At 44.7% G+C, this 57,671-nt stretch carries 43 protein-coding genes (1 of these 43 running past the window's edge); 21 read left to right on the forward strand and 22 right to left on the reverse strand.

All coding sequences use genetic code 11. The annotated features are described in order from the left end of the window. Window positions 1-76 precede the first annotated feature (76 nt). The 5 genes from DVY93_RS06935 to DVY93_RS12460 all read left to right on the forward strand — a co-directional run bounded on the left by DVY93_RS06935 (window position 77) and on the right by DVY93_RS12460 (window position 6,105). Window positions 77-3,403 (forward strand): PilC/PilY family type IV pilus protein, encoded by a 3,327-nt coding sequence (locus DVY93_RS06935; RefSeq protein ID WP_230709941.1) that lies wholly within the window; start codon window positions 77-79, stop codon window positions 3,401-3,403. Between the two features lie 97 nt (window positions 3,404-3,500). Then, entirely contained in the window at window positions 3,501-4,091 is a 591-nt protein-coding gene (locus DVY93_RS12455) for a type IV pilin protein (RefSeq protein WP_330165959.1), read from the forward strand. Next, entirely contained in the window at window positions 4,091-4,576 is a 486-nt protein-coding gene (locus tag DVY93_RS06945) for a type IV pilin protein (RefSeq protein WP_269062828.1), read from the forward strand. The genes DVY93_RS12455 and DVY93_RS06945 overlap by 1 nt, the downstream gene beginning before the upstream one ends. A gap of 290 nt (window positions 4,577-4,866) precedes the next feature. After that, a complete protein-coding gene (locus DVY93_RS06950) occupies window positions 4,867-5,325 on the forward strand; it encodes a pilin (protein ID WP_230709943.1) in 459 nt (152 codons plus the stop codon). Window positions 5,326-5,634: 309 nt separating this feature from the next. Beyond that, window positions 5,635-6,105: a pilin gene (locus DVY93_RS12460; protein WP_330165960.1), complete on the forward strand. Its 471-nt coding sequence runs from the start codon at window positions 5,635-5,637 to the stop codon at window positions 6,103-6,105. Between the two features lie 97 nt (window positions 6,106-6,202). Here DVY93_RS12460 and fdxA read toward each other — a convergent pair whose 3' ends face one another. Together fdxA and mutS are read right to left on the reverse strand one after the other, a co-directional pair. Then, window positions 6,203-6,526 (reverse strand): ferredoxin FdxA, encoded by a 324-nt coding sequence (fdxA, locus tag DVY93_RS06965; RefSeq protein WP_230709944.1) that lies wholly within the window; start codon window positions 6,524-6,526, stop codon window positions 6,203-6,205. A gap of 243 nt (window positions 6,527-6,769) precedes the next feature. Next, window positions 6,770-9,949: a DNA mismatch repair protein MutS gene (mutS, locus tag DVY93_RS06970; protein ID WP_230709945.1), complete on the reverse strand. Its 3,180-nt coding sequence runs from the start codon at window positions 9,947-9,949 to the stop codon at window positions 6,770-6,772. Window positions 9,950-10,468: 519 nt separating this feature from the next. Here mutS and secA point away from each other — a divergent pair. Next, a complete protein-coding gene (gene secA, locus DVY93_RS06975; RefSeq protein ID WP_230709947.1) occupies window positions 10,469-13,264 on the forward strand; it encodes a preprotein translocase subunit SecA in 2,796 nt (931 codons plus the stop codon). Window positions 13,265-13,588: 324 nt separating this feature from the next. After that, window positions 13,589-14,134 (forward strand): hypothetical protein, encoded by a 546-nt coding sequence (locus DVY93_RS06980; RefSeq protein WP_198335208.1) that lies wholly within the window; start codon window positions 13,589-13,591, stop codon window positions 14,132-14,134. 98 nt (window positions 14,135-14,232) lie between these two features. Here DVY93_RS06980 and DVY93_RS06985 read toward each other — a convergent pair whose 3' ends face one another. From DVY93_RS06985 to DVY93_RS07005, 5 genes are all read right to left on the reverse strand, one after another. Next, a complete protein-coding gene (locus DVY93_RS06985; RefSeq protein WP_230709949.1) occupies window positions 14,233-14,829 on the reverse strand; it encodes a YsnF/AvaK domain-containing protein in 597 nt (198 codons plus the stop codon). A gap of 251 nt (window positions 14,830-15,080) precedes the next feature. Further along, the gene (locus DVY93_RS06990) at window positions 15,081-15,929 is read right to left on the reverse strand and encodes a DUF2382 domain-containing protein (RefSeq protein WP_230709951.1); all 849 of its coding nucleotides are present in this window, start codon (window positions 15,927-15,929) and stop codon (window positions 15,081-15,083) included. A gap of 519 nt (window positions 15,930-16,448) precedes the next feature. Next, the gene (locus DVY93_RS06995) at window positions 16,449-17,630 is read right to left on the reverse strand and encodes a thiolase family protein (protein WP_193005382.1); all 1,182 of its coding nucleotides are present in this window, start codon (window positions 17,628-17,630) and stop codon (window positions 16,449-16,451) included. 135 nt (window positions 17,631-17,765) lie between these two features. Beyond that, the gene (locus tag DVY93_RS07000) at window positions 17,766-19,124 is read right to left on the reverse strand and encodes a homoserine dehydrogenase (protein WP_230709953.1); all 1,359 of its coding nucleotides are present in this window, start codon (window positions 19,122-19,124) and stop codon (window positions 17,766-17,768) included. Window positions 19,125-19,395: 271 nt separating this feature from the next. Next, entirely contained in the window at window positions 19,396-20,235 is an 840-nt protein-coding gene (locus DVY93_RS07005) for a DsbC family protein (protein WP_230709955.1), read from the reverse strand. A 526-nt stretch (window positions 20,236-20,761) separates the two neighbouring features. On the opposite strand from DVY93_RS07005, the gene DVY93_RS07010 reads away from it, so the two are divergent. Then, window positions 20,762-21,703, forward strand: a complete 942-nt coding sequence (locus DVY93_RS07010) for a DUF808 domain-containing protein (protein ID WP_230709956.1) — start codon at window positions 20,762-20,764, stop codon at window positions 21,701-21,703. 160 nt (window positions 21,704-21,863) lie between these two features. Here DVY93_RS07010 and DVY93_RS07015 read toward each other — a convergent pair whose 3' ends face one another. Beyond that, window positions 21,864-26,003, reverse strand: a complete 4,140-nt coding sequence (locus tag DVY93_RS07015) for an Rne/Rng family ribonuclease (protein WP_230709958.1) — start codon at window positions 26,001-26,003, stop codon at window positions 21,864-21,866. Window positions 26,004-27,216: 1,213 nt separating this feature from the next. On the opposite strand from DVY93_RS07015, the gene DVY93_RS07020 reads away from it, so the two are divergent. After that, window positions 27,217-28,227, forward strand: coding sequence for an RluA family pseudouridine synthase (locus tag DVY93_RS07020; RefSeq protein WP_198334263.1), 1,011 nt, complete (start codon window positions 27,217-27,219; stop codon window positions 28,225-28,227). 225 nt (window positions 28,228-28,452) lie between these two features. Continuing rightward, the gene (locus DVY93_RS07025) at window positions 28,453-29,115 is read left to right on the forward strand and encodes an HAD-IA family hydrolase (protein WP_230710025.1); all 663 of its coding nucleotides are present in this window, start codon (window positions 28,453-28,455) and stop codon (window positions 29,113-29,115) included. Between the two features lie 233 nt (window positions 29,116-29,348). Here DVY93_RS07025 and yihA read toward each other — a convergent pair whose 3' ends face one another. Beyond that, window positions 29,349-30,119: a ribosome biogenesis GTP-binding protein YihA/YsxC gene (gene yihA / locus DVY93_RS07030; protein WP_230709960.1), complete on the reverse strand. Its 771-nt coding sequence runs from the start codon at window positions 30,117-30,119 to the stop codon at window positions 29,349-29,351. A gap of 406 nt (window positions 30,120-30,525) precedes the next feature. On the opposite strand from yihA, the gene DVY93_RS07035 reads away from it, so the two are divergent. The 4 genes from DVY93_RS07035 (at window position 30,526) to DVY93_RS07050 (ending at window position 33,598) form a co-directional block, all read left to right on the forward strand. Then, a complete protein-coding gene (locus tag DVY93_RS07035) occupies window positions 30,526-30,861 on the forward strand; it encodes a c-type cytochrome (RefSeq protein WP_193005762.1) in 336 nt (111 codons plus the stop codon). A gap of 315 nt (window positions 30,862-31,176) precedes the next feature. After that, window positions 31,177-31,845 (forward strand): c-type cytochrome, encoded by a 669-nt coding sequence (locus tag DVY93_RS07040; RefSeq protein WP_230709963.1) that lies wholly within the window; start codon window positions 31,177-31,179, stop codon window positions 31,843-31,845. Between the two features lie 239 nt (window positions 31,846-32,084). Then, window positions 32,085-33,227: a hypothetical protein gene (locus DVY93_RS07045; RefSeq protein WP_230709965.1), complete on the forward strand. Its 1,143-nt coding sequence runs from the start codon at window positions 32,085-32,087 to the stop codon at window positions 33,225-33,227. Next, on the forward strand, window positions 33,215-33,598 hold the full coding sequence (locus DVY93_RS07050) for an RnfH family protein (protein WP_230709966.1): 384 nt from the start codon (window positions 33,215-33,217) through the stop codon (window positions 33,596-33,598). The genes DVY93_RS07045 and DVY93_RS07050 overlap by 13 nt, the downstream gene beginning before the upstream one ends. A gap of 48 nt (window positions 33,599-33,646) precedes the next feature. Here the strand turns inward: DVY93_RS07050 and DVY93_RS07055 are convergent, their stop codons facing one another. Continuing rightward, window positions 33,647-34,066: an outer membrane protein assembly factor BamE gene (locus tag DVY93_RS07055; RefSeq protein WP_198334257.1), complete on the reverse strand. Its 420-nt coding sequence runs from the start codon at window positions 34,064-34,066 to the stop codon at window positions 33,647-33,649. Between the two features lie 326 nt (window positions 34,067-34,392). Between DVY93_RS07055 and fur the strand changes: the two genes are divergently transcribed. Next, window positions 34,393-34,830 (forward strand): ferric iron uptake transcriptional regulator, encoded by a 438-nt coding sequence (fur, locus tag DVY93_RS07060; protein WP_193005758.1) that lies wholly within the window; start codon window positions 34,393-34,395, stop codon window positions 34,828-34,830. A gap of 181 nt (window positions 34,831-35,011) precedes the next feature. Here the strand turns inward: fur and DVY93_RS07065 are convergent, their stop codons facing one another. The 3 genes from DVY93_RS07065 to DVY93_RS07075 form a co-directional block, all read right to left on the reverse strand. After that, the gene (locus DVY93_RS07065; protein ID WP_198334256.1) at window positions 35,012-36,133 is read right to left on the reverse strand and encodes a PilT/PilU family type 4a pilus ATPase; all 1,122 of its coding nucleotides are present in this window, start codon (window positions 36,131-36,133) and stop codon (window positions 35,012-35,014) included. A 138-nt stretch (window positions 36,134-36,271) separates the two neighbouring features. Next, complete coding sequence (locus DVY93_RS07070; RefSeq protein ID WP_193005756.1) at window positions 36,272-37,327, reverse strand: type IV pilus twitching motility protein PilT; 1,056 nt, start codon at window positions 37,325-37,327, stop codon at window positions 36,272-36,274. Window positions 37,328-37,617: 290 nt separating this feature from the next. Then, window positions 37,618-38,772: an RNA-guided endonuclease InsQ/TnpB family protein gene (locus DVY93_RS07075; RefSeq protein ID WP_230709968.1), complete on the reverse strand. Its 1,155-nt coding sequence runs from the start codon at window positions 38,770-38,772 to the stop codon at window positions 37,618-37,620. A 440-nt stretch (window positions 38,773-39,212) separates the two neighbouring features. On the opposite strand from DVY93_RS07075, the gene DVY93_RS07080 reads away from it, so the two are divergent. Beyond that, entirely contained in the window at window positions 39,213-39,929 is a 717-nt protein-coding gene (locus DVY93_RS07080; RefSeq protein WP_269062829.1) for a YggS family pyridoxal phosphate-dependent enzyme, read from the forward strand. 114 nt (window positions 39,930-40,043) lie between these two features. On the opposite strand, the gene DVY93_RS07085 is transcribed toward DVY93_RS07080, so the two are convergent. The 3 genes from DVY93_RS07085 to DVY93_RS07095 all read right to left on the reverse strand — a co-directional run bounded on the left by DVY93_RS07085 (window position 40,044) and on the right by DVY93_RS07095 (window position 44,208). Continuing rightward, complete coding sequence (locus DVY93_RS07085; protein WP_230709971.1) at window positions 40,044-40,784, reverse strand: phosphatase PAP2 family protein; 741 nt, start codon at window positions 40,782-40,784, stop codon at window positions 40,044-40,046. A 177-nt stretch (window positions 40,785-40,961) separates the two neighbouring features. Then, entirely contained in the window at window positions 40,962-42,236 is a 1,275-nt protein-coding gene (locus tag DVY93_RS07090; RefSeq protein WP_193006860.1) for a hemolysin family protein, read from the reverse strand. A 280-nt stretch (window positions 42,237-42,516) separates the two neighbouring features. After that, on the reverse strand, window positions 42,517-44,208 hold the full coding sequence (locus tag DVY93_RS07095) for an NAD+ synthase (RefSeq protein WP_193006859.1): 1,692 nt from the start codon (window positions 44,206-44,208) through the stop codon (window positions 42,517-42,519). An 812-nt stretch (window positions 44,209-45,020) separates the two neighbouring features. On the opposite strand from DVY93_RS07095, the gene DVY93_RS07100 reads away from it, so the two are divergent. From DVY93_RS07100 to epmA, 3 genes are all read left to right on the forward strand, one after another. Further along, window positions 45,021-46,148, forward strand: coding sequence for an AI-2E family transporter (locus DVY93_RS07100; protein ID WP_230709974.1), 1,128 nt, complete (start codon window positions 45,021-45,023; stop codon window positions 46,146-46,148). A 155-nt stretch (window positions 46,149-46,303) separates the two neighbouring features. Further along, the gene (locus DVY93_RS07105) at window positions 46,304-47,431 is read left to right on the forward strand and encodes a 4-phosphoerythronate dehydrogenase (RefSeq protein ID WP_230710027.1); all 1,128 of its coding nucleotides are present in this window, start codon (window positions 46,304-46,306) and stop codon (window positions 47,429-47,431) included. 104 nt (window positions 47,432-47,535) lie between these two features. Beyond that, window positions 47,536-48,564: an EF-P lysine aminoacylase EpmA gene (gene epmA / locus DVY93_RS07110; protein ID WP_230709976.1), complete on the forward strand. Its 1,029-nt coding sequence runs from the start codon at window positions 47,536-47,538 to the stop codon at window positions 48,562-48,564. Between the two features lie 174 nt (window positions 48,565-48,738). On the opposite strand, the gene DVY93_RS07115 is transcribed toward epmA, so the two are convergent. The 6 genes from DVY93_RS07115 to DVY93_RS07140 form a co-directional block, all read right to left on the reverse strand. After that, on the reverse strand, window positions 48,739-49,377 hold the full coding sequence (locus DVY93_RS07115) for an NAD(P)H-binding protein (protein ID WP_230709978.1): 639 nt from the start codon (window positions 49,375-49,377) through the stop codon (window positions 48,739-48,741). Window positions 49,378-49,603: 226 nt separating this feature from the next. Beyond that, complete coding sequence (locus DVY93_RS07120) at window positions 49,604-50,053, reverse strand: YaiI/YqxD family protein (RefSeq protein WP_230709980.1); 450 nt, start codon at window positions 50,051-50,053, stop codon at window positions 49,604-49,606. Further along, window positions 50,053-51,402, reverse strand: a complete 1,350-nt coding sequence (locus tag DVY93_RS07125) for a 5-(carboxyamino)imidazole ribonucleotide synthase (protein WP_230709982.1) — start codon at window positions 51,400-51,402, stop codon at window positions 50,053-50,055. Before DVY93_RS07125 ends, DVY93_RS07120 begins: the two co-directional genes overlap by 1 nt. A gap of 209 nt (window positions 51,403-51,611) precedes the next feature. Beyond that, a complete protein-coding gene (gene purE / locus DVY93_RS07130; protein WP_226949570.1) occupies window positions 51,612-52,184 on the reverse strand; it encodes a 5-(carboxyamino)imidazole ribonucleotide mutase in 573 nt (190 codons plus the stop codon). A 99-nt stretch (window positions 52,185-52,283) separates the two neighbouring features. Next, window positions 52,284-53,249 carry a metallophosphoesterase gene (locus DVY93_RS07135; RefSeq protein WP_193006853.1) on the reverse strand — a complete coding sequence of 322 codons (966 nt, stop codon included), beginning with the start codon at window positions 53,247-53,249 and terminating at the stop codon, window positions 52,284-52,286. Window positions 53,250-53,580: 331 nt separating this feature from the next. Continuing rightward, window positions 53,581-54,189: a rhomboid family intramembrane serine protease gene (locus tag DVY93_RS07140; RefSeq protein ID WP_198334248.1), complete on the reverse strand. Its 609-nt coding sequence runs from the start codon at window positions 54,187-54,189 to the stop codon at window positions 53,581-53,583. 379 nt (window positions 54,190-54,568) lie between these two features. Between DVY93_RS07140 and DVY93_RS07145 the strand changes: the two genes are divergently transcribed. Together DVY93_RS07145 and DVY93_RS07150 are read left to right on the forward strand one after the other, a co-directional pair. Continuing rightward, window positions 54,569-56,146, forward strand: coding sequence for a hypothetical protein (locus tag DVY93_RS07145; RefSeq protein ID WP_230709985.1), 1,578 nt, complete (start codon window positions 54,569-54,571; stop codon window positions 56,144-56,146). A 397-nt stretch (window positions 56,147-56,543) separates the two neighbouring features. Next, window positions 56,544-57,671: the 5' portion of an OmpA family protein gene (locus tag DVY93_RS07150; protein ID WP_230709987.1), read on the forward strand. 501 nt of this gene lie beyond the right edge of the window; the window shows 1,128 of its 1,629 coding nt (coding positions 1-1,128); its start codon is at window positions 56,544-56,546; the stop codon falls past the right edge of the window.

Below are 57,671 nucleotides of genomic sequence, written 5' to 3' on the forward strand. Positions count from 1 at the left end.
GGATAGTCGCCCAACGCTTCTATCAGCATGCGAACGGCGCGTTCTTTAATCTCAGGAGTGTAGGTTTGTTTTTTCATTGTCGTATTCTCTCAGAATGTTGAGTCTCCGACAATCCCGGGGCGGTTCAGTAGTTGCTGAACGAGAGGATAGAGGTTACTACTACTATGGTTACTACTACTCTGATTATTATTATCGCCGTTGTAATAGTAATCAATCTGAATTATCACTTGATACAGTCTTAAATAAGTATGTTTATGCCTGCACTAGCTGGGATAGTTGGTCAAGTCGCTCAAGCACTATACCGTCCTCTATCTATGATTTTTATGAAGATAAAAATAATAAACGTACCTATTATCAAGGTCAAAATAAGGATAGTGGATTCAATAACTCAGTATCTTTGTCTAAAAAAGAAAATGAGAACAAGTATATCTCACCTCTAAATACTAAAGAGTGTAGTGGTAATGGTATTTATCTGTTAACAGATGGTGAGCCTCAGCTCACCACAGAAGACGGAAGATACTATGAGAGTCTTACAGGCTCTTCTAATAGAGCCAAAGAATTAATGAATACCTCATTATTAGGTGCCACTTCACCCTTGTCAGTAAATAGTTGCAACGGTTTATCAGGTGGTAGTGCCAGTGGTGCGTGGGGATGTATGGCCGATTACGCTGCATTATTACGGAATCCTGTCAACAATTCTCTTAGACTACCAATTAAAACTGCTACTGTAGGCTTTGGCAAAGATTTCGCAGGATTGACCGGAAAACGTACCATCGCAATTAATGGTGAATCAAAAGAAGTAATCGATTGTAATAGTGGTTCTTCAGATGTAGACGCTAACACTCGGAATCTATGTAAACTTGGTGAGCGTAGAGGAGATAACGAAACTAAAACTTTTGGTGATGGTGGTTTTTATTATACTGAGGAGTCTAATGAGATTGCTGCTAGTATTGCTGACTTTGCTTCTGGTTTAGTACAAATCATTAATACTGCGCCTTCAGGTACGATTACAATTCCAGAAGACCCATATCGCGCTGCCAATCAGCTACCTTATGCTTATTTACCAATGCTCGATCCTAATATTTCGTCCACATCCAGTATTTGGCGAGGTAATCTTAAAAAGTATGCATTAGATCAAGGGACACTATTTGGTCGTGGTGACAACAATTTGCTATATAAGGATGTAGCTGGCAATTTAAATGAAAAGACTCAAGATTTATGGCAAACGTCAGATTTTCAGGCAGGTGGAGGAATAGCTAATAACAATATTAGCGCTGGCGGCGTTTACGCACAATTGAGTACGCCGACCTCAGATCTTGGTAGTGTGCGTACGATATATGTTGAGGATACTTTGGCAGATAAAAAAACGCCTGTTCTTCGCAAACTAAGCGTGGATAGTAGCGGTAAACCGCAAGGGTTCGATCAGTTAGTAGATACAGAAGCATATAATAAGCTAAACCAATATCGTTTACTCAGTTTTTTAGGGTTCAGCAATGTATTAGCTAATGATGGACAACCAACTTCTACAACAGAGGTAAAAAACCTAACGTTGACTCGGCCAACTAGAGAAACGAAAATCTTAGGCGGTGTTGTACATTCTAAGCCTGAAGCCATTTCTTACAGTGCAACTTTAGATGAAAATGGCCGCATTACCGATACTCGCGATGATTATGTACTATTTGGTTCGATGGATGGTGCATTACATTTAGTGGATGCTGATGATGGAAAAGAAGAAGTCGCCATTATTCCTAAGTCGATGATGATTGCTCAACCAGAAGCCTTAGTTGATGGTTCTATCAAAGCTAAAGTAGGCGAGCCTTACTTTGGTATAGATGCGCCTTGGTTGGTAACAACAGATTATGACTTTGATTTACCCGGAAAGAGGGTAAAAGTAGAAGAGGTTGCTGGTAGGAAAGGTATGTTTGCCTATGGCGGTTTGCGTATGGGTGGTGAAGCTTTTTACGGTATGAATATTACCAAAAAATCTGAACCAAAAATATTATTTACTATTACCAGTGCAGGTCTTAGCTCACGTACTACCGCTAAATCTAATTCGGCAGGATTTGAGCGTCTAGGTCAGATATGGAGCAAACCAACAGCGACCAAAATTCGTATGAGCAAAGATGCCGATCCTATCAACGTATTGGTGTTTGGCGGTGGTTATGATATGAATTACGAAGACGATAGTTATGTACCAACATCTAGTGCTCCGGCAAGAGGTAATGCTATCTACATGATTAACGCTCAGACGGGAGAGTTAATATGGTCAACTAGTAGTGCCGCAGGTAGTATTAAAACTGACAGTATGGTTAATAGTATAGTTGGCGGTGTTACCGTACTTGATAGAGATAATGATGGTCTTATGGACCATTTGTATGCGGTTGACTTGGGTGGACAAGTATTCCGTGCAGATTTCGAAAATGCCCGTCCCGCTCAATTTGGTTTTACTGAAGTTGCTAACTTCACAAACAAACGTATTACTCGAGTATTGAATGTAGCACCTACTGCCGCAGCCTCTAAAAAATATGCTTATCGTTTTTACGAACGTCCAGTAGTTAGCTTCTATCGTAATGAAGGTATTAGTGGGCAAACAGTCACGAATAATGGCAAGCTTTTTGCCTTGATCAATGTTATCTCAGGTAATCGTAGCGCCCCTTTATCTGCTTTACGTAATACTAATGATTATGCCAATCGTATCTATGGAGTTATCGATAGTGACGTTACGAGTGCTGATCTATATAAAGATGGATTTACGCCTACCGTACAAGATCTAACAGAAGGTAGCTTGGTCAATTTAGCAACCACACTTGGCGCTGAGCCTTCTGCAGACCAGAAAAATACTGCTAAAATAGAGATGATTAAAGGAAGCAAGCTTGGATGGTATTATCCATTAACACGATTCGATGGTTATAATAACGTTAGATACAATAAAGGCGTAGGTGATAGTGCAGTTATCAATAATTTATTGTATACCACCGTTTATAACCCTGATAAACAATACGGCACAGTAGCAAGTTGTGCAGCCAAGATCGCTGGTGGCTCAGAGCGCCAATTGTATTGCTTACCGTATGGTATATGTATGGATGCCAGTTCAATATCTGGAACAGGTGGTTATATACCTGCTGGTCAAGGTATTCAAGAACTAACCCTCGGTGCGTTTAATAAGAACAATACAGATATAAAAGTATTAATAGGCACAACGACTATTACTGATCGTATCGCTGCAGCAAAGCGCGCAGGCTACGGTACAGATGGAACGAAAAATACGAGTAATATTAAAGATTTGTATCCAGGAGAGCAGGTCCGTCCTACACAAATAGGGGGAGATGGTACGGCTTCTGAGTTCTTATTCAATGAACGCTATACTTTACAGCCTCGGGCATGGTATGAAAGAAAACAGTAATGTCATTAGAATAGTGAATAGTATAGTCATAATCATATAAAAGCTTTCTAAAACTAAGAGTAAATGATTCTTTCGTACTTATAACAGGACGCGGCGTATGATTAAGCCATATATGCACAAAACAGCAAGTAAAATAGCGTATCGCGATGTGCGAGGCTTTACGCTTATAGAGTTGATGATTGTCGTTTTTATTATCAGTATACTTGCTACCATCGCTGTTCCAAGCTATCGTCGCTATGCTATTTTGAATGCTGAGCGTGAGGTGCAAGCAAAAATGTTGCAGATACAGATAGAACTAGAGCGCTGGCGTGCCAGAGCACTAACTTACCAAGGCTTTCAACCAAAAGTTATCAATAGTACGACTAATAATGAAACTTATCGTTATGCTGATTCACCAGTGAATAAGACTGTCTATGTGCCAGATGGTAGTGACGCTAATAATTATCGCTATAAAATTACGCTCGTCGATGGTGGAGATACCTCTAAATCTCTTGTAACAAGTGCAGTTTCAGGCACTTCAGATAGTATTACTGGTCGTAGCTGGAAAATGTTAGCGACACCGAACAGTTCTGGAGTTACGAAAGGCGCTAATTATATCGTATTAACCAGTACAGGCTTACGCTGTCAAAATATTAATAGTATTAATATTTCGTCTACGAATTGTGGTACTGGACAGGAGGTTTGGTAATGCCAGTGAGTATTAATAAAAATAAGTCATGGTCGGCAAGTAAGATTGAGGGGCAAAAAGGTTTTACTCTCATAGAAATGATGATCGTCGTTGCCATCATTGGCGTACTAGCGGCAATCGCATATCCCAATTATCAGAGATATGTTATCAAGACCAAACGCACAGATATGATGAGCGAGATGCAAAACATTGCCAGTCAAATTGAAAGCCGAAAATTGGCACAAGGAAGCTACAGTAATATTAGTGCACAAGTGAAAACAGATTTTGCAAAACCATATCCTGCTCAAGGGCAAGCGCTTTATGATGTTAAAATCGACCCAATTATACTAACCCCTCCTAACAATACATTAACTGCTAAATGGATAATCACTGCCACACCAAAGTCTGGCACGCAGATGGCGGGTGATGGGGCATTGAGTCTGAATTATCAAAATATCAAGTGTCGAGCCAGCGTTTGCGGTACAGGTAATGAATGGAATGATTAAAATAGTCCAGCCGATTGACAATTATTGTCAGCTATAAGCGTGTATGTGTACATAAATGAGAAAAACTGACAGTTATTGCTATGTTAAGCGTAACCTTTAGTGTCAGTAGATATCATTACGGTAAATGGCTATCTAAAAATATTGATAATAATCGCACACTTAGCAGACACGCCTATTGTGAATGATGATTTTGGCACGTTATATGCAATATTTATAATAAGAAAGTATCACATTTATAACGGTCAGTCAGATATTTACTCTGCTGTCGTATTATCCCAAAGGACAATTCTATGAACGCTCAAAAAGGTTTTACCCTAATCGAACTAATGATTGTGATCGCTATTATCGGTATCTTGGCTGCGATCGCTATTCCTGCATATCAAGATTACATTGCTAAGTCACAAGCATCAGAGGCATTTACATTAGCAGGTGGTTTAAAAACTGCAATTGCTACTAACCGTCAAGCAGGAACATGCTTCGCAGATGGTTCAAAAACAATTTCTTCTGAGACTGGTGCAGCTAATCCTGATCAAATCGTAGGTAAATATGGTACAGCAGTAATTGGAGCGGCAGAAGGAGGTGTTCCTCCATGTACGATTACCTATACTTTTGAGAGTACTGGAGTATCTGATAAGCTAACTGGTGGTATTATAACATTGGATGTTAGCGATAATGGCGTTTTATCGAAAAGTGCTACTGCAACTTCTAAGCCTGTAGATAATAAGTACTTACCAGAAGCTATTAAATAAAGAACTCTGATCTGTCCTTAGCAAGCGTAGGCTGGACACTTTGCCCAGCCCACACTCTGAAAGGTTAAAATGCTGGGTTAAAACCCCAGCCTACAAAATTTCTTATCGAATACCCAAAAAACCAAACGTCATGTTTGGTTTTTTATATTTAAAAAGAGATTAAAAAACTTTGGTATCAATCTTTTATCATTTGTTAAATATAAAATCTGGGCCGAAGCACAGCCTACAAAGAACCTTTTTTAACAACCTTAAACCCAACTGGCATACTCTCTGCACCATAGCGTTATACTTATAATTGATGATAACGCGATGAAACCTTACCTGCCAGCTGTCCAAAATTGTCATTTACGACGTCGTATAGCCACTCAGTCTGGCTATACTCTGATAGAGCTGATGATCGCGGTTGCGGTAATCGGTATCTTAGCAGCGATAGCGGTAGTCAGTTATCAGACACAGCTAAGAAAGACCCAAGTCATGACCGTTTATCAAGAAATTAATCAGTATCAAATGCCGTATCAGATATTGATGGATGATGGGGCAGGAGTGACAGATTTTAGTCCTCGTGGGCTAAATATGCCAGCCCAGACCAAATATTGTCAGTTTACAGTCGCAGATCCCATTGCGGGCAGTACTACGACAAACGCTATCATTTGTACGATTCAAAATTTATCTTATATCCAAGGTCAATCCTTGAGCCTTGACCGAGCTGCCGATGGATCGTGGCAGTGCCGCCCATCTGCAGGAATTCCAAAAGCCTATCTACCGAAAGAATGCCAATAATATTTTTAAATTTTAAACAATAAAAAACCACCTAACCGCATATTGCCGTTAGGTGGTTTTCTTTATTTTGATACTTTAAGCAGTTTTAAAGAGCTTACTACTTCTCTAAATACTGAATCTTACCTTCCACGCCATCCCACTTTTCCGCTTCTGGCAGTTGCTCTTTCATCTCGGTGATGTTGGGCCATTTTTGCGCCAGCTCTTCATTTAGCTGGGTGAACATCTCTTGTCCTTTTGGCACTTCATCTTCTGAGAAGATGGCATTGGCCGGACATTCAGGCTCGCACAGCGCGCAGTCGATGCACTCATCAGGATCGATGACGAGGAAGTTTGGTCCTTCATAAAAGCAGTCCACAGGACAGACTTCCACACAGTCGGTGTATTTGCAAAGAATGCAGTTATCTGTAACGACAAAGGTCATAGTGAGGTCTACCTGTTATTGATTTGGCTTATGGCTAAATATAGTGGGTGCACTTTAACACTGATATCATATGCTGGGATAAATTTTTGACGCCTCTGAAGTGACGGAGTCGCACAGCAAGCGAAGAAAGTTTATCACAGCGGCACAGGGCTATTAACGTATCAATGTTACTTTGTACTGACTATAGAATAGACTGAAAATAAAGCGTATTTTAGCGCCTTTACTGCGATTTGACAATTCCCTTTACTGACTGATGATTTTCTTTAGATGATACAGTAAGTCATGCGCTTGCTTAGGCGTTAGACTATCAGGATCAATTGCGGCAAGCTCATCTTGTAAGCTAAACAGCTGATTTTGCTGTGGAATGTCAGTCATGTTTTGTGTTTCATTACTATGGCTGACATTGGCTTCTGCTAAGTTATAGTGCTGTGCTTGCCGGCGTTTATCGTTTACTGACTTAGCTAAGTCATTTTTGTCATCAAGGGGTGCTGGTGTCTCTGCATGTAGCGTATTCGCTGTTAGACTGTCTTGCTTTAAGTTATCTACCTCTAAGTGAGTGTCTAAGTAGCGCTTGGCATCATTTAAGACCTGAGTTGGGATACCGGCCATCTTTGCCACATGCAGTCCAAAACTGGAGCTGGCCGCGCCCTCTTTAATTTGATGGAGGAGTAGCAACTGGCCATCGACTTCACTAGCGGCGACATGCACGTTACGAATGTGGCTTTGGCTATTTTCAGCACGCTCCGCCAATTGCGTCAGCTCAAAATAGTGAGTGGCAAATAACGTCAGGCAGCCAATCTCTAGCAATCGATTGACACACGCATGCGCGATTGCTAACCCATCAGTGGTTGCTGTACCGCGCCCAACCTCATCCATTAATACCAGCGATTTATCTGTTGCTTGATTGAGAATATTAGCCGTCTCAATCATCTCCACCATAAAGGTAGACTTGCCGCCAGCCAAGTCATCGGCTGAGCCAATACGGGTAAAGATACGATCAATATCACCGATACGAGCCTGCACGGCTGGGACAAAACTGCCGCAATGGGCGAGCAAAACAATAAGCGCCGTTTGGCGCATATAGGTCGATTTGCCGCCCATATTAGGGCCGGTAATCATCAGCAGGCGCTCAGGATGCTCACTACTGCCCAGCGCGCAATCATTGGCAACGAAATGATTGGCTTGCCGCGTGTGACTGTGACTGTGACTGTGATTGTCAGTGTTCGTGGGCTTTAATGCGGCTTCGACGACGACATGACGGCCTTGTTTGATATCGATACTGGTTTGACTGTCTTTCTTTAAATGAGGGTTGTTTTCTAAGTTATTTTTTTCTAAGTCACTATTGCCCTTTGCATTATTGTCCTTTGCATCATTGCCCATCACTGGACGCTGCCAATGGTAATTTATCGCCAGCTGTGCCCAATTGCTTAGCACGTCTATTTGGGCGATAGCCGCGCTTAGCTGTTGCAACGCCGCTAAATGGCTACTGAGGTCGGTTAGTAGCGCTTGGTACAACTCTTTTTCACGAGCCAAAGCTAAGGTTTGTGCGCTCAGATACTCTGTTTCAACGTCTTTTAGCTCATCGGTGATAAAGCGCTCGCTACTTTTAAGCGTTTGTCGGCGGATAAAATGAGCAGGCGCATTTTTTGCCTGCATCTTAGGCAGCTCAAAATAAAAACCGCTGACTTTATTAAAGCCAACTTTGAGACTCGGCAGTTGATTGTCTTGACGCGCACGCTCTACCATCTCATCTAGAGTGACTTGAATATTGTCATGCAAATGGGTCAGGCGATCAAACTCTTTGTCAAAACCTGAGGCTATCATGCCACCATCACGAATATGCGCGGGCGGCTCGATGACAGTGGCGCGCTCAATCAATTCGGCGACGGACTGTACGACCGGTAGCTGGGCGGGCAGTTGCTGCATCAGCATGGGCAATAAACCCACGTCTTCATGGCTAATGCCTGCGTCCGTCAGTAGAGTAGCGAGATGGGCGCTACTTTTGATACCGTCAGCAAGCTTACGCAAATCACGAGGTTTGGCGCTCATCAGGCCGATACGACTACTGATACGCTCGATATCGCCAATGGTATTTAGCGTCTCTCGCAAACTTGTGACAAGTCGGTTATCTGTCATACTTTGATCACAGGGGCTAGACGGATTGGCTGTATTTAGTAAATTGGCTACCGCGTCTAAACGCATATTGATACGGTCGTGCTGCCGCAATGGGCGCTTCATTTGCTGCACGAGTAAGCGTCGTCCCATCGGAGTTTGACAGTGATTGAGTACAGAGATTAATGAGGTGCCAGTGCTACTGACAGGTGTAAACAGCTCAAGATTCTGCTGGCTACCCGCATCGATAATTAAGTAGTCATCGCTGTGCTCGACGATGAGCTGGTTGACTTGCGGCACATGACGCTGCTGGGTTTGCCGTGCATAATGTATCAGCGCTGCACAGCTAGATTGAGCCAGTGGGTTATCTGCCACACCCAAACCATCAAGGCGCTGCACCTCAAACTGCTGGCAAAGTGTCGTGGTCGCATGCTCACGATGAAAGTCGTTGGCCGCGACTTCGATAATTGGACAGTCAAGGTTTTGCCGTAACCACAACGACCAGTTTTCTCCCGCTTTTTCATTGAGCGCTTCGCTAATGATACATTCACTAGGAGCAAAGCGTGCGAGCACCGTCAGCATTTGGGTTTGTAACCCTTCCACATCATCGTGATTGGCATGTAGCGTTTGTGTGGTGAGCGTGCCAGCGGCCAAATCCATCTGGCTAATAGCAGCTTGCAAAGGCTGTTTGCCAGTAGATTTTGTGGGAATGGAGAGGTCGATGGCGACCACGGTTGGGGTGTGGTTGGGCGCAATTAAGGCGTCATCGGTGATGGTTCCTGCCGTCAGGGTTTTGACCACTTCTCGGCGCATGATGGTAGGCTTGCTTTTATCCTTCTTTTGCTTGCTGCCCATATTAGGAAGGCTGGGTGCGCTGTCAGCTGTGCTGTTAGTCGCTGACTCATCGATTTGCTCACACACTACCACCGTCTGCCCAGCCGCAATCAATCTTGCCATATAGCTGTCGGCTGCATGAAATGGCACGCCTGCCATGGCAATCGTGTTGCCGGCTTTATCAGTGCCACGGCGGGTCAAGGTGATGTCTAATATCTGGGCTGCGCGCTTAGCATCATCAAAAAACAGCTCATAAAAATCGCCCATCCGGTACAGCAGTAGCGCTTGTGGATAGTTGGCTTTCATGGTTAGATATTGCACCATCATCGGCGTGTGATCGGCCAAGTGATAAACGGCATCGCCTATCACTAATCGATCAGCGGATAATGGGCCAGTAGTGTCTTGTTTTGATACCGCGTATTTTGCTGGCGCAGGTTTTGAGAGAGTAGGGGGTTTAGCAGCGGGCTTAACGGACATGCAGGATCTCTTATGATTAAATGGGTTTACTGGTGGCGCAATGGGTATTTTTATAAGAATAAATAGCAGGTGAGGATTGGTCACTTACTCCGCTTAAAGGGTCAATGAAAACGCTTGAAAGATTCAGCCTATAAACACTATTTTAACACGTCCGGTTGCGTTTTTACGTCGGCAAATATCTGGCCTTTGCCCTTGTATCCATCGGCGTCATAACCATATATAATGACGGCACACTTAATTGGGCGATACTTCATTAGGCGACACTGTATAGTCGGTTCCCTTGAAAAAGCTGAGAATTCTGCTGGTATGAATTTTGAGGCATCTGTCACGCTTGCGAACAGCGAGCAAGACAGATTTATACCCATAGAACACCATTAACGGATGTACCACCTTTATTTTGAGCTGACTATATTAGGCAGTACCTCACTAAATGGTACTGTGCTGGATGATGACAAGGCGGCGAGCTAAGCGTTGGCGAATGCGCACTAATTATCGAATATTTCCATAGGTCAAAAAATTATGTTATCAAAGATTGTAGGCAGTGTTATTGGCACGAAAAATGACCGCGAACTAAAGCGCATGCGCAAAGTGGTCAGCAAGATCAACGCACGAGAGGCTGAGATACAAGCCCTATCTGATGAGCAATTACAACAAAAAACGGCAGAGTTTAAGGCGCGCCACCAAAACGGTGAAAGCTTAGATGCCTTATTACCAGAAGCGTTTGCGGTCTGCCGCGAAGCATCGCTACGTGTCAATGGTATGCGTCACTATGATGTACAGCTGATCGGTGGTATCACCTTGCACGAAGGTAAAATCGCTGAGATGAAGACGGGTGAGGGTAAAACCTTGATGGGCACCTTGGCCATGTATCTCAATGCGATCAGCGATAAAGGCGTCCATCTGGTCACGGTCAACGATTATTTGGCCGCGCGTGATGCCGAGTTAAACCGTCCATTATTTAACTTTTTGGGCATGACCGTTGGGGTGATTTATTCACAGCAGCCGCCACAAGAGAAGATCAACGCGTATCGAGCCGATATTACTTACGGTACGAACAACGAATACGGTTTTGACTACCTACGCGATAACATGGTCTTTAGTCTGAGCGAAAAAAAGCAGCGCCCGCTGAACTTTTGTATCATTGATGAAATTGACTCTATCTTAATTGATGAGGCACGTACACCACTGATTATCTCGGGTCAAGCCGAAGATTCGTCACGTATGTACGCACTGATTAATACCATTATCCCTGTGCTCAAACGCTCAAAAGACGAAGAAGCCAATAAGAATAATGAAGAAGAAGACTTCTGGATTGATGAAAAAAATCGTCAGATTGAGATTAGCGAAAAAGGCTATGAAAAAATTGAGCGCTTCTTAATCGAAGTGGGCGAGCTGGGTGAAAACGAAAGTTTGTATAGCCCAAGCCGCTTACCCTTACTGGCTCACGTGCAAGCCGCCATTCGCGCCCATCATGTGTTTGTCAAAAACGTTCATTATATCGTTGATGATGGTGAAGTGGTCATCGTTGATGAAAACACTGGTCGTACTATGCCGGGTCGCCGCTGGTCTGAAGGGCTGCATCAAGCGATGGAAGCCAAAGAAAACGTCGAGATTCAAGCAGAAAACCAAACGCTGGCCACAACGACTTTCCAGAACTACTTCCGTCTGTATGACAAATTGTCTGGCATGACGGGGACTGCCGATACCGAAGCGGCAGAATTTAAGTCAACCTATGACTTAGATGTCATCGTGATTCCAACGCATGAGCCGATTGCTCGTATCGATATGGATGACCAGATTTTCTTAACGAAGCTAGGCAAATACAAAGGTATCATACGCGAGATTAAAGAAATCCAAGCCAAAGGTGCGCCAGTACTGGTCGGTACCGCGACCATTGAGGCCAGTGAAGAGTTGTCCTACTTGCTCGATCAAGAAGGCGTCAAGCACAATGTATTGAACGCCAAACAGCATGAGCGTGAAGCAGAAATCATCGCGCAGGCGGGCAGTCCAAAATCGGTCACGATCGCGACCAATATGGCAGGCCGTGGTACCGATATTATCTTGGGCGGTAATTGGCAGTCGTTTATCGAAGATATTGATGCGGTCAGCCCCGAAGAAATGGCGCGTCTAAAAGCGCAGTGGCAAGTCAAGCATGACCAAGTGGTGGCGGCTGGTGGTTTGCATATCATTGGTTCTGAGCGTCATGAATCGCGCCGAATCGATAACCAGCTACGTGGTCGTGCGGGTCGTCAAGGCGACCCTGGTATGTCCCGCTTCTTTTTATCGCTTGAAGATGATTTGATGCGTATTTTCGCAGGCGATCGCGTGGTCAATATGATGCGTGCCATGGGGCTAAAAGAAGACGAAGCTATTGAGCACAAAATGGTGTCCAAATCGATTGAAAACGCGCAAGGTAAAGTTGAGAGTCGCGATTTTGATGCCCGTAAAAACCTACTAAAATATGATGACGTGGCCAATGAGCAGCGTAAAGTTATCTATAGTCAGCGTGATGACTTACTGGCAGAGATGGATTTGTTAGAGGCCATCGAAGTGATGCATCATGAAGTCTATAACGCTCTGATTAGTCAGTTTATTCCGCCAGGCTCTATCGATGACCAGTGGAATGTCGATGGTTTAGAAGATGAGCTTGAGGATGAGTTTAAAATATCGATGCCAATCAACGATTGGCTAGATGAAGATCGCCGCTTGGATGAAGAAGGATTACGCGCCAAAATCATTCAAACCGCGCTAGATCGTTATCACAGTCGTCGTGAGCAGATGGGCGAAAAAGATGCCGCCCAGCTTGAGCGTCACTTTATGCTGCAAAGCCTAGACAAGCATTGGAAAGAGCATTTAACGCAAATGGATCAGCTGCGTAAAGGGATTCATTTGCGCGGCTATGCGCAGAAAAACCCAGAGCAAGAATACAAGCGTGAGTCGTTTGAGTTATTCCAAATGATGCTTGGCGCCATTAAATCTGAGACGGTGCAAGACCTATCACGTGTGCATATCCCAACCAAAGAAGAGCTAGAAGCATTAGAAGCCCAGCAACGTGAGAATGCAGCGCAGATGCAAATGCAGTTTGAACACAATGAGGTGGATAATTTAGACAGTGCCTCGGCCGATAAAGTAGCAAAACAGCCACAAGACCGCACGCTGGCAGGCGGCGCGGCGGCCGCTGTGAGTGGCGCTATGGCCGGTAATGGCAGCAGTGCTAGTGAGTCAAATCCTTATGCCGGTATGAATATCAGTCGTAACGCGCCTTGTCCTTGTGGATCAGGACTTAAGTATAAGCAATGCCATGGTAAAATCTAATACCTAGCTCATCACTCATGATTAGCGGCGATGAACTGGTGAAATCTACCAAAGATCGTACTTGTTTGCCTAGCAACCCAAGTTTTTAAAATTGGCGTAAAGATTGCAAAGCAGATATGGTGAGTAGGTAATCAAAAGTCCTTATCTCAAATAGATAGGGGCTTTTTTTGTGAATGCGCTAAAGGATTAGGCCGCTTCTTAATGAGCAAAAAATCTGCTATTTTAAAGTTATGGAGCGCTTTGTAGCGATTACTTACAAATTCAACATAGGCGTGCATTTATGGACACGCTATAGTATTTAGCATATTTACTTTGGAGAGTGTTATGAATTTAGAATTATTAAAACAACGCCGCACCTCTATTGCCTTAACGGGTTTGCTGGCTGGCGCACTAACCATCAGCGCCTGTCAACAGCAGCAAGAGCCAGAGCCAAGTTTAGAGGACAGCATCAGTGCAGAGCAATCAGTACCCATGTCTGCGGATCCTGCAGAACCTAGTGATGTGTTGGTCAATAGTGAAGACGCGACCGTTAATGAAGTAGAAAGCGACACCATTGCTTCTATTAATGGGGGCGTAAGTCAGATTACTTATTTATGTGCCCCTGAGCTTACGGTCAAAGCCACTTATAAAGATGCTGGGAAGCAAGTCATCATTGACACCGATAAAGGCACAGCCACGTTAGTTAAGACCAACGATGCGACCAACCCTGAAGTCTTTAAAGCAGAAACTGCCATTGATGGTGGCGAAGGTTTTGTACAATGGCGCGTCGCCCATGATGACCGAGAAACAGGTGTGATGCGTACGGCAGGCGTGGATACAGCAGACATAAGCACTTATGAGTGTAAAAAAACAGAAGAAGATTCGATATAAGCTAAGTTCATTACAGCACTGAATAAGAATAAAAAAGCAACGTTCGCGTTGCTTTTTTAATGGTAGGGGCTTGGCGGTAGGGGCAAAAAACCAGAGTCTTACTTGTTGTAAGTAGTCCCAGCTTCATGTTCTAAAAATCCTTCTTCTTTAACATCAAGCTCTTCATGCTGAAGCGACACTTGGATACTATCCGTATGGGTGTGCGTGCTTTTACTAATATCAATTTCTTGAACGGCATAAGTATCTTTTGTAACTGTTGCCACTTGGCGTGAGACTACTATCTCAATAGGCGCCTCACCGATCTCAACTTGCTTATCATTAACAGTGATAACCGCTTTGCTATCTAAGGCGGGTTCAACATGACGTAACACGTCTTTTTCATCGTAATTTCCAGAGAGTAAGTCTTGGCTCTCGGTATCATGAAACTCAGTGCGTACAGTGATGTATTCTTCTACCAGCTCAATCGGTACGTCAATAGTCTTGGTGCGAGTGTGCTTCGTCACGGTCACTTTGCCGACGTCCAAACGTTCTTTATTGACCACAGGACGCTCTTCTAATAGCTCTAGATGGCCGATTTGTCCGGTATTATTTGCCTCATTTTTTTGTTGAAGGCGGGACTGGTGATCGGTGTCTAGCTTATCCTGGGAATTGTCTAACTTGTGCTCAGGTGGGGTATTAATATTATCGGTAGTCATTTTGATCTCCTTATTATTATCAAATGTTGAAAAGTACTTTCCATACATCTTTCTTGTTGTTTGACGTGTTTATCGTCTTATAAGTGCTGATGATCGCAGTCTTGTAAATAAGCGCAATATAGAGAAGCATAAAAAAGACCAGAGACGTGCTCTGGCCTTAATCACTGAATAAAAATCCAGCTGCTTATAACAGTCACATAGTTCTATTTTTTCGTAGAATAGTGCTACAAGATATGTGACAAATTAGCTGATTACATACCACGAGCGCGGCGCACGTCTTCAGCAGTGATGCCATCACGGTCTACAATGTTGCCTTCGCGGTCAACAACATTACCCTCACGGTCAACATCTAACTCTTCACGCTGAATGGTTTCAACGATTGTTTCAGTGTGACGCTCAGCGGTCTTACCAACGCTGACTTCTTCAGAGACATACGTCTCTTTGCCAACACGGGCACGTTCGGCTTCTAGCTGAACTTCGACCGTGTCATCTACACCGCCATCACCAATGCGACGATCGGTTGGACGATCTACGTTGGTACGTTGAATGTTCGCGTGCTCTTCTTCTAGCTCAACATCGACGTTACGCTCTTCAGTGATGACATGTTTACCCACTTTCACTAGGCCAGCCACGATACGATCTTTATTGACCGTTAAACGTTCTTCTAATAGCTCTAGTGTGTTTGGCGCATCATAGGCATGATCTTCAATGTCCATACGTTCTGCTGCTGGGACAGTATCGGCAGTAAATGCTTGGCGATCTTTTTCGTACTGTTCTTTATAGCTGTACTGATAATCGTGATCATACTCTTCCATGGCTTCCACTTGTGATTTGGTCAAGCTATCAAAGAATACATCATCGCCAACAATACGTGCCAAACCAGCGGGTACTAGCACTTCTTTTGAGCTGAACCAACCGCCAGCATCAACGATCAAATAGCGAATGCGACCAGTCGTGTCTTCTACCAATGCACCTTCGATTTTACCGATTTTTTCTTCGTTGACACCATAAGCGGTTTTGTGAGTTGGATCATAATAGTCATCACCAATAAGGTCACGGTGAGTGGCTTGAATATCTTTTAAACGGATTAGTTGGCTCATTATTGTCTTCCTTTTTTATGAGTTAATGTTTAATAGTTATATTTTTAAATATTAAAACTTCTAAGAGTAAATTGCTTCATTACAAAAATTTCTATAGAACGAAAATTGATGTAAAACGATGTCAGTAGTTGGCTAGCCAGTTTGCGCCTAGCCGCTACCTCAACTTGTAATTATCGTAACATCATGATTTTGGATGAGATATATGAGCAAGGTAGCAAAGTGTGGGCTTGCAGTAATTGCGTGTAATAGGCTGTAAGTGTGGCACCCCACCTAGGCCAATAAGTTAACGTACCTTTACATAACGCAATGTTCTACCTGCTTGAAAATAAGACCAACACGAAAAAACCGCAGGGCAATAAGCGCTGCGGTTTTGAGGCAAGGAGTAAGAAAATAAGTAAACGTTTTAAACGTCGTAAAACTTTATACTAAGCGAATTGATACGGCTATTCGTAGTTTGGATTTTGGATTTTGGATTTTGGAACAAGTTTTAACGCTAACCACGTTTAGGGCAATTCAAGTTTAAGGCAATTCAATGGCTACAGCCACGGCTTCGCCGCCACCGATACAAAGCGTCGCCACGCCTTTTTTGCCACCCGTACGTTTGAGCGAGTTAATAAGCGTAATGAGGATACGGGCACCAGAACAGCCTACTGGATGACCCAGCGCACATGCGCCGCCTTCGACGTTTACTTTAGTATGCTCAATTTTTAGCTCATCCATGGCAGCCATGGTAACCATCGCAAAGGCTTCATTAATTTCCCATAAATCGACATCAGCCACTGACCAGCCAGCACCAGCTAAGACTTTTTCAATCGCCCCGATCGGTGCAATAGTGAACTCGCTTGGGTGGCGTGAGTTTGAAGCAGTAGCAACGATGCGGGCTTGATAATCAAGACCTTCCGCTTTTGCCTGCGACTCTTTCATGACCACGACAGCAGCAGCGCCATCTGAGATTGAGCTGGCGTTTGCCGCGGTAATAGTACCGTCTTTTGCGAATGCTGGACGCAGAGTTGGGATGCGCTCAGCGTTGGCAAGGGCAGGTTGCTCATCGGTATCGACCGTTTGCTCGCCTTTACGCGTCTTAAACGTCACGGGCTCGATCTCGTCTTTGAAGTGGTCGTCTTTAATCGCTGTGAGCGCGCGATTTAGCGATTCGATAGCAAATTCATCCATCTGCTCACGCGTATAGCCTTTTTCGTCGGCCATCTCTTGAGCGAATTTGCCCATGAGCTTACCCGTTTCAGCATCCTCTAAGCCATCTAAAAACATATGATCTTTGACTTCTTGATGACCCATACGATAGCCACCACGCGCGCCTGGCATGATGTAAGGGGCATTGGTCATTGATTCCATGCCGCCCGCCACTGCCACATCGAAGCTACCCGCTTTGATACCGTCATGGGCTTGCATCACTGCTTTTAGACCAGAACCGCACAGCTTATTGATGGTCACGGCACCAGTTGCATCAGATAGACCCGCTTTACGCATTGCTTGACGGGCAGGGCCTTGGCCTAAGCCTGCAGTTAAGATACAGCCCATGATGACTTCATCAATGTTGTCAGTACTAACGCCTGAGCGTGCGACAGCAGCTTTAATGGCCGCAGCACCAAGCTCTGTCGCGCTCATATCTTTTAGCGCGCCTTGGAAGCCGCCCATTGGAGTACGGGCACCGTTTAAAATTACAATTGCATCATTTGACATCGTTATTATTCCCTTTTACGTATTTTAAATGAAAGTGTTTTACTGATAGTAAAAACAAGTGCTTATGAACTGTCACGTAACTACTAATTATCCACTGTTTCGCTCACTAAGTAACGGGTCTGCTAAGTGTCTGGCTTATGCAAGCTCATCTAAGCGAATGCGTACTACTTTATCAGTAATGGTGTCTAATTTTTCAATTTTTTCGATGGCAAGATTCATCTGACTCTCAACCACAGGTAGCGTTAAGATAATCACTGGTACTTGGCCTACTTTGTGCGCAGGCTTTTGTAAAATCGCATCGATATTGATCCCGGCATCGCTTAGGATACGCGTGATATCAGCCAATACGCCCGGGCTATCATAAGCATGTACACGCAAATAATACCCAGTAATCATCTGCTCAGCCCGTAATATCGGGGTGTCTGATAGCTGTTCAGGGATGAACGCCAGATGCGGGACGTGATGACCATGGTTGTTTTGAACGCTGTTGCTTTGCTCGTCGTTATCCTTGCTACCCAGCACGCGAACTAAGTCCATGACATCAGCCATGACGGCCGATGCCGTCGCGCCAGCTCCCGCACCATCACCACAATAGAGCGTCTGCCCAAGCGGATGCGAGTTGACTAGCACAGCGTTTTTTACACCGTTGACATTGGCCAATAACGCATCTTGCGGAATAAGCGTTGGATGTACACGTAGCTCAACACCCGCATCGTCAGCATTGCCTTGACCATCACGGCGTACCGCAAAGCCTAAGTGTTTGATACGGTAGCCAAGCTCTTCAGCATAGTTCACATCTTGCAAGGTGATACCCGTGATCCCTTCACAGTAAACTTTGTCAAACTGCAAAGGAATACCAAAGGCGATAGAGGCGAGTAGGGCCAATTTGTGCGCGGCATCAATACCCTCAACATCAAACGTTGGATCTGCTTCTGCATAACCCAGCTCTTGCGCCTCAGACAGTACATCGGCAAACGGGCGACCTTTGTCCCGCATTTCGGTCATGATGAAATTGCCAGTACCGTTGATAATACCTGCTAGCCAATCGACTTTATTGGCAGCCAGCGCTTCACGCATCACTTTGATAATCGGAATGCCGCCTGCCACAGCTGCTTCATAAGCGACATGGACGTTGTGGGCTTCAGCGAAAGCAAAAATCTCATTGCCGTGCTCAGCCAACAGCGCTTTGTTTGCGGTCACCACATGCTTACCGTTTTTGATGGCGTGCATGATGAGGTCTTTGGCCAAGGTGGTACCGCCAATCACTTCGATCACGATATCGACATTATCGCTTGCCGCAATGGCCATCAAATCGCTGTTTTGCATGATGTTTGAATCAATATCATCGCGTTGACGACGCGTACCCACTTCGGTAATGATAATATCGCGTCCGCTACGGCGTTTTAGCTCATCTAAATTGTCATTGATTAGATTGATCACACCCGTGCCGACGGTGCCCAGACCAAGTATCGCTAGTTTGATGGAATTGCTCACAGTATCCTCAAAAGGTTAAATATAATGAAGCCACTATAAAACTGTTATGGGTCAAATTCACTTGCGGTGCTAAGCGTACTAGTTGCGCGCATATTGACAGTAGCAGTTTTACTTCTGTTTCATTATAGTTGAATAAAAAGTGCTCAAATAAAAGTGTCCTGCTGATTTTTCATAGCGCTTTATCCTATCATACCGACAAGCAGTTGTGACGTCTACACAATGTCGCCATGTTCACAGATACCAATAAGGTATCAAGTCATAGTGCAACCCTTTAGTCAGCACCGACCGCTTGAGCCAACTGCGCCGCAGGGAGGTAGCCACCCACTTGTTGTCCTGCTTCCGTAAAGATAGCAGGGGTACCACGCACACCCAGTCTTGCCCCTAATGCCATGTGCTCTTGGACAGGAGTGGCGCAGTTAGGCGCTTGTACATTGGCGCCCATTTTTGCCTGATCCATGGCCGCATTGCGATCCTGACTGCACCAGATGGCTTCCATTTTTGGTACGGACTCTTGACTGCGTGGCCACGCCAAATAACGTACTTCGATACCGCGCGCATTGATATCCGCCATCTCTTCATGCAATTTACGACAGTAGCCACAGTCTGCATCAGTAAAGGCATAAACCACCGATTTAGTCATGCCTTTCGCTGGATAAATGATCATCTCTTTTTTATCCACCGCTTTTAGGGCTTCTTGCGCGGTACTGGCAACCAGGGCAGCACTGATATCAACTGGGGCTGCTTCGCCCACCGCGATGATTTGACCCTGAATAATATGCTTGCCAGACGTGTCAGTGAAAAAAGACGGCAGTCCTTCAGCCGTTACCCAATAAATACCCTCCATATCCGTTGGCACAGCTGACACGATGTTTTCTTCGATGCCAGAAGCTTCTAAATTTGCTTGTAACGCCTTTACCACTTCAGGGTCACTATCAGCTGACGTTTTAGCAGCACTAATCTTGGTTTCTGTACTATTGACGACACTGGTGTTGTTGGTTGCGTCCGCTGCATTATTTGAGCAGCCAGCGGCCACGACCACGAGCAACGCGCCCATCATAAAACGAGATAAACGGCTGCGCGAAAAAATGTTTTTTGTTACGGGGGATGACATAGGGGTGTCCTGTAGGCGGCTGCCTAAATATGAATTCGTTTTTTAGAAAAAGGGGTATATGGTTCTACATAATAAGGCGTATGGATGGTGTTTTAAAGGGTTAATTTTGCAGGGCTTTCTATCATTTATTGACCAAAAAAGATAAGAGGAGATGTCATCTATATTAGCATATTTATCATAAATAACCGTCAAAGATGAGTCGTCTAGATGGGTAAATAGATAGAGTGATATTAGGGGTAGAGCGTCATAAAATAGATGCATTAATTGTCACACTGATAACCATATGCTACTGGTAACCGTTTCTCTAGCGTGTGCTTATAAGATCTTTCGATGCGGCAATACACTTGTGCCAGCAACAGGTTACTCCTTATCAAGCGCTTTGATGATAGCGATATTAATAAGCACAAACTCAAAAGACAAGATACATTTGTACTATTTAACATCATCGTCTGCCTAGGTAGGCTACTGCTAATCACCTTTTAAAATTATTTATTTTAACAAATTAAACTTACGCTAAGGAGCACACATGGCAGGTGCCAGTTTATTACTATTGCTTGATGACATAAGTCTATTGATGGATGATGTGTCTGTTATGACTAAAGTCGCGGCAAAAAAAACAGCGGGTTTGGTAGGAGACGACTTGGCACTTAATGCTGAGCAGGTGACTGGTGTGAAGCCAAGTCGTGAACTGCCTGTTATCTGGGCAGTCGCCAAAGGCTCGGCCGTTAATAAGGTGATTTTAGTGCCAGCGGCGCTCTTGATCAGCTATTTTATACCGTGGTTGATCACCCCGCTGCTGATGATAGGAGGGCTGTATCTGAGTTATGAAGGGGCTGAAAAGGTCATTCATAAATTTTGGCCGACGCTATTGCCGCATGATGAAGAGCAAAATGCACATCGCAAAGCCAATGCCGATGAAACCGTAGATTTGGTGGCTTTTGAAAAGGATAAAATTAAAGGCGCGATACGGACAGACTTTATTCTGTCAGCTGAAATTATTGTCATCTCTTTAGGCGCGGTCACAGCTGCTGGTGGCGATATTGTCCAAAAAGGTATCGTGCTCTCGATAGTGGCTGCTGTGGTGACGGTCGGTATTTACGGCTTGGTTGCAGGCATTGTCAAGATTGATGATGCGGGTCTGCATCTGATTGAGAAATCACAAGCAGGTGACAGCAAACACAAGTTTGGCAAGTTTATGCTCGCGGCCGCGCCCAAGCTTATGAAGTTTTTATCGATAGCGGGCACGATTGCGATGTTCTTAGTTGGCGGTGGTATTATCGTACACGGTATCGGCTTTTTGCATTATGGCGTAGAAGACATTGCCCATCTCACTGGGGTGTTTGAAGGTTTGACCACGACGTTATTAAATGGACTGGTTGGGCTGATTATCGGTGCTATTGTGGTGGCGATTGTTACGACCATTGGTAACGTGCGTGGTAAGGATGACAAAGCGTCTTCTGCACACTAATTTACCAATCCTACTATCTGATTGTCACTTTGCTTTCTTGATCGATGACATGATTGTTTAAATAAGCGCTATTCATTAATTTTCACAGTAAAGAAAGCCCAAAGGCAAAAGCCCCAAAGTTGCTGTCAACTTTGGGGCTTTTGCCTTTGGGCTTACAGATTTAGCTGTCGCTGTCTGTTGCATCCGACTCTAGCTTTTCAGCTTGCGTCGGTTTTTTATGCTCCGTTTTAGGCTTGCGACTGCGTGCCTTTGGCACTTTTGGTGTGGTTAAATTAAACATACCGGTCTGTGGTAAAAGCTGCTCTGCCACATTCTCGATCATGTTTTTGTAGCTGGCAATCGTAGTTTTCGACTTAGCAGCTTGATTTTCTTCTTTAGTAGGCTGTTCTACTTCAGCGGTAGCAGACACCACATCATTACCTTCGATATTTGTCTCTGCTGTCTCCGTATGCTTTACCTCAGAAGTTTCATCATCAGCTTGCTTGTTAGGCGCTTGTGTTAGCGCTTGATCTGCCTCTAATAGCTGTTCGCTATCAGCACTGATATCGTCAGTCTGCGCTTGATTGGCAAGCGCCGTCGCTTCAACGTCATGGGCGGCAACGTTATTCTCAGCGTCCTTTTCAGAAGGAACGCTTAAGACCGCTGGCTCCTGATAGTCCGGGTGCTGACCACGTGGATCGTTACTTGCGCGTTTGCCAATCGTGCGTGGTTCAACGTCCGTTTTGCCTTGTGCCGCTGCAAACTGACTGACAGCCTGAGTCATCGCCTCAAAGCGCGCGAGGTAATCCGTGGCTAATGGCTGATAACCGTAGTTGCTAAAGTCAAAGCTCTGACTAGCCATCTCGTTGTTACCGGCACTGTTACTCACCGTGCTATCAACGTTGGTATCGTTATCAGCCATTTTTGCTTTTTCAGCATACAAGGCAATAGTATCGATAAAGCAGCTAATAACCCCATCTTCTGCTAAGCGAGTTTGCGCCTCTGGTAGGGTTGCACGAATAAACTCACCCACCGTCCCGCGAATAGTCGGCACACTCACCACTGCTTGCCCATTTGCTTGTGGCTGTTGCGTGGCCTGTGACTGCGTCTGCTGACTGCGTACCACACGAGGGTCATTTTTGGCTTGACCAAACTTCTCGGCGGTCACGTAGCGCGCCGCAAACAGCGCTTCATGTGTCAGCTGAAGCGCTGAATCACTTGTCTTGCTAGCCTCTACTGCACGGGCATTGTCCCGAGTGTTTTGGGTCTTCTCACTCTCGTTAACGTCATTGGCCACGCTCGCTTCCTGAGGTTGTGCTGGCGTGCTATCGACTTTAGCATTGGCTTTATTTGAGCTATCAGCTTGACTGTTCGTCTTGTGTTTAGATGCTGGCTGCTCATCTACTGCAGACTTTTTGTCATCAGCATTATTAGCATCGTGGTCAGTTTTTGGTGCGTTATTTTGTCCTTTATCTGCACTAGCGCTGCTCTTACCCTCATCAGCCTTGGCCTCATGGTTTGCTACAGAGCTTTTATCTGTAACTTTTGCATCAGAGCCGCTTTTGTCAGCACTTTTCTCACTCGAGCTTTGCTTGTCATTGCCTTGCTGATTAGCCTGCTGCTGAGTAGTAGGCGCTTTTGTGACGTCCTCTTTCGACGTCTCACTTGCTGGGCTTGGTTGCTTAGCAGATTGAGACTTGCTCTGTGATGATTTGCTGTCATCTAAAGACAAATGCACAACTTCGGGCGATTTAAGCTCAACCGGCGCTTCATTGACCTGTAGCACGACTTCGTTGGGGTTTTGATTGCGGCGGGCGTTCGATTGATTTTTGCTGCCGTTAGTGCCTGTAGTCGCATGCTGATTATGTTGTTTCACATTGTCAGCGGTTAGCGTCTCGCCGCGCTCCAATTTACCGCGTGAGCCACGTTGGCTATGCGATTTACGCTTAGCACGTGTCTGCTCATCGGCGGTATTGCTGTCTTTCTCCTCAGAGTGGTTGCGCTCGTTTGCGTTGCGCTTATTATCTTGACGATTACTATTTTGCTGGTTACGATTGCGATCATTAGTACGCTTGTTATCCTGCTGACGTTTGTCTTGATTGTCAGAGGTTTTGTCATCAGCGTTACTTGCAGTGACAGTTGAACCATTGCTTTCGGTGTTGCCATTCACGTCATTGCTGGTCTCATCCGCTTGCTCTTTTCTTTGACGCGGCTTAGAAGATCTAGACTTGCGTGGTTTACGTCTTCTTCTGTCTTCATTATTGCTGTCATCAGTGTTGCTGTCTGCGCTACGACGCGCCTGCTGACGATTGGCATTACTATCCGATTGTTGATCGTCATTTTTTTGAGTGTCGTTGTGCTGAGTGGCCTGCGCTTTATGTGGGGCGTTATTCAGCGCACTACTATCAACTTGTCCAAATGACCCTAAGCTTTGTGCGCCTGTATTGACTAGCGCTTCAATGGCTTCTGCTGCATCACTGCTACTCACGCTAGGTGTCGTTGTGGCTTGCGGCGCTTGAGCAAACAGATTAGACAACCACGCAACGGCTTGTGGTTGGGCACTGCTCTCAACGCTAGTCGGTTGCGTGGCGACTGGCTTGGCAGGTGTGGCAACACTTTGATTTTGGTTGGCCTGCGGTGCACGCGTCGATGAAACACTGTTGCTATTTTTATGATTACGCTGATCAACCGAGCTGCTTGATTTATTGGCAGCTTTACTGTCCGCTACTTGACGTGGCTGGCGGGTTGGCTGCTGCTCTGGGCGTTCTTTTTCAGCGGTTTGCCAATCCACATTGTAGCCGAGATCGCTGTGTTCTTGCTGCTGAGTATCGGTAATACGCTCATAGCTTGATGGGGCAAAGCCATCGCGGTTGAAGTGTAACTTAAAGTTTGGTGACTCTAAATGCGCGTGTGGCAAGATAGTGATACGGGTGCCACTGTCTTGCTCAAGATACACCAAGCTGTCGCGCTTTTCATTTAATAAAAACGCCGCGATGTCAGTCGGTACTTCTGCTTGCACTTCACCTTGACGTTCTTTTAGCGCGATTTGCTCAATCTGACGCATAATCGATAATGACAATGAGCGCAAGTCACGAATCATGCCATTACCGTGGCAACGCGGGCAGATATAACCCGTTGACTCTTCTAATGAGGGGCGCAAGCGCTGACGGCTCATTTCCATCAAACCAAACTTAGAGATGTCACCAAACTGGACGCGAGCACGATCGTACTTAGTAGCATCAATCAGTCGTTTTTCGACTTCTTTTTGATGCTTGTTATCATTCATATCAATAAAGTCAATGACGATCAAACCGCCCATGTCTCGTAGACGTAGCTGGCGGGCAATCTCATCGGCTGCTTCTAGATTGGTGTGGTAGGCGGTCTCAGCGACATCTGAGCCTTTGGTGGATTTGGCTGAGTTAATATCAATAGAAACCAGTGCCTCAGTTTGGTCAATAACGATGGAGCCGCCTGATGGCAGACGAACTTCACGCTGATAAGCGGTTTCGATTTGTTTTTCGATATTAAAGCGTGAAAACATCGGCTCATAATCGGTGTATTTGCGCAGTTTTTCTGCTTGCTTTGGCATGACGGCATCGATAAAACCTGCCGCTTCGATATAAGCGTTTTCATTATCGATCCAAATCTCAGCAATATCATCACGCAGATAGTCGCGGACAGCACGGGTGACGACGCCTGCTTCTTGATGAACCAAACGCGGTGATGGATATTTTTGGTTTTGTTCTTGGATGGCTTGCCAGATATTGAGTAGATGGTTCAAATCGTGCTGTAAGTCTTCTTGCGTTTTACCAATACCAGCGGTACGAATAATAACGCTCATACCTTTTGGCAAATCAAGGTTGCTGAGCATCCGCTTCATGTCTTCGCGCAATTTGCCCGAGATTTGACGAGAAATACCACCACCGCGAGGGTTGTTTGGCATTAGTACCAGATAGCGTCCCGCTAATGATACGTAAGTCGATAGCGCAGCGCCTTTATTACCGCGCTCTTCTTTTTCGACTTGGACGATGAGCTCGTCGCCTTCTTTGATCAGTTTTTTGATGTTTTCATCACGAGGATTGCCGCTTAAGTATTCGGCTGAGATTTCACGAATCGGTAAAAAACCTTGGCGCTGTGAGCCATATTCGACGAAGACCGCTTCAAGTGACGGCTCGACTCGAGTTACATGCCCTTTATAGATGTTGGATTTTTTTTGTTCACGGGTACGGTTTTCTAAGTCGAAATCGTACAGATGGTTGCCTTTACATAAGGCGACACGAATTTCTTCGTTTTGAGTGGCGTTGATCAAAATGCGTTTCATATTGGTATCCTATGAGTACGCATAACAACGATGAGACGGGCTTTCGGGCGTGAGGGCAAGTAAGGCTAATATTTACATTAGCATGGATAAATTTTAGTTAACGGTAGAACGTAAATCATGGGTTTTATAAAGCGCGCTGGCTTTTTCAATGGCTTGTTTTTCACCTAGAGTACATGAGCAATGCTAATGTGGAGATAAACGCTATAGGGTGTAAAGCTATGTGTTTATATCCTATTATTGGTAGTTTTGCTTTAAGTACTAATGCATCAGCGTACTATTAAAGGATCAGTAAGTTCTTTCTATTGGTAGCTATGGCAGCGTACTTTGTAAGAGTAGGGCCTGTCAGTTACTGGTTTAAAAATACTGATACTAAAGTAGTATCGTACTGTTGCAATCCATCCATCAAAGTCTAACAATACTCTCGCTGTTGTGAGTGCTATTTTATGAAATAGCAGTACCAGCAATTATCTATTTAGGTGAAGCAATTGGTTACTCTTTATTTATCGTTCTCTCAGGTATAACGTCAATCTTATCTTGGGTCTATAGGTTAGGGTGGCAGCTTTAGTTATCAGCGGGGCGTACTTGGCAAACAGAATAAATGACCAAACTATCGGTGTGGTGCTGGCTTATATCTTCTTTATCGTCATCTGTTTGACCACCAATACTTAGGCAGCTATCGACATACTTCTCGATCCTAACGTTAAACCACCTATACTTGCTCAACTGCGCTCGCGTAAAGGACCGTCAGATAACTAGGTATTAAATAATAAACAGTTATCAAATTAAGTCGTTGTCATGCGGGTTGTGAGTCAATGTAGTGCCATTAGTTGTGTCGTTAAACAGGCGCTTTGCCAAATTTATCAACAATAAACTGATGAACACAAAGGTATTTAGTGTCACTATTTATTTTATGGTACTGATTATTTGATGTTACTCAGTCAACTCAGTACGGTTTCTTTAATTTATGGGGTCATATTTATTAATATCTATAAATGATATCTGTAAATAAATAACGCGCCCTAAAATCAGATGAGGTGTCCAACATCAGCAGGGTATACAGCTTATCCCTCTTTACTAACCAGTCGTAAAAATGGTGATGGGCTGCCTGAAACAACAATGATTATTGCCGCAGCTTCTGCTTAATTGTCGCTCAACATGCTAAACTATAGCAAATCTTTGTGTAAACACCTAACTAAAAATGACGAACTCAAAAATGACTGACGATGCACCTACCCATGAAGCCCCTGCTATTTTTAATAGCAAAACACGCCCACAAAGCGCTGACGATGAAATCAGCAACTTTGGCAAGGTGAACTATCTTGAAGTCACCCGCCATCAGCACGACCAGCGCTTGGATAATTTTTTGCTTAATCGCTTAAAGGGGTTACCAAAATCGCACATCTATAAAATGATTCGCTCCGATGAGGTGCGCGTCAATAATAAACGCTGCAAAGCACATGATAGAGTACAGCGCGAAGATGTGGTTCGTATTGCCCCTGTAGAGCTGGCAACGCGTGAAAAACCAATCATCAGCACAGAGTTTGCCAAAAGCTTACTGGCACGTGTGGTCTATGAAGATGAGGGCATGCTAGTCCTTAACAAACCTTCTGGTATTGCGGTACATGGCGGTAGTGGCTTGGACTTTGGGGTCATTGAAGCCATGCGTGAAGTGACGGGTAAAAAGTACCTAGAGCTGGTACATCGTATCGATAAAGATACCTCAGGGCTGCTCATGATTTCCAAAAAACGCTCAGCGCTAAAAACGTTGCAGCAGCATCTCGTCGATAAAACCATTCAAAAGCACTATTTATGTCTCGCCAAAGGACAGCCTGCGCTGAATGAGCAACGTGTCGATGCGCCATTGCTACGTTATACCCTTGCCAGTGGTGAGCGCCGCGTCAAAGTAGATAGCCAAGACCCGCAAGCCAAAGAAAGCCAGACGGACATTATCATCCATGATCGTTTTACGCTGGCAGATCAACCGGTCAGTTTGATCGAAGCCAAGCCGTTGACAGGCCGTACTCATCAAATCCGTGTGCATTTGGCTCACATTGGTCACGCTATTTTGGGTGATGATAAGTACAACGTACATGACAAATCAGGCGTCCATCGTCTGTGTCTACATGCGTGGCGCTTAAACATTCCCGGCTACAAGACGATTACCGCACCGCTACCAGAAGATATGGCTGACTGGCTACCAGAGTCAACCACGTTGCCTGAGTAAGCTAGCAACACACGGCTCTTAACCCAAGCTCTCTACTGTTTATTAAGCATTTCTATTTATTAAGCATTCTTATGACACGTCACGACAACTTATTTTTATTAATAAGCCATCGTGACGTTTTTGTATCCGTCTCTATATCCGCCATTTATTATCGCTATTTGTTAAGGTAAATTCATGAGTAAGCCCTCTATCACCAGTACGCCCGCGCCTATTAAAAACTCTCAAATGACAGCCAGTCATGACTTAGCAGACAAAACGTTGGTTATTTTTGATTGGGATGGGACGCTGATGGACTCAATTGGCTTAATCGTTGAGTCCATGCACATAGCAGGAGAGGCGCATGGACTTCAGACCACTGATAAGGCAGTCAAAGGCATTATTGGGCTTAGCTTAATGAATGGCATTGACATCTTATATCCTCAGGCAAGTAACACGCAAAAGCTCGCCATTCAACAAAGTTATGCTGATTACTATATTGCGAACAGTCATCGCACCCCATTTTTCGCCTCGATAGAAGGTATGTTGCAGACTTTACAAAACAACGGTAAAAATCTGGCGGTCGCTACAGGCAAAAAAAGAAAAGGGCTAGATCGGGTGTTAGACGCCTCTCAGAGTCACGACTACTTCATCACGACGCGCTGTGCGGATGAAGCAGGTTCAAAACCTGATCCGCAGATGCTTAGCGATATTTTGACTCACACGCAGCAGCAAGTCTCTGACGCGGTTTTTATCGGTGATAGTATTTATGATATTCAGATGGCCACGCAGCTGGGTATGACCAGTATCGCGGTCAACTACGGGACAGCCTCGAAGGCAGAGCTAGCCGCACAAAACCCGACTTATCAAGTGGACACGCCGCAAGCATTAGTAGATTTATTGTGCGGATAGTGTTGGTCCCAGCTATGGTCAAGTCAACGCAAAAAAGGATACAGGTGACTGGCATAAATTTTTTGTGGCCTCTGTCAGCAATGCCACAGCAAGCAAGAAAAGTTAATGCAAGTTATGCATCACAATACAATGTCGTATATCCATTTTATTGAGCATCGGCTACATTTGAGACCTTAAATGACAAAAAAGGGATTATCGTGTCACGATAATCCCTTTTTTATGACAGATGATATTTACTCAATGTCTTTTTGTTCACTCGTTTCTTGTGTAACGTCTGCCTGTTCGGTATCGCTATTGTCAGTATCATCGGATTCACTAAGATCGGACTCAATGAGTTTTTCATCATTAAGTTGATAGTCATACCAATTGCCCATCACGCCAGCTAGCTCATCAAGACCTTCTTTTCTTAAGGCGGAAAACAACTGAATGGTGCAGTTTAAGCCCAACTTTTTGAGTCTTTTACGGGTATTGAGAAGTGCGTTTTTGGACGCACCGTATTTAAGCTTATCCGCTTTCGTCAGTAAAATGTGGACTGGCAGATCGCCGTCTTTGGCCCAATGCAGCATTTGCTCATCAAAAAACTTGAGCGGATGGCGAATATCCGTCATCAGTACCAACCCTGCAAGGCTTGAGCGTGAAACCAAGTATTCTTCTAGCTCAACCTGCCATTCTTTTTTCATCTCAAGCGGCACAGCCGCATAACCGTAACCCGGCAAATCCACCAAACGTCTATTGGTATCGCCAATACTAAAAAAGTTAATCATCTGCGTCCGGCCAGGTGTTTTGGAGGAGCGCGCCAATTGACGTTGATTGGTCAAGGCATTGATAGCCGAGGATTTGCCAGCGTTTGAACGACCAGCAAAAGCAACCTCTAATCCCACATCAGGCGGACAAAGACGAAAGGTAGGCGCTGACGTCATAAACTCAGTTTGCTGAATTTTTTGACGGGATTTGGTGTTGAACAATGCATGTTCGGCGGCAACATCTGTAAACGGGGTACTCATAAATGGCTCATTAATCTTCAAGAAATTGGATACGGTTGTAAAAGTCTAGCTAGCTGGTTATTAAGGTAATGCGATGGATAAAAAGACGGTAGACAACAAAACGAAAAGGAGTGACTCGTTATAATGATAGGGCGCATTAGTCACAAGAGCAGCCATGTAAAATTAGTGACCATTCTATACTATTACCTGTCTTACTTATTGAAATAACTGTGATTAACGGCATATAAATAATAGGATAACATTAAAATGAGGCGGTCATACGCAAAGTTATGGTGCTCATCAGAGGGTTACTAAAACCAAACTTTATTTATCTACCTTTACATGACATAAATTGTTACAATGTTTGCTAAACACCGTTTAATGGAATGGTTGATTAAACGGATGACACACCAAAAGGAGGTGTTCTATGTTTTCAATCACCACACGTTTTCGCCAGAGTTTTCGTGCTTTATTAGGTAGCGGTGCGGTATTACTGTTCAGTAGTGCCATGATGACCAGCGCTGGTGCTGCTGATATTGCAACCACCTATGATAACTCATGTGCCGCCTGTCACGATAGTGGCGCACTAAATGCCATTAAAAAAGGCGACAGTGCGAAATGGCAACAACTTATAAAGCAAAAGCGCATGCCAACCCTGATCAACTCAGTAAAAAACGGGATGCCACAAATGCCCGCTGGCGGTCTTTGTAATAACTGTAGTGATGATGATTATCGCAAGCTGATTGAATATATGAGCAAATAGCTCGCTTGCGAATACATTAAACCGTATAAATAAAGCGCTGGGTTATAGACCTTTGGCGCTTTTTGTTTTTAGAGCGTGTTTTCGCTCATCGTTAGAAAAACTGGTGGATGCGATGATTAAGTAGGCAAATACTACAAAGTCTTGCTATAATAATCGAAAATAAACCCTGATGTTAGTAAGTACTTTCAGACTGCTTGTGTGCAAGACCTAAAAATATATGCCTGCCTCGCTCATAAAAGGGCAGTTTATACTGGGTATCTTATCAGTACAATCACTCTAAATAATGCTTACGCCGAGCTAGTAGGATTTGTATCAATGAAAAAGTTAATCGCTGCTGCCAGCTTATGCGTTGCAAGTTTCAGCGTACAAGCTGCTATTATTGTTCCTGAGTACGACGTCAATGCTGGTAAGCAAATTGCAGAAACTGTTTGTGCTGCTTGTCATGGTGTGAACGGTGTCAGTGTTGTTCCTGCACAGCCTAATTTAGGTGGCCAAAACGTAAAGTACCTTTACAAACAGTTGGTCGATTTTAAAGCAGGCTACCGCAAAAACGGTATTATGCAATCACAAGTTGCCAATTTATCTCAGCAAGACTTGGCCAATGTGGCAGGTTATTATGCTAACCAAGCGCCTTGGGGTGTCGGTTTCGGCAATCCTGCGACCACTCAAGAAGCCACTAAGCTGTTCTTAGGTGGTGATAAGTCACGCGACGTTATTGGTTGTGCAGGCTGTCATGGCCCTGAGGCTGATGGTAATGAGTGGGCCGCGTTTCCACGTTTAGGTGGTCAGCATGCACAATATATTTCCACTCAGTTAAAACTGTTCCGTGCCGCTGGTCGTGTAGATGATATCGACAGTGATGAGCAAAAGCGTGTCAATGACGCAGCGAAAGAAGGCGAGATGGGCATGATGCAAACTGTAGCGTCGAGATTATCAGATCGTGATATTCGTATCTTGTCAGACTACATAAGCGCCATTCACTAATTCATTAGTGTATGGTGTGAATATAAGGCATTTCTTAAGTAAAATGGCTAAGAGCCTTGTCGTATATTCATCACTATTTAGTTATTAAACCCCGTTTTCGGGGTTTTTTTATAACTGTTTGTCCCTCATATTACAGAGACCCATTTAGCTATAAAAATAAAACCACTGACAGATGCTTATTATGGCTTTGTATGATGGTACATTATTGTTATTCACTTTAGATCGTTTGGATTTAGCTTATGATGATCCGTTATGCTTCTTATTTTATTGCAGCCCTGCTTCCGTTACTGCTGTTTCGTTGGTTTGCCCCTGCGTCCATTGGTGAGATCGATTTTTGGCTGCTGTGGCTAGTGGCTATGGTGCTGGTGTCATTGCCAGTCGTTTATGCAGAAATAGCCTTAGCCTATCGTAGTGTCGATGCGCCATTTGCAGGGATGCAAAAGCTGACTCGTGAAGCAGATGCCAGCCCAGCATGGCGTAGCTTTGGTTGGCTAGCGGCATTGGTCTCTATCATTATTGCAGCGTTAGTTATCTCTGGTGCCAGCACAGGTATCTTGGCGGCATTGACTGAGCTCAATAGCGCTCCTGCCGTACCCAGCTTTGCGATCGCTGCGGGTTTGATGGTGATTGCTGTTTTGTTGAGTTTGCTTGGCGTTGCACCCTTACCGATAGGCTTAGGACTGATGGTCATAGGGCTGTTGCTGGGCGTGGCAAATGGCTTACCTAACATTGATTTTGCCATGACTGATATCAGTTTAACTGAGTGGGCGCGTGCCGTCGCGCTCGCGTTGGTCAGTGTCGGTGCCGGTACGGGCTTATACTGGTTTGGCCAAAATTTAGTGACCAAACAGGTGGTCACAGCGGTAGATACCAACAATCATAATGCGCAAACGCCTACCAGTAAACAGGCGAAAAATGTGTATCGCGCGACCAAATTGGTACGACCGATCTGGATATTGCAGTTGCTCGTTGGGGGTGTTGCTTTGTTGATGAGTGGCATGTCGTTACCACCGATTGGACAGCTGCTATATTGGGTAGGGGTACTGTTTGTGGTCAGCTACTTGCTACATTATAGTACCCAGCAATTGGCGCATAAGTTTGGATTATTGGTCAGTCTGATATTAACTTTTGTATTAGCGCTAGTCTTAGTCGTTGCCATTCCGACCACATGGCTGGTTGGTATTTTGGTCATTATCAGTAGTGTGGCGGTATTATTGTTATCGATTTTTGCGGGTTGGCAGATGAAAATCAGTCATTTGCGCAAGTCGTTAAACTTTGGTAATGAAGCGTTTTATAATTTATGGCGGGTAGCGATCCGTTTGGTCGTGCCATTAGCCCTGCTATTAGCCTTGATAGGTTGGGTGATGCAGTGGGTAAGCTAACAGCTGATGACAGAAAAATAGATAATAATAGTGCTGCGCCTCAGTCTGAGCGAGCCGCTCTTATGACCGTGTATTTGGCGTACGCTGAAGATGCCCAGCGTCAGCACTATGTAGCCTTACCAGTCAGCGAGGGCGCCAGTTTGTATGAGGCGCTTATGCAAGCTGGCTGGTTAGCAAAATTTCCAGAGTTGGCAAGGTGGTGTGAAGACGTGCTAGATATTGCTACGCCGACTGCTAAGCGCTGGCATGTAGGAATTTACGCCCAAAAGCAGCCGCTTAGCTATCGTCTGCAGCCTTTTGACCGTATCGAAGTGTATCGCAGCTTAAGCGCTGATCCCATGTCTCAGCGCAAGAGCAAATCGCGTGGTTAAGTCAGTAACTCTTAAAGCCCGTTGAGCAGTTAATAGTCTTAATTTTAATTACGAAGCTGGTAGGCTCTCTATACCTTCAATGCGATTGACCAGACCCTGATCATCAAAGTAAATAATCAAATGCTGGCTGGCATTTTTGACGTCTTTGATACCTTGGCGGCGACCTTCTGTACCGGCTTGATAGTCGTAAATGTAGTCCCAACGCTTAGGCGCAAGCGTGTCTTTAATGGCTGGACTACCAAGGAGGTAAAGGACTTGGTTTTGATTCATACCCACTTGCAGCTTTTGCGCTTGCGTTTGAGTAATAGCAGTGCCTTGTGGCAAATCAATCTTATAAACACTCAGTAATGAGCAGCCAGACATAGCGACAGCAGCGCTAAGTACACTGGTGATGGCAATCTTGCGTAATGCACTTGTAGGGCTTGACGGACGAAAAGTTAATGTCTTTATCATGGTAAGATGACTCATAAGAAATGAATTAGGCGCGGCCAGTGTTGTTTGGTGCGAGTGTGACCGACAATCTTGGACAAATGATACGTCATTTACTTGCAATTTCCTACCACTTACGACATTATTTACCAAACGCTACCTGAGCTGTTGGGTTAATTATATTTTAAATTCATAGACTTGCACTGAGAATACTTAACAAAATGACGCCCTAGAAATTTACTTAGGTCAAGCGAGTTTAGGGCGGTTAAAACACTTATATTTAATAAAAAATAATCGCGAATGATTGTTTATCTCATATTTTTGGTTCTTTATTTGCTAAGACTGTCACAGTCAGAAGGGATATTATGGCTTCTTTTACCAATCAAGATTTACGTAAAGCAGGATTGAAGGTTACGTTACCTCGTATCAAGATTTTAGAGCTGCTCGAGAGCGCTGAGCTGCATCACATGAGTGCAGAAGAGATTTATAAGGCGCTGATTGAACAAGGCGAGGATGTGGGCTTAGCGACTGTTTACCGTGTGCTCACGCAGTTTGAGCAAGCAGGAATCGTCGAACGCCACAACTTTGAAAACAATTTGTCGGTATTTGAGATTACTCAAGAAGGACATCATGATCATTTGGTTTGTGATGTGTGTGGCAAGATTATAGAGTTTCATAACGAAGTGATCGAGGAGGAGCAGCTTAAAGTAGCAGAAAAGCATGGCTTTAAATTGTCAGGTCACTCGTTGGTGCTCTATGGTATTTGTGATGATCAAGAATGTAGGGACAGCATAAAAAAATAGTCGCTGCAGAGTTTATAGTGTTGGGCCAAACGAAATCGTTGTACGCTGATATCGTTTTTCTTCTACTATACTGGTGCTTAAAACAGAAAAAGCCCTCGTTATGATAATGAGGGCTTTTTTGTGGCAGCACTTTTTATACAGTCATAACTCACTGACGACAGGTTTGAAAAAATAGAAAGATCTACCTGATATCCAGCGATAAGCCATCGGCCCCTTCATCGAGATTGGCGGCTCCATTTTTGCTACTCAGCTTGATTTTGAGACGTAAGTCGTTAGGAGAGTCAGCATGGAGAATGGCTTCTTTATAAGTGATCTCTCCTTGCTCATATAAGTCCAAGAGGGCTTGGTCAAAGGTCTGCATACCGCTATCCCGTGAGCGCGTCATGACATCTTTGATTTCATGAACCTCGCCCTTACGGATATAATCACTAATCAGTTGTGAGTTTAATAAAATCTCAATGGCGGCACGGCGACCTTTGCCGTCAGGTGTTGGAATGAGCTGCTGAGCAATAATGGCTTGTAGGTTCAGTGATAAGTCCATAAATAGCTGATTATGGCGACTGGTTTCAAAAAAGTGAATAATACGGTCAATCGCTTGGTTAGCGTTGTTGGCGTGCAGAGTGGCAAAGACCAAATGCCCTGTTTCTGCATATTGAATGGCGTAGCTCATCACCTCGCGGTTACGAATCTCACCAATTAAGATCACGTCCGGTGCTTGGCGTAAGGTGTTTTTTAGTCCTGCTTCAAATGAGTGGGTATCGATACCCACTTCACGCTGGGTAATAATACAGCCGCGATGCTTATGGACAAACTCGATAGGATCTTCGATGGTGATAATGTGACCGTGAGAGTTTTGGTTGCGATGCCCTATCATGGCAGCCAGGGTGGTGGATTTACCTGTGCCCGTGGCCCCAACCAATAAAATAATGCCGCGTTTTTTCATGGCCAGCTCTTTTAGTGCTGGTGGTAAACGCAGCTCCTCGACGGTCGGAATTTTATTCTCAATTTTTCGTAAAATCATTCCTGCCATATCACGTTGTATAAAAGCACTGACCCGAAAGCGTGCCTGTTGTGCCTCATCAGCAATGGCAAACTGACACTCATTTGTCTCTTCAAACTCTTGTTGCTGGCTTGGCGTCATCACCCCTTTCACCAACCTCATGGTCTGCTCAGCAGTCAAAGGCGTTTTGCCCACTGGCAGAATCTTGCCATTGATTTTCATGGAAGGGGCAACGTCAGCGGTAATAAAAAGATCGGAGCCATTTTTATTAATCATTAATTGCAATAGTTTATCAATGTCCATATCGTACCTGTGCTCGATGTAAATCGATTAAAAAATCTAAAATCATGCGTTAAAGATCGCTAATAATGACCAATAGAAAAAGGCTGTCGTGGCACGCATTTTATATCAGTAACGACATATGAGTGCCAATTAAGAAGACTACATAAAGGCTTCTGGCTGTTTGGCATACGGGCGGGCGACATCTTTACTGATGGTGCCTTTGGCCACTAGGTTCTTAAGCGTTTGATCTAGGGTAATCATGCCGTCGCCTGCTCCCGTTTGGATAGCAGAGTACATTTGGGCAATTTTATTCTCCCGTATCAAATTACGAATAGCGGGTGTGCCAAGCATGATTTCATGGGCGGCCACACGTCCCCCTGTTTGCCGGCGCAGAAGCGTTTGAGAAACCACAGCTTGCAGTGACTCTGAGAGCATCGCCCGAATCATGTCTTTTTCGGCGGCGGGGAACACGTCGATGACACGGTCAATCGTCTTAGCTGCTGAGCTGGTGTGGAGGGTGCCAAAGACCAAGTGTCCAGTTTCGGCCGCAGTCAAGGCCAAACGAATGGTTTCAAGGTCGCGAAGCTCACCAACCAAAATCACATCGGGATCCTCACGTAGGGCAGAGCGCAATGCAGGCTCGAAGCCTAGGGTGTCGCGGTGAACTTCACGCTGGTTAATCAGGCTTTTTTTGGACTCGTGGACAAATTCAATCGGATCTTCGATGGTTAGAATGTGCTCTTTACGGTTTTCATTAATGTAGTCAATCATAGCAGCCAGCGTGGTTGACTTACCTGAGCCTGTTGGGCCGGTGACTAGCACCACGCCACGTTTAAAATCCGAGACACGTTTGAAAACATCGCCCATACCCAAGTCTTCCATAGTCAAAACTTTGGAAGGAATGGTACGAAATACAGCGCCCGCGCCACGGTTTTGATTAAAGGCGTTTACCCGAAAGCGCGCTAAATTAGGAATCTCGAAAGAAAAATCTGTTTCAAAGAACTCTTCAAAGTCAGCGCGCTGCCGATCATTCATGATGTCATAAATAAGCTGATGAACCATTTGATGCGTCATTGCCGGCATGTTGATTCGAGTCATCTCACCGTCGGCGCGAATCATTGCTGGCATACCAGCCGAAATATGTAAGTCTGATGCTTTATGTTTAACGGTAAAGCGCAGCAAGTCTTCGATACTTAAACTGTTTTTTTCAGCCATAATCGGATATTCCTATCAATCAATAAGGGTAAGACAAAAGAGTATAAAAGTGTGTGGTTGCCAATCGATAGTTGCCCGTGAGTAGGCCAATTACTTTAATAAAGGACAAAAGAAGCTCTTTACCGTTCCAAAAATCTTACTCAAACCTAATCAATATTAACTATTGGATAGGTTTGACGTTTTCTTTCTGCTTCACTGTCACGCGCTACTTCTCGTTTGAGACTTAGACTGACCACGACTCCACAGACTTTTTTAATTGGCGATGGAACTCACCGTCCAATAAAACGGAGTTATGCGGCTGTTAAGATGACAGTCGCGTTATTTAAAATATTGATGCTGGCGTTGAGGTCGCGGTCATGTTTTGTCTGACAGCTAGGACAGATCCAGTCGCGCATCTTCAACGTCAGCTCATCTTTACCAAGGATATGATTGCAGTTTGTACAGGTCTTGGAGCTGGGATAGAAGCGCCCAACTGACTTTACCGTCTTGCCTTGCTCATTGGCTTTGTAGATAAGCTGTCGCTTAAATTCAAAGAAACCCAAATCACTGATCGCCCGTGACAATCTGCGGTTCTTGACCATACCTTTGACGTTTAAATCCTCAATTGCCATCACATCGAACGCTTTAACCAAATCAGAGGTTATTTTATGCAAAGAATCTTGCCTAATGCATCTGATCTTGTAGTGCAAACGAGAGAGCTTGGTTTTCGCTTTTTCTCTGTTTTTACTACCTTTCTTCTTGCGACTGAGCGCTTTGTTTAGCGTTCTTAGTTTTTTAAGGTTTGCTTTTAGTGGCTTTGGTGCTTTGATTTTAGTGCCGTCTGATAAAACCAATAAATCAGTAATACCAAGGTCGATGCCCACGCTTTTACCTGTCTTTTTAGTAGGAAGTGAAGATGCTTGCATCTCAACGGCTACGCTAACAAACCACTTACCGCCACGCTTGGAGATGGTGGCTGACATGATCTTGCCGTCAAATCGCAATGCTTCTTTTAATCGAACCCAGCCTAGATTGGGTATGCGAATGGACTTAACTTTAATGGCAAACTGATCGTTGGATAAGCTAAACCTATCGTCACGACCTTTTTTACGCGCTGTTGGATATTTGGCAAGCCCTTTAAAGAAGTTCTTGTAAGCGTCACCCAGCTGCATGATAGCCAGTTGCGGAGCGCACTTGGTCACTTCTAACATATAAGGGAAAAATTCACGCTTAATGGCATTCAATTCGCGTCTGAGCTTTGCCTGTGAAGGCTTATTTAGCTTTTTGGTATCCATCTCAATACCAGATGCCAAACACGCATCACGATACGCCTTATCAAGCGCATACTGCCGTTGCCACTCATATAAAGCCCAGTTGTAGGCTTTCCGCGCCACGCCGCAAGCACGAGCAAAGTGATTTTCTTGTACGTTGTTGGGTTTGAGTTCAATGATGTGGCCACGGATCATAATGCTTGTTTAACTTCTTTTTATTAATGTGGAAATTACTTATTTTGATTATAAATGACTAAGATTAGATAGGTTTTAGGTAACTATTTAATAACCTTTATCATGGTATTCAGTAGCATGGGTCAAACCATGTAACAATATAATAACAAGACTATTGGTATTTAACCATCTACACGATTAATAAAATGTAAAATTAGTCCTTCTTAAACTTACTTTATATATGAACTACGATCGATGTTTTCGCAACCGACATTTTTTAAGCGATGTTCTGTTAGCGAAATCTGAGGGGGCTGCTATCGCAGCTTTACTTTAAAACCGAGACCGTAGCTGCAATCATCAAAATATCAATTTTATGTCGAACTGACTTTCATAAAAAATAGTTGAAAAAACCAATAATAGCTGACTGAAATGAATCAATTAATTATCCTTGTGAGTGGTGTATGAAAGATATTGAAAACAGTATGAATAGCCAAAATCTTATTGAGAACTGGCAACAAGTTAGCAGGCAAATGACGCAGGCTTGTGAACACAGTAACAGGCAGGCTGAGGACGTTACGTTGTTGGCAGTCTCCAAAACTAAGTCCGCCGATATGATTGCTACGTTAGCTCAGCGAGGACAAGTGCATTTTGGTGAAAACTACCTGCAAGAAGCCATCGAAAAAATTGAGACGTTAAAAGAGCAGCCTGAATGTGCAGGGGTAGTGTGGCACTATATCGGTAGTATCCAGCGCAATAAGACCCGCGATATTGCAGAGCATTTTGACTGGGTACAAACGGTCGAGCGTGGCATTATTGCTAAGCGTCTAAATGATCAGCGCCCAGCAGAAATGCCACCACTAAACGTACTGATTCAAGTCAATATTGATAATGAAGCAAGTAAATCCGGTTGTTTGCCAGAGCAATTACCTGAGTTGATAACCACTATCAAAGGGTATGAGCGACTGCAACTGCGTGGTTTGATGATTATTCCTGCTAAGACAGATACCAATGCGTTTGCTCGGACTCAGCAGTTATTTGACGCGATCAAGCAAAGCCATCCGAAGCTTAATGGTTGGGATACGCTAAGTATGGGTATGAGTGGTGATATGGAGGAGGCGATAGCTAAAGGCTCTACGATGGTACGGGTCGGGTCAGCAATCTTTGGTGAGCGTAATTAATTATTAGCTGTAGATCACGGTAACCACCATCAAACCTTCTAAGCAGAGCGGCAGTCGTTTAATCGCCTGCACGCTCGCTGTTTTTCTTTTATCAGTGCGGGTTTTTGTGAACGGTCACCGGTCGCGTTTTTGCTTGAGCGCGCCGAAACTGGCGATTAACAGATCCCGCAATGCATGGACAGGGTTTACTTGGCTGTGGCTTTGCCATTGAATCCATTCGAGCGCCAATAAACAGAGCGTCAGCCAGATGGTGCCTGCGAGATAGCCTGCAATAACATCACTTGGGAAGTGAGCGCCTAGATAAATTCGGCTCGTTCCAATAAGCACAATAATTATGCTAAAAAATATGAAAGCCAGAATTTTGACCAATTTTTTTTGGGTGCTTCGTACGATTAAGTAAGTGATGAATCCGTAAAAAACAAGCGATCCCATCGAATGGCCACTTGGGAAACTAAAGCCAATGGCATCGACTGCTTCATTGATAGACGGACGCTCTCTTTCATAGAGTTGTTTTAATAACCACGTCAACGCCCCATTGCCTCCTACGGCGATAAGAAAGAAAAGCGCGCCCCATTTATCTTTGGCTTTAAACCAAAGCCATAACAGTATGAGTACCGTTAAGCTGGTCAAAAACCAGACCGACCCAAGCTCGGTGATTAAAACGTAAACCGCATCAAGGGTGGGCGTTTCTATAGCGGCAAAAAGACGAATGATACTATTGTCAAAGTGTCTCAACTCATTTTCCAGCAGTTCTTCTGCTAGTTCAGAAAATAGCCAAATGGAAAGACTGGCTATTCCTAAACCAACGATCAAAATGGTAGCCAAAAAGCCCACTTTTTTATTTTCTACGTCCATAATGTGTTTGCCTTTTCAATAAACCCATCATTATTAAAATGGGCACACAAAAAATCCCACATTAACATTTTTTAAGTATGGATGCAGAACGGCGTCACTATAATCAATCAGCATACAGCCTGTGCAAAAACTCAATTCGCCTTCATAGATAATGGAAAAGTCATAAATAGGCAGGTCTTACACCGTATCTTCAAACTTAGTCACTAACAACTGGGTGATTTTGAGATTGTCGGTCGCGATAATTTCAAATCGATAATTAGCATACTCGATAGTATCGGTTTTCTTTGGAATTTTGCGTAGCATATACATCATAAAGCCACTGATGGTTTCATAGTTTTGACTGCGTGGTAGATTGACGATGTCCAAAGCGCGAACCACGTCTTCAATTGGGGTCATACCATCGATTAGCCAAGAGTTGTCAGTACGCTGGACGATAGCCTGCTCTTCCATGGTCACAAGCTCACCCATGACGATGCTCATCACATCCTTGAGAGTGATAACCCCAACGACTAGCCCGTACTCGTTAACGATAACCGCAAAATCTGCCCCCGTGGATTTGAACATCTCTAACACTTCAAATAAAGACAAGGTATCAGGGACGAAGAGTGCAGGCTTGAGTAAGGCTTTGTCGGTTAAGCTCACTTCTTGCTGGTTCAGAACCAACGCTAAAAAACTGCGCGACTCTACATAACCAATGATGTGCTCCAAGTCATCATCATGACAGACCAAGAACTTATTATGTGGCTGTTCAATCATGACCTCGACGACGGCTTCGGTGCTGGTCTGGGTATCGAAATACACGATGTTTTCGCGTGGATTCATCACCGAGGTTACCGTACGTTCTTGCATATCAAAGATATTTTCTATCAGGTGATGCTCCTGTTTTTTGAGCACACCCGCTTCGGCACCTGCGTCCATGACGGCATAAATGTCTTCTGGCGTCATATCGTCTTGACGTATGGTTGAGATGCCAAACAGCTTAAAGAGGACATTGGCGGCGCCATCAAACACCCAAATCACGGGTTTAAATAGGAAAATCAATAGCATCATCGGGCGTACGAGTCGCACAGCGATAGTCTCAGTATTTGACATGGCCAAACGTCTGGGCATCAAATCAGCGAGTAGAGAAAATGAGCTGGTGATCACTACGAATGATATAACGGAGGACACAGCTTCATTATTAACCAAGCGCTGTAGATAAGGGCTGATGGCTGACTCACCCACAGCCCCCGCAGAAATAGCCACTGCATTTAAAACGACTTGCACGACTGTGATAAAACTACCAGGATGCTCCTGCATTTTTAGCACATCAAATGCCCGAACATCTCCTTCTTTTGCCATGATTTGCAGCTTAATTTTGCGCCCTGCTGCGATGGCAATCTCAGCAGCAGAGACAAAAGCACTTAGGGCAAGCAATAAAAGAAGGAAGATACTAGCGGTTAGCAAACTCATGACAGACTCGGTAAAAAGTATAGGGATTAAAAGTAATAATAGTTGAAGTTAAAAGTGGTGAAGCTAAAAGAAATGGGGTAGAGCCAAGAGGAAAGCGTTATCGTTAAAAAATGCCAGTTTGTAGAAATTAATTATAAAAACTAAAAAAAGAAACTAAAAAAGCTGGGCAATTACCCAGCTAATCATAAAAAAAACCAACTTTCTGTAAAGAAATTAGACTATTGGCATCTCCCAACCTCTCAATCACAGAGGTTGGGCAAGCCGCACTATTTCGTCTGGCTTAGCCTTTTATCGACCACTTATTGACCAGTGGATAGCGGCGCTCGCGCCCAAAAGCTTTATGGCTAATCTTAGTACCAATGGGTGATTGCAAACGTTTGTATTCGCTGTTGTCGACCATCTTAATGACTTTTGCGACCATATCTGCATCAAAACCTTTATCAATGATGTCTTGATAGCCCATGTCTTCATCGATGTACGAGGCTAAGATAGCATCTAATACATCGTAATCAGGCAAGCTGTCTTGATCCTTTTGATCAGGGCGTAGCTCTGCTGATGGCGGACGAGTGATGACGCGCTCAGGGATGACAGGCGTGTCCTCTAAACGATTGCGATAACTTGCCAGCTTATAGACCTGTGATTTATATACGTCTTTTAGCACATCAAAGCCGCCTGCCATATCACCGTATAAGGTTGAGTAGCCAACGGCTAACTCTGATTTATTACCAGTGGTGATGACCAAATGACCAAATTTGTTGGACAAGGCCATCAAGACCACACCGCGAGCACGTGCTTGGATATTTTCTTCGGTGGTGTCTGCAGGCGATTTGTTAAACAATGGGGCTAGGGTATGACGTATGCCTTCAACAGCGTCAAATATAGGACAAACCGTATAAGAAACGTTTAAGCGACGGGCCTGTGCTTGTGCATCTTCTAAGCTGATTTGAGAGGTATACTCGTACGGCATCATGACGGCATACACCTTGTCAGCCCCTAAGGCGTCAACGGCGATACAAAGTGTCAATGCCGAATCAATACCGCCCGACAGACCAACGATAATGCCAGAGAACCCTGAGTGATTGACGTAGTCGCGTAAGCCAACGACCAACGCCTGATACATCTCCGACTCACGGCTCAATGTTAATGGTGCTTTAGTTTGGCTATCGAACGTAGCGGTTTTGACATCTAAAGTGGCTAAAAGCAGCTGGTTCATAAAGCGCGGGGCTTCGTGAGCAACGCTGCCGTCAGCTTGTACTGCCATAGAGCCACCGTCAAACACCAAGTCGTCTTGACCGCCAACGGCGTTGACATACACGATAGGCAAATTGTTTTCACGGCTACGTTTGGCAAGCATCGTTTTACGGTTGTCTTGTTTGCCAATCTCAAAAGGTGACGCATTTAAGCTAACCGCTAGATCAGCACCTTGTTTTTTAAGCTCAGCGATAGGACCTTTTTCCCACAAGTCTTCACAAATAAGCAGACCGATAGTGATGCCTTTATAGTCAAATAGGACTTGGTTACGGCCTCTATCAAAGTAACGGCGCTCATCAAACACGCCATAATTTGGCAAAACTTGCTTATGATAAAACCCTTTTTGATGGCCATTATGTAAGATGGCAGCAGAGTTAAAGGTACCATGATGGTCGACATGAGGATAGCCGACAATCATCACGATATCGTCGATATCACTTAAGCTAGATAAGGCGCTTTTCACACGGCCTGACAAGCTTGGACGTAGCAATAGATCCTGAGGCGGGTAACCTAAAAGAGCCAGCTCTGGAAAGACAATGACGTCTGCGCCTTGCTCGCGGGCTTGTAATGCTAGTGTGCGCATTTTTTCGGCATTGGCAGTAATATCACCCACCAAAAAATGCGACTGAGCCAACGCAACAGTAACGGTTTCTTGTGGTGTATTGCTTTTATTGGCCTCGTTTGAGGGATTAATATTGGGGTTATCAGTGTCTTTTGACATTGTTATTGTTCCTATCGATATATTGTTTAAAATTTGGTGGGTCAGTATTGATTTAAAATCAAATTAAGTCCGACATTAACTCAAAATAGTACTCAGTCACATCCATTCTAATATTGAACTTGTATGATGAGCTTAAATCTTGCATAAGCCACTATATAACGCTTACGCATAATATCCAAAATTATGGCGCCGCTCTAAAGGGTAGATCTTATGATAGTCTAGAGAAGGACGATAAAAGAGGGTTTTGGCTGACAGTCTGAACATTGCTGGGTCTGTACAACCATCAAAATAAATAAGGGCAAACTCACTTAACACTGTTGAAAAGCTTAAAATAATTGCTTTAGTATAACATCAATTGCAGCCACAAATAGAACGCGCCAGTGAATTAGCTGGCAAGATATCAGTTTACAGCGTGAATATAAAACAGGCGTTTAGTGCATTGTTTTTGCATCACAAAGCCATGTTTTGCGTTATTTGTATGGGCGTTATTCTCTAGTAAGGTTGCATAGAGAAAGTTGTAAGTAAAGATTACAACATAGCGTTATATAATTGTCCTATTTTGTTGCATAATGAGGTCTGATAACTGCTTTTTTAATCTTTTTTTAGTCTGAATGATAGATGGTAAATATGTTACCGTGCCCTATGAGTTGCCGCTCACAAAGCAGATTTTTATCTATGTAGTAATGATTTACCACCCTCGCTAATGGATACCGTTTATGGGCATGGTCTATAAGTCGATATTCATCTCACATTTATAAACTTGCCAGCGAAGTCATGATAGAGCTTTGCTGTCTGCTCTTGGTTTATACGCTATGATTGAAAATTGGACAAAAGAATTTATTATCCAGCGCTTGCTGGCCGTTACCTTATTGGTCGTGTTGTTCGTATTGTGTTTTCAGGTGGTACAGTTTTTTATTGTACCGGCGCTCTGGGCGGCGATTTTAGCGTATGTGACTTTTCCCATTTATAACTTTTTTTATGAAAAAGTAAAGCTGAGCCCTAGTTTTAGTGCGGCTATTATGACGGTGAGTATCTCCTTAATTATAGGGGTGCCGCTAGTCATTGGCGTCTTTATCTTACAACAAGAAGCGTTGAGCCTAATCAGCAACTTAATCTATCGTATCAAAGTTGGCTATTTAGATGTGCCGGACTCTATTAAAGACCTGCCTATCATCGGACAGCAAGTGAAAGACGTGCTGTGGAGAATCAATAAAAACCCCGAGGGGACGCTTGAAGCGTTTCGGATTTGGGTGCAGTCACATTTATATTATGGCAAAGTAGCCTTTGATGTGGTGTTTAGTGGTCTTGCCAAGCTTGGTATGGCCTTGATGACGCTGTTCTTTTTCTATCGAGATGGCATCAGCTTGGTTCGCCAAATCCGTCAAGCGTTACGCAATATCATTGGCAATCGTATTGATGGCTATATTGATTCTGTGGGTACGACCACTCGTGCGGTGGTTTACGGTATCGGTTTGACCGCATTGGCGCAGGCTCTGCTTGCAGGGGTTGGTTACTATTTCGCTGGTGCGCCAAGTCCTATTTTGCTCACCATTGTCACCTTTATCATTGCCTTGATACCATTTGGCACGCCCTTTGTGTGGGGCGGCGTATCCATTTGGTTGTTAAGTCAAGGTCATACGGTCGAAGGGATTGGTTTGGCGCTGTGGGGCACCTTAGTGATTAGTTGGGTTGATAATCTCATTCGCCCTATTGTGATTAGCGGGGCGACCAAAATTCCTTTTATCATTATTTTTATCGGTGTATTGGGTGGTCTAACTGCTTTTGGCTTCGTTGGTTTGTTTATCGGCCCTGTGGTGCTGGCAATCGGACTGGCGGTATGGCGTGAATGGATCTCAAATCACAAAAATGAGATATTTGCACCACAAGAAGAGGGGCTAGCTGCTAGCCCGCCTCTTCCCCTAGTTGATAAACCAGAGTAACTGTGCAGCCAGAGTAAGTATGCAGCCAGAGTAAGTATGTAGAGAGGCACGACAGTTATTTTAAAATAAAAGGATCTCTATAGACGATCCCTAGCGGTCATTTTGAAATACTAAGTAAACGTTAAGCAAGTACTAAGAAGGGCAGGATGGATACTATTAAAAATATAACGATTGTGGCCGATAGCAATATCGCGAGCTTGGATGAGTTTTTTAATGGCGCAACGCTTGGGCAAACATCTGAGCACAGCGTTAATATTGTTACCGTTGCTGGACGTGATATCAACGCGCAATTGCTCGCAGATTTGCAACCTGATGTCCTATTAATACGCTCTGTGACCCCAGTCGGTGCGGCGTTATTGGCTGACAATGAGAGTGTGCAGTTTGTTGGTTCTGCCACCATCGGTACCGATCATGTTGATCAGGACTACTTGACTGCACGTAACATTACTTTTGCCAATGCGGCTGGTTGTAGCAAGCACTCGGTCGCACAATATGTATTGACCGCTATTTTGACCTTGCGCCCGCCGTATTGGCAGCAATCCATCACGCTTGGCATTATTGGGCTGGGAAATATTGGCAGTACGCTGGCTTATTATGCAAATGATTTGGGCTGGCAGGTATTGGGTTATGATCCATTGCTACCAGCCTCAAATATCAATAATGCCAGCCTTGAGCAGGTGCTTAGCAAAAGTGACGTGGTCAGCTTACATGTCCCACTCACGGACAAAAAAAGTACGGATAATAAAAGAGCGGATGCTAAGGGTGCGAGCGACAGCAACGATTATCCAACGCGCCATCTGATCAATGCGAAGACATTGGCCATGATGCCAGCGCAGACGATGCTGATTAATAGCGCGCGAGGGCCTGTCATTCATGCAAATGACCTTGAAGCCGATATTGCACGTACTGAGCGGCAAGTGGTACTTGATGTGTTTGAGCATGAACCGCAAGTGTCTGAGCATTTGTTATCCAAGCTTGCTATTGCTACCCCGCACATTGCTGGTTATACGGTAGAAGGTAAGCTGCGTGGTACACAAATCATCTATGATGCCCTATGTGAGACGTTAGCCGTCACACCTGCGCAATCTATGCAGGCGCTATTACCGCTCAATACGTTTTTATGGACGGAATTAAAAACGCATCCAGAGAGGTTGGTCACGTTTTATGATATCCAACAAGACGATGCAGCGTTGAGAAGTAAGGCAGTTGACGGTCAAGTAAGGGGCGCTGACTTTGACAAACTGCGCCGTGATTATCGTTTACGCCGTGAATGGCAGCGGTAAAAATGGGCAAACAACTTAAAGATGCGTTTTAGAAGCACCGTTTAGAAAAACAATGTAGAAATTCAGTTTACCACCCTATTATTCGTCAGTTGCAGTAGATCACCATGAGCCAAGCAAACCACTCTTTTTTCCATAAGCCGAGCTATGCACCTACCATGACACTGGCGATGGCGCAGCAGCGCGCGCAATTTATAAACCGCATTCGTCAGTTTTTTATTGAGCGACACGTGCTAGAGGTGCAGACGCCGCTGTTGTCACAAGCCGGTAATACCGATACTTTTTTGCAGTCAGTTGCCGCTCAAGTCACTTATCAAGACAAGCCACGTACTTATTATCTGCATACGTCACCCGAGTTTGCCATGAAGCGTGTGTTGGCCAGCTGGCAGGTGCCTATTTATCAGATTTGTCCTGTGTTTCGAGACAATGAAATAGGGATCAGGCACAATATTGAATTTACCATGCTGGAATGGTATCAGCCAAATTATAGTTTAGCAGATATGGCATCAGAGGTTGGCGCACTGCTAGAAGTGCTGTATGGCTATCCCATTGTGATGAATCACTATCGCTATGTTGATGCGTTTATGGACTTTGTGGGCATTCATCCGCTAACAGCGAGCCTGTCTGCGCTACAAGCGGTGGCAGAGGACAAAGGGTTACTGGGGTTTGATTTTAATAGCGAGGCAAGTTGTGCGACAGACAGCGAACAAGACCGCCGGCAAAGCTGGTTGGACTTGCTGTTTAGTCACGCGGTAGAGCCAAATCTGGGACACGATTTGCCAACGTTGATTGTAGAGTATCCGCCTGCTACGGCCGCATTGGCAAAAACCGCCCTTGATAAAGAGGGAAATGAGATTGCGAAGCGTTTTGAGCTGTACATCAAGGGTGTTGAGATTGCCAATGCTTATGATGAACTGGCAGATGGACAAGCGTTGAGGGAGCGCTTTGAAAAAGATAACCAACTGCGCGAGCGTCATCAGCTCCCACCAATGCCAATCGATGAGCATCTAATTACCGCCTCTGATGAGTTAATACCTTGTAGCGGGATTGCGGTTGGGATAGACAGATTGCTCATGGTAATCACAGGTGCCAGCAGCTTGGAGGAGGTCATTTGTTTTCCGAGCGGCTTAGCTTAAGAGGGTTGGTTTTCGTATTTAAGCCAGAAGTTTTAGTCGTGTAGTAAAGGAGTAGGGGTTAAATAAAACCCATGAAAAAAGGGTCAATTCTCAATCGGCTAGCGGAGGTGCTACCAACGAGAGTCGACCCTTTTTTACTTATTTAACGATAATTGTTATTTATCAATAATAGACTTACACGCTAGCGAGAGCCTCATCAATAGCTGTTTCACCGTTATGCATACTAAAGACTTTCTTTATAGTGTTGTTTGCATTTAGCACAGCAGCTAACGTGGTGGCGACATCTTCAATCGAGTTTTCACCGGAGTCACCATCATTAACGGCAATTTTACCAGTACCTGAGCGTTCTTTTAGCGCCCCTGCTTGCACAATGGTGTAATCAAGCGTACTGTTATTTACCAACCACTGATCGGCATAATGTTTACAGATATAGTATTCTTTGAGGTCGGCTATACCTGGGTTGTCCCATTTGCTGGTGTCCAATGAGAATACGGCACTAAGCATAATATAGCGTTTGATGCCTTTGTCTTGTGCCGCTTGCATGGTCTTAACCGCCCCATGCAAATCCACTTCCAATACGTCCTTGCCGCCAGAACCAGCAACGAAATAAACCGTATCGATGTCTTGATCCAGTTGGCTCTGGATGGTGTCTTTGCCAGCGGTGATGTCTAAATCCAATTGACTGTAATTGTCCGCATCAAATAATTTTTCTTCCTGACGTGTGGTACCAATGACTTGATGGTTTGCGGCTAACAGCTGCTTTGCCAAATCAGAACCCACGCGACCACTTGCACCAATGACTAAAACCTTCATAATTATTCCTATTGTTATGTGTATGATCGTTTATATAGATGGTAGATCTATAAATTAAATACAGCGTAACAAGAATAGGCGGCACGCTTCGTTATGATGCGTGCCGATTACATAGTGTTTGGTTGTAGAGTGTATACCGTTTGCAAGGAGGCAAGACAGAAATAGAGAAGCAAGTAGCAGACAAGAGCGGGTAGATGTAATAGGTGTCACCTTGCAATCATAAGTGCTAACGAACCAAACGGTTTAAGCCATCGGCAAATGCCTTTTTATCACGGTCGCCATAAGGTTTTTGGCCACTCATTTCTTGCAGCTCTAGGACACCAGTACCGCGCATGGTATCCATAAAATCGCGCATATTGAGTTTTTGTTTAATGTTGTTTTTATCGTAGACCATACCGCGTGTCGTCAGTACCATACCGTCCTTGTCCAAAATATCATTGGCCAAAGGAATGTCGCTGGTGATGGCAAGATCGCCCGGTTGTATCTGCTCCACGATGTAATCATCGGCTTTATCAAACCCTGAGGGCACCACTGTCATCACGAGCAGCGGTGACTTACGCAGTTTAATGGGCTGATTGGCGACAAATATCGCTGTGGTCTTTGTACGCTCAGCAGTTTTGATGATCAAGTCTTTGGCAATCAATGGCACTGAATCCGCATCCACCCAAATCTGCATTATTTCTTAGCCTTATTGACGGTTGCATTTACAGCACTATCTGTTTGACGGTCTTCAGCAAGTACATCTGTGTCTAAAGTTTTTTCGGCTTTAGTTTCAGTGTTAGTAGGAGCATCGACTGCTGCTGACTTGTTATCGACAGGGCTTGATTTTTTATCCAGACCAACTTTATTGGGCAGTACAGCAACGAGCTTGGCTAAAGCAGGGTCTAAATCTGCCACATCATTAGGCATCAAGGTAATATGAGCAATTTTGCGATCGTCACGTTCACCCTTATGGTAGCTATGGTAATGTGCCCCATCAATATTTAGCACAGCGCTGATATCAGGATATTGTCCCAAGACATTGATCATAATCGCTGGATGGACATTGTCAGTATCACCCAGTGGTAAATCAACGATGGCACGAATGTGGTTTTCAAACTGGCTGGTGATCGCCCCTTCAATGCTCCAGTGCCCAGAATTGTGGACGCGCGGGGCAATCTCATTGGCAAGCAAAACATCATTACCGCGCTCGTCTTTGGTCACAAATAGCTCGAGCGCCATGACACCAACGTAGCCTAAATGATTCATAATTGTGGTTATTGCATTGGTTGCTTGCTGAAACAAGTGACTGGTACCCACTGCGGGGGCTTGAGTCTTGGCCAAAATCCCATGATGATGGTGATTTTCGACCAAATCATAACAGCGTACCTGACCGTTTTGTCCTCGGACCGCGATAATAGACACCTCACGGCTAAAGTTGATAAAGCCTTCTGCAATCAAAGGGGCTGGCGTTGGCGTCAGTGAGCCCTTACCACTAACGGCATCTTTAAGATCCTGCCAAGCGGTTTTGATATTGCTGTCTTGCTTGATGACAAACTGACCTTTCCCATCATAACCGCCACGGCTGGTTTTTAACACGATCGGCAGCCCCAACTCGTGACAAGCCTGCTGCAATTCCGCTTCAGAGCTGACTTCCCTAAAGGGGACAGTGGCGATGTCTAGCGCGTTAAACATCTGCTTTTCTTTTAAGCGATCTTGCGCGATATCAAGAGCGATCAGTGGCGGAAACATGCCGTGTTTATCCCCAGCTTTTGACAAGTCAGTCAGCTGCTTGACCGTCGCGGTTGGGGTGTTTTCAAACTCTAGCGTAAAGACGTCCGCTGCCGCAATAAAGGCTTCTAATTGCTCGCTGTGAAAGACGCGTCCATACAGGCTGGCAGGGCAGTCAGCATTGTCTTCTAAAAACACACACTGATAACCTAACGGCATGGCTGCTTCGGCAAGCATCATACCAAGCTGACCACCGCCTAAAATACCGATGGTACGAATGGTTTGGGTAACAGGGTAAGCGTTTGCTGTAGTCATGGCAGGCTCTTTAAATTAAAAATGAGTAAGGGTTTTGGGATATTAAACGCTAAAGATTAATCTATTAAAATAGGAAAAGGTGCATTGTCTGCACCTTGTATTAAGTAGAACCCATCTAAAAACAAATATCAAGTTAAGACTATCCATATCGTTGGTATCAACGGTATTTGCGATAAATGCTCAATAACTATTATTGATTAATGTATTGATTAATGGTTGATAATACCGGGTGTTGGGCTAGCAAGAATGGTGTCGGTTTGCGATTGACGCAGGTCATCTAGCTTAGTAGCAATCGCTTCATCATGCAAGGCTAAGACTTGAATGGCAAGAAGGGCAGCGTTATACGCACCTGCCGTACCAATCGCTAACGTCCCAACCGCCACCCCTTTAGGCATCTGCACGATAGATAGCAAGCTGTCCCAACCGCTCAGCATAGAGGATTTTACCGGCACACCAAAGACGGGCAGTGGCGTTTGACTGGCACACATACCAGGCAGATGGGCGGCACCGCCTGCTCCAGCGATGATGACTTGTAAGCCATTATCTTTTGCGCTTTTGGCATAATCAAACAACCTATCAGGCGTACGGTGTGCTGAGACCACTTCACAGTCAAAGGCGATATCAAAGTCTGCTAGCAACTGTGCAGCGGCGCTCATGGTTGCCCAGTCAGATTGTGAGCCCATGATAATGCCAACTTTTGGTTGACCCGTAGGAGAGGTGATAGGTCCGTTTTGCTCAACAGAATTGACGGTCGCTGACATGGTAGCCGATGTTGTACTCATGCTTTGATATCCTCAAAAAGCCCATCATACAAAAGTTTTGCGGTCCTCGTAAAGCCAAGTTTGCGGTTTACTGTCAAAGCTTTATGAATGGCGCTGTTTTTATTGTGTTGTACCTGCGTCTTCATCATGGTTGTATTGGATAAAGTTACTGGCTTTTAGGGGCAGTGGCCGCTCAGTATCAAGCTGATAACAAGTCAGGTAACCGCTGTCTACCGCTGCTGAATAATCGGTACAGGCGACTTGCGGGCTAAGGGGCTCAGGCGTGCCAGTCAGCCAATAGTGACCGACAAACACCGGCTTATGCGTTTTTAGCGCAAAATCAATGTTTTCTGCCAGCGCATCACTTGGAATTTGGGCCAATGCGGACATAGGCGCACGTGCCACCTCGTACAGTGTGCGCGTATTTAGCTCATCTAGCCACCAGCGGACCCTGACGCGTGTGCGCTTCGTGCCTTCTTTATCGACCATCACCAGACCGTTCGGTAGGGGCGTCTCGACACCTTTTAGGACCCGCTCTAGCGCATCAAACGGGACGGTATGCTCTTTGGCCGTGACTGTCAATCCGTGCGATGTGAGACAGTTATCGTCAGTCAGCAAAGGTTTTAGTACCGCCATGCTATCGATATCCCAGCAGGCATGCACAAAGCAGGCGTAGTCAGTCTCAATCCATAAAGGAATCTCGTAAAAGCGCTGTAGCCAGTATTTATGGCTGTCTGAACCAAAAGGGATTTCGGCTAAAAACGCTTCATGTTGGCGCACATGCACCTCACTGTGCGAGCGCAAATACTGGCTAGGATCGTGAGGGTCAAGTGTGGCAAAGGCCAATGCGTTGTATTCATGATTGCCCATCACCGCATCAGCCACGTCGGCATCCAACATGGCAAAAACAATCTCCAAAGTGGCTAGCTGCTGGGGCCCACGGTCGATTAAATCACCAATAAACAGCGCACGATGACCGACGGGCGGCACAAAGTAACGGCCGTTATGACGATAGCCCAACTGCTGTAGTAGACCTACCAGCTTGTCTGCATAACCGTGAATGTCACCGATAATATCTATAATCATAATTATTTATCAAATTTTAATTATTTATCAAATCTTAATGTATAAAGGTCCGCAACCTGTAAAGTAACGCCACCACATCGATAGCTATAGTCAATTCTAAATAAAACAGAGACATCATATTCTGATGTGGAACTGGTATAAATTTTTCTGGCATGCTGTGCCTGCGCAGACAGAGGCGGTAAAAAACTCATCCAGTCCCACGGTATCGCTTTTATACTGAACTCACATATTCGCACGGACTGAAGAAGTTGTTGTTAAAACTATCGCTATTGCCATTATTACTGCTTTGATTTGCTGTTGCTACTGTTTGAGCAAAATCCTTTATCTACGTCTAAAAACCAGGCGACAGTAGGGCATTGATAAAGTGTGGTAGTACTTGTGGCTCTAAAATAATCGTGGCTATAACGCCAAACGCGCCGCCCCACATGTGTGCCATGTGATTGATGTTTGAGCCGCCACGTTTATCAGCGTAGATACTATAAGCGACATAAGCGATTGCAAATAATATCGCTGGGATAGGAATAATTGCAAATAGGTAGATTTTTTCCCACGGAGCCAGCAAAATAAATGCAAACAATACGGCTGAGACACCGCCTGAGGCGCCAAGGCTCAAATAGCTGGCCGTATTCTTATGCTTAATATAGCTTGGAATCATCGCGATGATAATCGCCAGCACATAAAAAACCACAAAACCATAACCGAATAAAAAAGGTTTATACAGGCCTTCAATAGCACGACCAAAAAAGTACAAGGTAAACATATTAAAGAGCAGGTGCATACTATCGGCATGGATAAAGCCATGCGTCACAAAACGATCCCACTGGCCATTGTTGACGGCGGGTGGATAAAAAATAAGTCGATTAAACAATGCCTTGTTTTGCCAAGCCACTAAGCTGACAATAACCGTGATAATAATGATAAGGGTCGTATGGTTTAACAAAGGGAAATCCTTAGGCCGTGCCTGATATGTTACAAATGGCTATAACTGACTATATTCAACGCCTAAGCGTTACGGCTGAGTGAAACTGAATATGACCAATGACTTTATTATTAAGGGGTAGCGGTTAATAATAAAGTCATACTAACAGTAGTTATCATAATGCAAAAACTTATTATGTGACAAAACGATGCTTTTTTATGCTTTTACAGTGAATAATATAGCAGGGTATGAGAGCAGTTGAGTAATGCTTCGTATCTTGACGGTAGTGTTGTTATGAATGCGGGTAATGCTCGAGAGCATGGAAGCGCAATAAAACAAATAAAATGAACCCTTCATAATTTCGTAGGCGGATGATGAAGGACAAAAGAGGCAGGCAACGATGAGTATTATTGAACAATTAGAAAAAAGCGTTACTCCAGCCGTGCTAGGTGAGGGTAATCACCAAGATAGTGTGGCTTATGTCAGTTTACTGGAGCAATTTTACGCCATTTTAGCGGCGCGTTTGGCACTGCCACAGGTTTACTCACAGCTGCTGCGTGCCAACCAAGTGACTAGCACTGCCACTGCTACAGATGTCCCTCTATTGGAACAGTTGTGGCCAGATCAAAGGTTGCAGCAGGTTATTATCCAAGAATTGGCAGCCAATTATCATATTGATGAACAGACGACCGCACAGTTGCTCTTCAATGCCGCGCCATTGGCTTATCGAGAGCTCACAATATTGGCCAACGGTCAGTTTTTACCTGCGTTCTTACAAGGAGAGCAGGCTAGTTTGCGTCCGTATTTACCGATATGGTCGGCACCTATTATTACCGCTGCTCACAGCGTTAGTTATGCTTCAGACATAAACTCAGAAGTTACAGGCGACGCTAATACCGTACCAGTGCGTGACCCTTCTTTAAATGAGCTTCACGAGTCTGAGACAGACAAAAGCGCCACAGCGGCTTATCTGGCAAATGCTGATGTTGAAAGAGCTAGTATAGAAAGCACCGAGACCCACTTTGGAGCAAATAATGATGCCTTTCACGCCAATCCATCGGCTCATCATCAGGCAGAAAACATCAGCATGAAGCACGAAAAAGTACGCACCCGTAATCAACGTAACGATTTACTGGTACGAATACTTTTATTATTAGTAGCCGTTGTGGCTACTGGGCTGGCTGCTTGGGCGCTGTACTTCCGCCCTAACAGTCCACCACCAGTAGAGCCTGTTGAGCCAGCGCCTGTGGTTGTGGCACCTGCGCCAGTAGCGCAGCCAGTTGAGTTAATCGTTGGGGTGGACGACAGTGGCAGTCTGTATACCTGTAGCGCTATAGTTGGTGATGACTCGTTACAAAGTACATTACAACAGGCGCTCAACACAAGTTTTGGCGAGCAGGCGAGTATTTGTGAGCTGACTGTGCAAAAAGGTGTCGCAAATAGTCTGGCCAACTTACCAGTGGAGGTGTTGCCCAATGTGTTGACCCTGCTGAGAGCCACACCATTTGCGCGTCTGCATTTGCAAAATGACCGTCTCACGTTAGAAGCACCAGATAGCCTGTTGCTGCAGCGATTGGCCACAGATGTACGGACTTTAGCACCAGCTCTGACCGTAGATAGCGCAGCGCCTCTACCATTGCCTGAGAACAATCAGGGTGAGGCGATGAATGATACCGCAGACATGAATGGTGAAAACAATCAATTTGAAAATGAGCGGACAACCTCAAACCGTCAGTATGGTAGTGACTATAACGGCGGCGAATCTGGAGAATATCAGGCACCAGATGACGATACTGGCGATCGTGTGAGGCCTACGCCGGCACCCAGCAACCGCGGTTTTAATAGTAACAATAATGGTCTGAGCAATACCCCTAACAACGTACCAACGAGTGATAGACCATCAGGCCCTATCTCACAGTCAGAAGTGGAGGACATGGCGAGCACCATCATCGTCGCTGAGCCTGCACAAGTGAGGTAAAAACTAAGTGTTATAAGTGGCTGTGCTCAAGTGGTATAGGATAGCCCGCTTGTTTTAGCTGGTTCATTGTTAGCCATCACCTACCTCAACGCTCCCATAATTTATCCCTCCTTCTGTCGCTACCTATTGTTAATATGTTAGTGACTTGTACCTGAACGCTTTTTTGGTTACGTGCCATAACTGAAACATTACCTAACGTATCATTTGTACAACACCGTGTTGATTGTGAACTCGGGCTTAAGACTTTTATAATAACAATGGTTGAATATAGCCATCGCCAGCGTTAACTGTGATGGTTTTATCGTATATCAAAAAATTTGATATTAAAATTTTACGTTGTTTTTTTATTTTTCACTAATCAAATTATACCAATAAGTATTAATGGAGGAATTATATTATGGATATTATTAATCATTTAACGCGGACAGTCACGCCAGCCGTCTTAGGCGATGATCGTAATCCCGCTAAGCAAAATCTGCTTGAGCAGTTTTACGCTATTTTTGCCGCCCGCCTTGCTGACAAAGACACTTATGGTCGCTTCGCCAATGAAAATATCGCTCGTGATGACCAAGGGTTTTATGATCGAGTGTGGACAGAGGGTTCACACCGCGATCAGATTTCGCGTGAATTAGCCAGCAAGCATAACGTCGATACGACAGAAGCTCGTGGCTTGATCGCGATGGCTGCACCACTTGCTTTTCACGAAATCAAAAGCTTAGCAGGTAATACCCCAGTACCACAGTTTTTAAATGACAATCTCTCTAGTTATCAGCATCACATTCCAGCGTGGGCAGGTACTGTCTTACCCGCTGGTATGGTTGCCGCTGCCCCTGCTGGTGAGCGTATCTCCGATACCGTTAGTACGGCTCCACTCGTACGTGAAGAAGAAAAACAGGGCAGCTTTATGAAAGCGCTACTGCCTATTATTGGTTTGATTATCTTAGGTGCGCTTGCATGGGCCCTACTGCGTGGTTGCCAAGAAGACCCTGAGCCTGTAGCGACGCCAGTTGTAGTTGAGGAGCAAGAAAATGTAGGCGATGAGCAAGTAGCGGTGGCAGCGGATGTTGTACCTGCTTCGTTGCGTATTGCCACTGGTGCAGACAATACTTTATACGCTTGCCGTATGAATGTAGGTGATGCTGCGCTGCAAACCACAGTGATGAATGCATTAACCAGCACGTTTGCCGCGGGTGAAACTGACAAGTGCCGCGCTGACGTGGATGATAGCTTTGCCGCTGATATGCCTGCAGCCGCACAATTGCCTGAGATTCTACAACTCATCAGAAGTGTACCAAATGCCAGTATGATCATTAAAGGTGAAGAAATTGTTGTTAACTCACCTGATGCCGATATTTTAGATCAATTGGTCAATGACTTGCGAGCAGCAGTACCGTCTATGACGGTCATGGCAGAAGGCCCATTAGACTTGCGCAACGAGATTGAAAGTAGCATGACTGCAGCCGAGCTTGCGCTTAACAACCTTGGAGAAAATCCAGATCCACGTGATGTTGCCCGCGCCTTAAGT

Source organism: Psychrobacter sp. CCUG 69069, from assembly GCF_021023115.1.
Classification (GTDB): Bacteria; Pseudomonadota; Gammaproteobacteria; order Pseudomonadales; family Moraxellaceae; genus Psychrobacter; species Psychrobacter namhaensis.

Bases quoted from the DNA above. Each gene is read 5' to 3' on its own strand.
- DVY93_RS12455 (WP_330165959.1), top strand. From the start codon at position 3,501: ATGATTAAGCCATATATGCACAAAACAGCAAGTAAAATAGCGTATCGC.
- DVY93_RS06945 (WP_269062828.1), top strand. From the start codon at position 4,091: ATGCCAGTGAGTATTAATAAAAATAAGTCATGGTCGGCAAGTAAGATT.
- DVY93_RS06950 (WP_230709943.1), top strand. From the start codon at position 4,867: ATGAACGCTCAAAAAGGTTTTACCCTAATCGAACTAATGATTGTGATC.
- DVY93_RS12460 (WP_330165960.1), top strand. From the start codon at position 5,635: ATGAAACCTTACCTGCCAGCTGTCCAAAATTGTCATTTACGACGTCGT.
- fdxA (WP_230709944.1), bottom strand. From the start codon at position 6,526: ATGACCTTTGTCGTTACAGATAACTGCATTCTTTGCAAATACACCGAC.
- mutS (WP_230709945.1), bottom strand. From the start codon at position 9,949: ATGTCCGTTAAGCCCGCTGCTAAACCCCCTACTCTCTCAAAACCTGCG.
- secA (WP_230709947.1), top strand. From the start codon at position 10,469: ATGTTATCAAAGATTGTAGGCAGTGTTATTGGCACGAAAAATGACCGC.
- DVY93_RS06980 (WP_198335208.1), top strand. From the start codon at position 13,589: ATGAATTTAGAATTATTAAAACAACGCCGCACCTCTATTGCCTTAACG.
- DVY93_RS06985 (WP_230709949.1), bottom strand. From the start codon at position 14,829: ATGACTACCGATAATATTAATACCCCACCTGAGCACAAGTTAGACAAT.
- DVY93_RS06990 (WP_230709951.1), bottom strand. From the start codon at position 15,929: ATGAGCCAACTAATCCGTTTAAAAGATATTCAAGCCACTCACCGTGAC.
- DVY93_RS06995 (WP_193005382.1), bottom strand. From the start codon at position 17,630: ATGTCAAATGATGCAATTGTAATTTTAAACGGTGCCCGTACTCCAATG.
- DVY93_RS07005 (WP_230709955.1), bottom strand. From the start codon at position 20,235: ATGTCATCCCCCGTAACAAAAAACATTTTTTCGCGCAGCCGTTTATCT.
- DVY93_RS07010 (WP_230709956.1), top strand. From the start codon at position 20,762: ATGGCAGGTGCCAGTTTATTACTATTGCTTGATGACATAAGTCTATTG.
- DVY93_RS07015 (WP_230709958.1), bottom strand. From the start codon at position 26,003: ATGAAACGCATTTTGATCAACGCCACTCAAAACGAAGAAATTCGTGTC.
- DVY93_RS07020 (WP_198334263.1), top strand. From the start codon at position 27,217: ATGACTGACGATGCACCTACCCATGAAGCCCCTGCTATTTTTAATAGC.
- DVY93_RS07025 (WP_230710025.1), top strand. From the start codon at position 28,453: ATGACAGCCAGTCATGACTTAGCAGACAAAACGTTGGTTATTTTTGAT.
- yihA (WP_230709960.1), bottom strand. From the start codon at position 30,119: ATGAGTACCCCGTTTACAGATGTTGCCGCCGAACATGCATTGTTCAAC.
- DVY93_RS07035 (WP_193005762.1), top strand. From the start codon at position 30,526: ATGTTTTCAATCACCACACGTTTTCGCCAGAGTTTTCGTGCTTTATTA.
- DVY93_RS07040 (WP_230709963.1), top strand. From the start codon at position 31,177: ATGAAAAAGTTAATCGCTGCTGCCAGCTTATGCGTTGCAAGTTTCAGC.
- DVY93_RS07045 (WP_230709965.1), top strand. From the start codon at position 32,085: ATGATGATCCGTTATGCTTCTTATTTTATTGCAGCCCTGCTTCCGTTA.
- DVY93_RS07055 (WP_198334257.1), bottom strand. From the start codon at position 34,066: ATGAGTCATCTTACCATGATAAAGACATTAACTTTTCGTCCGTCAAGC.
- fur (WP_193005758.1), top strand. From the start codon at position 34,393: ATGGCTTCTTTTACCAATCAAGATTTACGTAAAGCAGGATTGAAGGTT.
- DVY93_RS07065 (WP_198334256.1), bottom strand. From the start codon at position 36,133: ATGGACATTGATAAACTATTGCAATTAATGATTAATAAAAATGGCTCC.
- DVY93_RS07070 (WP_193005756.1), bottom strand. From the start codon at position 37,327: ATGGCTGAAAAAAACAGTTTAAGTATCGAAGACTTGCTGCGCTTTACC.
- DVY93_RS07075 (WP_230709968.1), bottom strand. From the start codon at position 38,772: ATGATCCGTGGCCACATCATTGAACTCAAACCCAACAACGTACAAGAA.
- DVY93_RS07080 (WP_269062829.1), top strand. From the start codon at position 39,213: ATGAAAGATATTGAAAACAGTATGAATAGCCAAAATCTTATTGAGAAC.
- DVY93_RS07085 (WP_230709971.1), bottom strand. From the start codon at position 40,784: ATGGACGTAGAAAATAAAAAAGTGGGCTTTTTGGCTACCATTTTGATC.
- DVY93_RS07090 (WP_193006860.1), bottom strand. From the start codon at position 42,236: ATGAGTTTGCTAACCGCTAGTATCTTCCTTCTTTTATTGCTTGCCCTA.
- DVY93_RS07095 (WP_193006859.1), bottom strand. From the start codon at position 44,208: ATGTCAAAAGACACTGATAACCCCAATATTAATCCCTCAAACGAGGCC.
- DVY93_RS07100 (WP_230709974.1), top strand. From the start codon at position 45,021: ATGATTGAAAATTGGACAAAAGAATTTATTATCCAGCGCTTGCTGGCC.
- epmA (WP_230709976.1), top strand. From the start codon at position 47,536: ATGAGCCAAGCAAACCACTCTTTTTTCCATAAGCCGAGCTATGCACCT.
- DVY93_RS07115 (WP_230709978.1), bottom strand. From the start codon at position 49,377: ATGAAGGTTTTAGTCATTGGTGCAAGTGGTCGCGTGGGTTCTGATTTG.
- DVY93_RS07120 (WP_230709980.1), bottom strand. From the start codon at position 50,053: ATGCAGATTTGGGTGGATGCGGATTCAGTGCCATTGATTGCCAAAGAC.
- DVY93_RS07125 (WP_230709982.1), bottom strand. From the start codon at position 51,402: ATGACTACAGCAAACGCTTACCCTGTTACCCAAACCATTCGTACCATC.
- purE (WP_226949570.1), bottom strand. From the start codon at position 52,184: ATGAGTACAACATCGGCTACCATGTCAGCGACCGTCAATTCTGTTGAG.
- DVY93_RS07135 (WP_193006853.1), bottom strand. From the start codon at position 53,249: ATGATTATAGATATTATCGGTGACATTCACGGTTATGCAGACAAGCTG.
- DVY93_RS07145 (WP_230709985.1), top strand. From the start codon at position 54,569: ATGAGTATTATTGAACAATTAGAAAAAAGCGTTACTCCAGCCGTGCTA.